General features: G+C 71.4%; 44 protein-coding genes (2 of these 44 only partly in view). 18 read left to right on the top strand and 26 right to left on the bottom strand.

What is annotated here, in order from left to right:
- From ABT057_RS05565 to ABT057_RS05520, 10 genes are all read right to left on the bottom strand, one after another.
- Positions 1 to 458: the 5' portion of a beta-sandwich domain-containing protein gene (locus tag ABT057_RS05565; protein ID WP_352341155.1), read on the bottom strand. It extends 439 nt beyond the left edge of the window; 458 of the gene's 897 nt are visible here — the first part of the coding sequence; its start codon is at positions 456 to 458; its stop codon lies beyond the left edge, outside the window.
- Positions 455 to 1,378 carry a DUF1349 domain-containing protein gene (locus ABT057_RS05560; RefSeq protein WP_352341154.1) on the bottom strand — a complete coding sequence of 308 codons (924 nt, stop codon included), beginning with the start codon at positions 1,376 to 1,378 and terminating at the stop codon, positions 455 to 457. The genes ABT057_RS05565 and ABT057_RS05560 overlap by 4 nt, the downstream gene beginning before the upstream one ends.
- Positions 1,379 to 1,383: 5 nt before the next feature.
- Entirely contained in the window at positions 1,384 to 2,814 is a 1,431-nt protein-coding gene (locus ABT057_RS05555; protein WP_352341153.1) for an alpha-L-fucosidase, read from the bottom strand.
- A gap of 79 nt (positions 2,815 to 2,893) precedes the next feature.
- Positions 2,894 to 5,038 carry a GDSL-type esterase/lipase family protein gene (locus tag ABT057_RS05550; protein ID WP_352341152.1) on the bottom strand — a complete coding sequence of 715 codons (2,145 nt, stop codon included), beginning with the start codon at positions 5,036 to 5,038 and terminating at the stop codon, positions 2,894 to 2,896.
- A 9-nt stretch (positions 5,039 to 5,047) separates the two neighbouring features.
- Positions 5,048 to 6,268, bottom strand: a complete 1,221-nt coding sequence (locus tag ABT057_RS05545) for an SGNH/GDSL hydrolase family protein (RefSeq protein WP_352341151.1) — start codon at positions 6,266 to 6,268, stop codon at positions 5,048 to 5,050.
- Between the two features lie 68 nt (positions 6,269 to 6,336).
- Positions 6,337 to 10,047 carry a beta-galactosidase gene (locus ABT057_RS05540; protein ID WP_352341150.1) on the bottom strand — a complete coding sequence of 1,237 codons (3,711 nt, stop codon included), beginning with the start codon at positions 10,045 to 10,047 and terminating at the stop codon, positions 6,337 to 6,339.
- Entirely contained in the window at positions 10,044 to 13,688 is a 3,645-nt protein-coding gene (locus tag ABT057_RS05535; RefSeq protein WP_352341149.1) for a beta-galactosidase, read from the bottom strand. The genes ABT057_RS05540 and ABT057_RS05535 overlap by 4 nt, the downstream gene beginning before the upstream one ends.
- On the bottom strand, positions 13,685 to 15,553 hold the full coding sequence (locus ABT057_RS05530) for a DUF4091 domain-containing protein (RefSeq protein WP_352341148.1): 1,869 nt from the start codon (positions 15,551 to 15,553) through the stop codon (positions 13,685 to 13,687). The genes ABT057_RS05535 and ABT057_RS05530 overlap by 4 nt, the downstream gene beginning before the upstream one ends.
- Before the next feature lie 39 nt (positions 15,554 to 15,592).
- On the bottom strand, positions 15,593 to 18,601 hold the full coding sequence (locus tag ABT057_RS05525; RefSeq protein ID WP_352341147.1) for a TIM-barrel domain-containing protein: 3,009 nt from the start codon (positions 18,599 to 18,601) through the stop codon (positions 15,593 to 15,595).
- A 281-nt stretch (positions 18,602 to 18,882) separates the two neighbouring features.
- Positions 18,883 to 19,782 (bottom strand): SIS domain-containing protein, encoded by a 900-nt coding sequence (locus ABT057_RS05520; RefSeq protein ID WP_352341146.1) that lies wholly within the window; start codon positions 19,780 to 19,782, stop codon positions 18,883 to 18,885.
- A 175-nt stretch (positions 19,783 to 19,957) separates the two neighbouring features.
- Here ABT057_RS05520 and ABT057_RS05515 point away from each other — a divergent pair, with 175 nt between their 5' ends.
- The 3 genes from ABT057_RS05515 to ABT057_RS05505 are packed head-to-tail and all read left to right on the top strand — an operon-like array spanning position 19,958 to position 23,081.
- Positions 19,958 to 21,238: an extracellular solute-binding protein gene (locus tag ABT057_RS05515; RefSeq protein ID WP_352341145.1), complete on the top strand. Its 1,281-nt coding sequence runs from the start codon at positions 19,958 to 19,960 to the stop codon at positions 21,236 to 21,238.
- Positions 21,239 to 21,264: 26 nt separating this feature from the next.
- Positions 21,265 to 22,209 (top strand): carbohydrate ABC transporter permease, encoded by a 945-nt coding sequence (locus ABT057_RS05510; RefSeq protein ID WP_352341144.1) that lies wholly within the window; start codon positions 21,265 to 21,267, stop codon positions 22,207 to 22,209.
- 44 nt (positions 22,210 to 22,253) lie between these two features.
- The gene (locus ABT057_RS05505; RefSeq protein WP_352341143.1) at positions 22,254 to 23,081 is read left to right on the top strand and encodes a carbohydrate ABC transporter permease; all 828 of its coding nucleotides are present in this window, start codon (positions 22,254 to 22,256) and stop codon (positions 23,079 to 23,081) included.
- 50 nt (positions 23,082 to 23,131) lie between these two features.
- On the opposite strand, the gene ABT057_RS05500 is transcribed toward ABT057_RS05505, so the two are convergent.
- Positions 23,132 to 23,920: a DeoR/GlpR family DNA-binding transcription regulator gene (locus ABT057_RS05500; protein ID WP_352341142.1), complete on the bottom strand. Its 789-nt coding sequence runs from the start codon at positions 23,918 to 23,920 to the stop codon at positions 23,132 to 23,134.
- Between the two features lie 176 nt (positions 23,921 to 24,096).
- Here ABT057_RS05500 and ABT057_RS05495 point away from each other — a divergent pair, with 176 nt between their 5' ends.
- Positions 24,097 to 24,951, top strand: a complete 855-nt coding sequence (locus tag ABT057_RS05495) for a class II fructose-bisphosphate aldolase (RefSeq protein ID WP_352341141.1) — start codon at positions 24,097 to 24,099, stop codon at positions 24,949 to 24,951.
- A gap of 210 nt (positions 24,952 to 25,161) precedes the next feature.
- On the opposite strand, the gene ABT057_RS05490 is transcribed toward ABT057_RS05495, so the two are convergent.
- Positions 25,162 to 26,109, bottom strand: a complete 948-nt coding sequence (locus ABT057_RS05490; RefSeq protein WP_352341140.1) for a DMT family transporter — start codon at positions 26,107 to 26,109, stop codon at positions 25,162 to 25,164.
- A gap of 21 nt (positions 26,110 to 26,130) precedes the next feature.
- Here ABT057_RS05490 and pdxR point away from each other — a divergent pair, with 21 nt between their 5' ends.
- Positions 26,131 to 27,684 carry a MocR-like pyridoxine biosynthesis transcription factor PdxR gene (gene pdxR, locus ABT057_RS05485; RefSeq protein WP_352341139.1) on the top strand — a complete coding sequence of 518 codons (1,554 nt, stop codon included), beginning with the start codon at positions 26,131 to 26,133 and terminating at the stop codon, positions 27,682 to 27,684.
- Between the two features lie 155 nt (positions 27,685 to 27,839).
- On the opposite strand, the gene ABT057_RS05480 is transcribed toward pdxR, so the two are convergent.
- Complete coding sequence (locus ABT057_RS05480; RefSeq protein WP_352341138.1) at positions 27,840 to 30,869, bottom strand: glycosyl hydrolase; 3,030 nt, start codon at positions 30,867 to 30,869, stop codon at positions 27,840 to 27,842.
- Between the two features lie 374 nt (positions 30,870 to 31,243).
- Positions 31,244 to 31,510 (bottom strand): GlsB/YeaQ/YmgE family stress response membrane protein, encoded by a 267-nt coding sequence (locus ABT057_RS05475; RefSeq protein ID WP_352341137.1) that lies wholly within the window; start codon positions 31,508 to 31,510, stop codon positions 31,244 to 31,246.
- 333 nt (positions 31,511 to 31,843) lie between these two features.
- Here ABT057_RS05475 and ABT057_RS05470 point away from each other — a divergent pair, with 333 nt between their 5' ends.
- From ABT057_RS05470 to ABT057_RS05460, 3 genes are all read left to right on the top strand, one after another.
- Positions 31,844 to 32,206, top strand: a complete 363-nt coding sequence (locus ABT057_RS05470) for an ArsR/SmtB family transcription factor (RefSeq protein ID WP_352341136.1) — start codon at positions 31,844 to 31,846, stop codon at positions 32,204 to 32,206.
- A 173-nt stretch (positions 32,207 to 32,379) separates the two neighbouring features.
- Complete coding sequence (locus ABT057_RS05465; RefSeq protein WP_352341135.1) at positions 32,380 to 33,360, top strand: threonine ammonia-lyase; 981 nt, start codon at positions 32,380 to 32,382, stop codon at positions 33,358 to 33,360.
- A 69-nt stretch (positions 33,361 to 33,429) separates the two neighbouring features.
- The gene (locus tag ABT057_RS05460; protein WP_352341134.1) at positions 33,430 to 34,452 is read left to right on the top strand and encodes a phosphotransferase; all 1,023 of its coding nucleotides are present in this window, start codon (positions 33,430 to 33,432) and stop codon (positions 34,450 to 34,452) included.
- Positions 34,453 to 34,522: 70 nt separating this feature from the next.
- On the opposite strand, the gene ABT057_RS05455 is transcribed toward ABT057_RS05460, so the two are convergent.
- A complete protein-coding gene (locus ABT057_RS05455) occupies positions 34,523 to 35,092 on the bottom strand; it encodes a GNAT family N-acetyltransferase (RefSeq protein ID WP_352341133.1) in 570 nt (189 codons plus the stop codon).
- Positions 35,093 to 35,160: 68 nt separating this feature from the next.
- Positions 35,161 to 35,976: a DUF899 domain-containing protein gene (locus ABT057_RS05450; protein WP_352341132.1), complete on the bottom strand. Its 816-nt coding sequence runs from the start codon at positions 35,974 to 35,976 to the stop codon at positions 35,161 to 35,163.
- Between the two features lie 319 nt (positions 35,977 to 36,295).
- Here ABT057_RS05450 and ABT057_RS05445 point away from each other — a divergent pair, with 319 nt between their 5' ends.
- The 3 genes from ABT057_RS05445 to msrA all read left to right on the top strand — a co-directional run bounded on the left by ABT057_RS05445 (position 36,296) and on the right by msrA (position 39,654).
- Positions 36,296 to 38,023 (top strand): LCP family protein, encoded by a 1,728-nt coding sequence (locus ABT057_RS05445; RefSeq protein WP_352341131.1) that lies wholly within the window; start codon positions 36,296 to 36,298, stop codon positions 38,021 to 38,023.
- A 177-nt stretch (positions 38,024 to 38,200) separates the two neighbouring features.
- Positions 38,201 to 39,037 (top strand): prephenate dehydratase, encoded by an 837-nt coding sequence (locus ABT057_RS05440; protein ID WP_352341130.1) that lies wholly within the window; start codon positions 38,201 to 38,203, stop codon positions 39,035 to 39,037.
- A 101-nt stretch (positions 39,038 to 39,138) separates the two neighbouring features.
- Positions 39,139 to 39,654 carry a peptide-methionine (S)-S-oxide reductase MsrA gene (gene msrA, locus ABT057_RS05435; protein WP_352341129.1) on the top strand — a complete coding sequence of 172 codons (516 nt, stop codon included), beginning with the start codon at positions 39,139 to 39,141 and terminating at the stop codon, positions 39,652 to 39,654.
- A gap of 294 nt (positions 39,655 to 39,948) precedes the next feature.
- Here the strand turns inward: msrA and ABT057_RS05430 are convergent, their stop codons facing one another.
- The 3 genes from ABT057_RS05430 to ABT057_RS05420 all read right to left on the bottom strand — a co-directional run bounded on the left by ABT057_RS05430 (position 39,949) and on the right by ABT057_RS05420 (position 43,267).
- Positions 39,949 to 40,920 (bottom strand): PDR/VanB family oxidoreductase, encoded by a 972-nt coding sequence (locus ABT057_RS05430; RefSeq protein WP_352341128.1) that lies wholly within the window; start codon positions 40,918 to 40,920, stop codon positions 39,949 to 39,951.
- Between the two features lie 137 nt (positions 40,921 to 41,057).
- Positions 41,058 to 41,663: a histidine phosphatase family protein gene (locus tag ABT057_RS05425; protein WP_352341127.1), complete on the bottom strand. Its 606-nt coding sequence runs from the start codon at positions 41,661 to 41,663 to the stop codon at positions 41,058 to 41,060.
- Positions 41,664 to 41,728: 65 nt separating this feature from the next.
- Positions 41,729 to 43,267, bottom strand: coding sequence for an AMP-binding protein (locus ABT057_RS05420; protein ID WP_352341126.1), 1,539 nt, complete (start codon positions 43,265 to 43,267; stop codon positions 41,729 to 41,731).
- Between the two features lie 196 nt (positions 43,268 to 43,463).
- Here ABT057_RS05420 and ABT057_RS05415 point away from each other — a divergent pair, with 196 nt between their 5' ends.
- The 3 genes from ABT057_RS05415 to ABT057_RS05405 are packed head-to-tail and all read left to right on the top strand — an operon-like array spanning position 43,464 to position 46,311.
- On the top strand, positions 43,464 to 44,702 hold the full coding sequence (locus tag ABT057_RS05415) for an acyl-CoA dehydrogenase family protein (RefSeq protein ID WP_352341125.1): 1,239 nt from the start codon (positions 43,464 to 43,466) through the stop codon (positions 44,700 to 44,702).
- Positions 44,703 to 44,742: 40 nt separating this feature from the next.
- Positions 44,743 to 45,507: an SDR family NAD(P)-dependent oxidoreductase gene (locus tag ABT057_RS05410; RefSeq protein ID WP_352341124.1), complete on the top strand. Its 765-nt coding sequence runs from the start codon at positions 44,743 to 44,745 to the stop codon at positions 45,505 to 45,507.
- A gap of 3 nt (positions 45,508 to 45,510) precedes the next feature.
- The gene (locus ABT057_RS05405; RefSeq protein ID WP_352341123.1) at positions 45,511 to 46,311 is read left to right on the top strand and encodes a ThuA domain-containing protein; all 801 of its coding nucleotides are present in this window, start codon (positions 45,511 to 45,513) and stop codon (positions 46,309 to 46,311) included.
- A 44-nt stretch (positions 46,312 to 46,355) separates the two neighbouring features.
- On the opposite strand, the gene ABT057_RS05400 is transcribed toward ABT057_RS05405, so the two are convergent.
- The 5 genes from ABT057_RS05400 to ABT057_RS05380 form a co-directional block, all read right to left on the bottom strand.
- Positions 46,356 to 47,174 carry an SDR family oxidoreductase gene (locus ABT057_RS05400; protein ID WP_352341122.1) on the bottom strand — a complete coding sequence of 273 codons (819 nt, stop codon included), beginning with the start codon at positions 47,172 to 47,174 and terminating at the stop codon, positions 46,356 to 46,358.
- A gap of 969 nt (positions 47,175 to 48,143) precedes the next feature.
- On the bottom strand, positions 48,144 to 49,187 hold the full coding sequence (locus ABT057_RS05395; RefSeq protein WP_352341121.1) for an NAD(P)-dependent alcohol dehydrogenase: 1,044 nt from the start codon (positions 49,185 to 49,187) through the stop codon (positions 48,144 to 48,146).
- Positions 49,123 to 50,214: an ABC transporter permease gene (locus ABT057_RS05390; RefSeq protein ID WP_352341120.1), complete on the bottom strand. Its 1,092-nt coding sequence runs from the start codon at positions 50,212 to 50,214 to the stop codon at positions 49,123 to 49,125. The genes ABT057_RS05395 and ABT057_RS05390 overlap by 65 nt, the downstream gene beginning before the upstream one ends.
- 27 nt (positions 50,215 to 50,241) lie before the next feature.
- Positions 50,242 to 51,762 (bottom strand): sugar ABC transporter ATP-binding protein, encoded by a 1,521-nt coding sequence (locus tag ABT057_RS05385; RefSeq protein WP_352341119.1) that lies wholly within the window; start codon positions 51,760 to 51,762, stop codon positions 50,242 to 50,244.
- On the bottom strand, positions 51,759 to 52,901 hold the full coding sequence (locus ABT057_RS05380; protein ID WP_352341118.1) for a substrate-binding domain-containing protein: 1,143 nt from the start codon (positions 52,899 to 52,901) through the stop codon (positions 51,759 to 51,761). Before ABT057_RS05380 ends, ABT057_RS05385 begins: the two co-directional genes overlap by 4 nt.
- A gap of 311 nt (positions 52,902 to 53,212) precedes the next feature.
- On the opposite strand from ABT057_RS05380, the gene ABT057_RS05375 reads away from it, so the two are divergent.
- Genes ABT057_RS05375 through ABT057_RS05360 form a run of 4 tightly spaced genes read left to right on the top strand, consistent with a single transcriptional unit; the run spans position 53,213 to position 56,183 of the window.
- Positions 53,213 to 54,619 (top strand): aromatic ring-hydroxylating oxygenase subunit alpha, encoded by a 1,407-nt coding sequence (locus tag ABT057_RS05375; protein WP_352341117.1) that lies wholly within the window; start codon positions 53,213 to 53,215, stop codon positions 54,617 to 54,619.
- Positions 54,604 to 54,930: a 2Fe-2S iron-sulfur cluster-binding protein gene (locus tag ABT057_RS05370; RefSeq protein ID WP_352341116.1), complete on the top strand. Its 327-nt coding sequence runs from the start codon at positions 54,604 to 54,606 to the stop codon at positions 54,928 to 54,930. Before ABT057_RS05375 ends, ABT057_RS05370 begins: the two co-directional genes overlap by 16 nt.
- 7 nt (positions 54,931 to 54,937) lie before the next feature.
- Positions 54,938 to 55,153 (top strand): transposase, encoded by a 216-nt coding sequence (locus tag ABT057_RS05365; protein ID WP_352341115.1) that lies wholly within the window; start codon positions 54,938 to 54,940, stop codon positions 55,151 to 55,153.
- A 4-nt stretch (positions 55,154 to 55,157) separates the two neighbouring features.
- Entirely contained in the window at positions 55,158 to 56,183 is a 1,026-nt protein-coding gene (locus ABT057_RS05360) for an NADP-dependent oxidoreductase (protein WP_352341114.1), read from the top strand.
- Positions 56,184 to 56,217: 34 nt separating this feature from the next.
- Here the strand turns inward: ABT057_RS05360 and ABT057_RS05355 are convergent, their stop codons facing one another.
- The gene (locus ABT057_RS05355; protein ID WP_352341113.1) at positions 56,218 to 56,562 is read right to left on the bottom strand and encodes a putative quinol monooxygenase; all 345 of its coding nucleotides are present in this window, start codon (positions 56,560 to 56,562) and stop codon (positions 56,218 to 56,220) included.
- 73 nt (positions 56,563 to 56,635) lie between these two features.
- Positions 56,636 to 57,671: the 3' portion of a PEP-utilizing enzyme gene (locus ABT057_RS05350; protein ID WP_352341112.1), read on the bottom strand. It continues 701 nt past the right edge of the window; the window shows 1,036 of its 1,737 coding nt (coding positions 702-1,737); the start codon falls outside the window, past its right edge; its stop codon occupies positions 56,636 to 56,638.

Genomic DNA, 57,671 nt, shown 5'->3' with positions numbered 1-57,671 from the left:
ACCGACGCCAGCGCCTCGGCGGACAGACTGGAATTGGAGCCGTCGATGTTGGCGACGGTGAGGGCGTCGTCGGAGGCGATCCCCGCGTTGTCGAAGGCTCCGGGCAGTGAGCGGTACGGCAGCACGACCGAGGAGGCGGCGCGGGTGCAGTCGGAGCCGTGGCGGTGCACGTCGAAGAGGGCGTGCGCGGTGAACACGATCCGGCCCTCCGCGTCGTCGGCGAGCCGGGTCCGCCAGGTGCGGGTCACCGACCGGCCGGGCGCGAGGCTGCCCAGGCCGGCCGGTTTCCCGGTGTCGTCCACGGCGAGATAGAGCACCGTGCCGCGCAGGGCGATCCGGGTGGTGTTGGTGAGGGTCGCCGTCAGGGTCACCGCCTGCCCCGGCTCGGGTGCGGGCGGGGTGACGGTGAGCGAGACGGGCGGCGCGAGGAAGTCCTCCTCGGGGCGGTAGGCGTTCACGACTCCTCCACGGTGAAGTGGTCGAACACGGCCCGGACCGTCGTGCCCGGGTAGTTGAGGTTCACGGCGCTCGCGACCACGCCGGCGTCCAGGGCGCCGTTCGCGGAGGGGACGGTGGCACTGGCGATCTCGTTCCAGGCGAGGCCGTTGGTGGTGGAGTACGCGGTGTACGTGGTGCCGGAGCGGACCAGGCGCAGCCAGGCGGGGTGGGTGGAACCGCCGCCGCCGGCCCAGGTGTCGAGGTGTCCGTCGCCGTCGCTGTCGGTCATGAACTCCACGCCGTACGACTTCGACATGGTGAGCACGGCGTAGCCGCCCTTCTCCGGGGCGGTCAAATCGTTCGCGACGGCGATCCCGTACTTGGCGGAGGGGTTGTCGCTCCCGGTGAGGGCGACCGTCTTGACCTGCACCACGCTCGACGCGGCAGCGGAGCCGGGAAGCAGGATGCCGCCCTTCTCGTCACGGCCGCCGGACAGGTCACCGCCGCCCGCCCAGATCACCAACTGGCTGCCGTACTGGCCGAACCGAGCGTCGTCGGTGGTGGCGAACGTCCGGTACGGGTCCCGCACCCCGTTCGGCTCGTAGGGCACGCTGACGGTCTTCGCGGCCCGCGCGCAGTCGGCGCTGCGTCCGTCCACGTCGAAGAGGACGTGCGCGGTGAACGCGACGTCCCCGGCGACGTCGGCCGGCATCGACGTGCGCCAGCTGCGGGTGACCTTCGCGCCGCGGCGCAGATCACCGAGCGGGATGGTGCGCGCGGCGGCCGCACTGCCCGGGTCCACCAGGTACAGGACGGCGCCGCGCAGCGGGAACGGGCAGTCGTTGACGAGGACCGCCGTGGCGGTGACGGCCTCTCCGCCGGCCGGCTCGGCAGGTTCGGTGGTCACGGTGAGGGTCGGGCCGAGGGTGTCCGTGCTCACGCTGTTCACCGGCGCTCCCAGTCGACGGTGAAGGTGTTGGCGAGCGCGCTGGGCAGTGTCTCCGGGACGCTGATGTGGACCTTGCCGTCGGAACGGGTCCATTTCAGCGGCCTGTCGTGGCCGAGCAGCCGGATCCGCGAGGTCGCGGAGAGGGGGATGTCCGCGGGTACGGAGAGGGTGCCGCTGGGGGCGCCCAGCACGATGATGTTGAACTTGCCCGGGCCGACCGTGTACCGGATGCCGAGCGGGCTGCCCTCCTCCTCGGCCCGCACCCAGGGCGTCGAGCCGTAGATCGCGGGCCCGTTGACGTCCAGCCAGGCGCCGATGTCCCGCAGCCGCCGCTGCATGACGTCCGGGATGGTGCCGTCCGGCTTCGGCCCGATGTTCAGCAGCAGGTTGCCGTTCTTGCTGGTGACGTCGGCGAGCAGATGGACGAGGAACTCGGAGGTCTTGTAGTCCTCCTCGACCTCGAACCTGTTGTAGCCCCAGGAGTACCCCATCGTGATGCAGCACTCCCATTTCTGGGGGTCCATCGTGGGGTTGGTGCGCTGCTCGTAGGTGGCGAAGTCGAAGTGCGTGTCGAAGCGGTCGTTGACCACGACACCCTTCGGCTTTCTGCGGTTCTTGGCCTGGTTGTAGTAGTGGGAGAGAGGCTCTTCGCTGCGCCACGGCGGTTCGCCGGTCGGCCGGAACCACTGGCCGTCCGCCCACAGCAGTTCCGGGTCGTAGCGGTCGACGATCTCGTACAGCTGCTTCAGCTCGTAGTCCCCGATGTAGTCGTCGACCGGCCGGTAGCCGGTCATCGGGACCTCTTCACCGGTGTAGAAGTTCTTCATCGGCCGGCCGAGCGCCGGGTTGAAGAACTCGCCGAGCGAGTAGTACAGGCCGGGCCGCACGGTGCCGCGCCTGCGGGCGGCCGTCATCAGCTCGCCGACCAGGTCGCGCCTCGGGCCGTACTTCCCGGCATGACGGTCCGTCACCTCGCTGGGCCACAGGGCGAATCCGTCGTGGTGCTTGCTGGTCAGCGCGAAGTACTCGGCACCCGCCTGCTCGAACAGCCGCACCCAGGCGTCCGGGTCGTAGTTCTCGGCCGTGAACTGCGGGATGAAGTCGTCGTAGAGGAAGTCCTGGCCGTAGGTGTCGCGGTGGTACTTCCAGGTGGGATCGGTATTGAAGCTCTGGTACCAGAGGTACCACTCGGCGGCCATCTGCCGGGCGGAACCGGCGGGGACCGAGTAGACGCCCCAGTGGACGAAGATGCCGAACTTCGCGTCCTTGTACCAGCGCGGTACCGGGTGGGTGTCGAGCGATGCCTTCGTGGGCCGGTAGTCGGGGATGCCGCCGCTGATCGCTTGGGCGGCACCGGGCGGTGCCAGGAGCACCGCTGAGCCGAGAGCAGTGGCCGTGGTGAGGAAACGTCTACGGCTGACGTTCACGGGAAACCTCTCCGTCGGTGGTCGAGTCGTTGATCGAGTCGGTGGTCGAGTCGGTCGGGGTCTCGCAGTCGGTGGTCACTCAGCCGGCGGTCGAGAAGGAGTCGAAGACGGCTGTGGTGGTCTGGCCGGGGTGGTCGAGGTTGACGGCGCTCGCGACCATCCCCGCGTCGAGGCCGCCGTCGGCCGCGGACGGCACGGTCGCGGTCCCGATCCGCTGCCAGGTGGTGCCGTCGGTACTGGCGTACGCGGTGTAGGCGGTGCCGTCGCGGGTGAGCCGGAGCCAGGCCGGGTGGTACGAGGAGCCGCCGCCGGCCCAGGTGTCGAGGTGTCCGTCGCCGTCGCTGTCGGTCATGAACTCCACGCCGTAGGACCGCGACATGGTGAGCACGGCGTACCCGCCCTTCTCCGGGGCGGTCAGGTCGTTCGCGACGGCGATCCCGGCCTTGGCGGAGGGTCCGCTGCCGGTCTGGGCGACGAGGCGGGCGGTGACGCCCCCCGAGGCGGGTACGGCGTCCGGCACATGGATGGCGGCCTTCTCGTCAGCCCAGCCGGCCAGGTCCCGACCGCCCGCCCAGATCGCGAACTGGCCGTCGCCCTGGGCGTATTGGGCGTCATCGGTAGTGGCGAACGTACGGTACGGGGTCCGGACCGCGGACGGGACGGGGGTGACGTCGGCGGTCACGCCGTCGGTGTCGTGGCGCGTCCGGCCGCCCTGCCGGAAGGAGCTGCGTACGCCGATGTCGTACGGCCCCCAGGCCGCGTCGGCGGGCGGGGTGACCCGCCAGGTGACGGTGGAACTCCGGCCCGGGGCAAGGGAGTCGATGCCCGTCTTCCCCTCCGCTTCCGCAATCCAGCCGTCCGGCAGACGCAGCCCGGTGGTGACCCGGGCCACCGCCCTGGTGCCGGTGTTGGTGACGGTCGCGGTGATCTCCGTGGCGCGGCCGGCCGGGAGGCCCGGGCGGTACGGGGTGAGCCGGACGCGGGCCGAGGGGCAGTCGCGGGCCACCCCGAGGCCGGCGAGGTCGACCGCGTCGGCGAACGCCTTCATGCCGGTGTCGTTGGGGTGCAGATGGTCACCGGAGTCGAACGCGGCGCCGTAGCGGGTGGGGTCGTCCGGATCCCGTACCGCCTTGTCGAAGTCGGCGAAGCCGTCGAAGACGCCGCCCTCGCGCACGAAGGTGTTGACCTGCTGCCGGTCGGCCTCCTTGGCCTCGGTCCAGTAGTCGCCCCAGCCGCGATACGGCACGACCGTCGCGCCGATCACGCGGAGCCCGCGTTCGTGGGCGCGGCGCACGATCTCCTTCATGCCGTCGATCACCTGGTCGCCGGTGGCGCCGCCCCAGCTGAGGTCGTTGACGCCCTCGAAGAGGATCACCGTGCGGGCGCCCGGCTGGGACAGCACATCGCGCTCCAGCCGGTCCAGCGCCGACGGGTTGCCGTCCACGCCGGCCGTGATCCGGTTGCCGCTGATGCCCTCGTTCAGCACCCCGGCGGGGGAGGTGCAGGCCGACAGCCGGGCCGCCAGGTAGTCGGGCCAGCGCCGGTCGGCGTCCGAGGTGGAGGCGGCCCCGTCGGTGATGGAGTCGCCGAGCGCCACGACAGAGCCCCGTGCGGGTCCGCCCCGCACGTCGACACCGGTGAGGAACGGGAACGTGGAGTCGGTCTTCGTGAACGCGTCGCCCCCGGCGTCCCCGGCGTGGTCGCCGCCGCCGTCGGGCGTCCAGTAGACGGTCTGCAGCGCCATCCAGTGCTGGCTGACGTGGGTGAGCCGGCCGGGGAAGTACAGGCTGACGACCAGGTCGCCGCGGGCGGGCACGGTGAGTTTGACCTGATCGCTGGCCGCCTGCTCGCCGGCCGCGATCGTCACCTCGCTCTTCCCGCCGAACCGCAGCTTCCGCGGCCTCGTGACGGCGGAACCGCCATCACGGAGTCCGACGGTCGCGTGTCCGATGGTCACCGGCTCGGTGGTGAAGTCGTTGGTCAGGCGGATGCGCACGCTCGACCCGCCGGCGCTCACCCGCACCGGTATCCGAACCGTCACCTCCGAGGTGCCCGGGTCGTACGACGCGTGCTGCGCGGTCGCCCAAGTCCCCGTCCACCCCGGCCGCACGGTCTCGGCCGCGGCCGGCGCCACCGGAAGCAGCGCTGCCGCGGTGGCCGCCAAGGCTGTGGCCAGGACCGCGAATCTTCGGTGCCCCCACAGATGTTGAAGCCGTCCAGACAAGGTTCCTCCTCAGGAACAGCCGCGGCCGAGGCCGAGCGACGTCAGGTCGATGGAGTCGGCGAATGCCTTCATCCCGGTGTCGTTGGGGTGCAGATGGTCTCCGGAGTCGTACGCCGCCCCCAGCCGCCTCGGATCCGCCGGGTCCCGGACCGCCCGGTCGAAGTCGGCGTAGTCGTCGAAGACCCCGCCCAAGTCCCGGACGAACGCGTTGACCTGCTGTCGCCGCGCCTCCGTCTCCTCGGTCCAACCGCCCCAGGTGAAGTCCTTGTACGGGGTGATCGTGGCGCCGACGACCCGCATCCCGCGCCGGTGCGCACGGGCGGCGATCTCCGTCATGCCGGCGATGATCTGCTGGGCGCTCGCCCCACCGAGGTCGTTGATTCCCTCGAAGAGGATCAGGGTCCGCGCACCCGGCTGGGAGAGCACGTCCCGTTCGAGCCGGTCGAGCGCCGAGGGGTTGGTGTCGGTTCCGGCGGTGATCCGGTTGCTGGTGATGCCCGCGTTGAGCACCCCGGCGCCGGGCAGGCAGGCGTTGAGCCGGGCGGACAGCAGGTCGGGCCAGCGCCGGTTGGTGTCGGCCGTCGAGTAGGACCCGTCGGTGATCGAGTCGCCGAGCGCCACCACCGACCCGGTTCTCGGCGCGGTCACGTCGACGCCGCTGAGGAACGGCCAGCTCGTGGTGGTCCAGGTGTAGGCGTCGCCGGAGGTGTCGGCGGCGTGGTCGCCCGCCCCGTAGTCCGTCCAGTACACGGTCTGCTGCGCCCACCAGTGATCGGTGATGTGCGTGACCTGACCGGGCAGATGGAGGCTGACGACGAGGTCCGTCAGGGCCGGCACGGCGAGTCCGACCGCGTCGCTCACAGCCTGGCCGCCCGCCGGGATGGTGACCGTGCGCTTCCCGCCGAACCGCAGGTCGTACGGGTGGGCCACAGCGGAACCGCCGTCGCGCAGGCCCACGGTCGCGTGCCCGATCGTCACCGGGTCGGTGGCGTAGGCGTTGGTCAGCCGGATACGTACGGATGAGCCGCCGACGCTGATGTGCACCGGCATCCGTACCGTCACCTCGGACATCCCCGAGATCTCGTAGTGCTCACTGGCCGCCGTCGCCCAGGTCCCCGTCCAGCCGTGCCGGTCGCCTTGCTCACCGGCCTCGGCGGGTGCCACCGTCCCGGCCACGACGGCCGAGACGGTCAGCAGCAACGCCATGAGCCTGCCGCGTATCGCAAGCACGGGTCGTCCCCTGCCGTTCGGCGCCGTTGCGCGCGAGCTGCGGCGGACGGTTCGTCTCAGCCCGGGCATCAGGCACCGTCCTCACAGGTCAGCCGGGCGTCGGCCCAGTCGGCGTGGTCGAGGGCGTTGCCGTCCCCGGCATCCGAGACGACGAGTTCGAGGCGGCGCGCGCCGGTCACGTCGACGTCGATCTTCTTCGTCGCGGTGTCCCGGTCGACGGTGCCGCTCTCGTAGACGGGGGTTCCGTCGGCGAGGACCGTGTAGGCGACGGTCGCGGGACCGTCGGACCGGCCGTAGGTCTCCTGGTCGAGACCGAGCGCGGCGTGGAAGGCGGTGCAGGAGCCGCCGAGCCACACCTGCACGCTGCTGGCGGCATGGGTGCCGAGGCCCTTGGCGTAGACGGTGTCGTGGAGGGTGAGCGGCAGGCCGTCGCCCTCGGCGTTCTCGCCGACGGACTGGTCGCGCTCGACCGGCCCCCAGCCGTTGCTACTGGACTGGAACGGCAGATCGCTGACGTAGTGTTCACCGGCCGTGAGCGGCGGTGGCTGCGCAGCCACCACCTGTTCCCCGGTCACCGAACCGGACTTGCCGGCGCGGGTGAAGCCGGCGGTGACACGGAGCATCGCGACGGTGCCGGTCTTCTGGCCGGCGGGCACGGTGACGGTCCAGCGGGCTTTCGCCGAGGCACCGGGCTTGACGGTGCCGAGCCGCACCGGGTCGGCCGGGGTCGCGGTCCAGCCGTCGGGCAGCTTCGGGCTCAGGGTGAGGTCGCGGAGCGTCCTGCCGTCGTCCGGTACGGAGACCGTCGCTGTGACCTGGTAGGTGTTGCCCGGCTCGACGGAGTCGGGTGCGTCGACGGTCACCCGCGCCGGGGTGGCCGGGTCGGCGTAGGCGGCGGCGTCGTAGGCCGGGGCGGCCACGTTCCCGACCCGCAGCGAGGAAGTGACATTGCCGAGCGTGGTGAGACCCACCTTCCCGAGACCGCCGCTCTTCGCGTCCTCGCTCCAGGAGGCGATGGCGATGGTGTTCCTGCCGTCGGTGCGCAGGATGCCGCCCGGGATGGGAAAGGTGTGCTGGGGGCCGGTGTCGTTGACGTACTGGCCCATCAGCCAGCCGTTGACGTAGATGAGGGCGCGGTAGTTCCGGTCGGGGTCGTCGGTGATGGTGACGCCGACGGAGACGTCCTGGCCCTTGGGCAGCCGTGGGTTGAACGTGGTGCGGTACCAGGCGATGCCGGGGGTGGTGTCACCGGCCGGCAGTGTGGTGTCGTCCCAGGAACGGTCCGGGTAGCCGGGCAGGGTCCAGCCCGAACGCTCCCCGTACAGACCGCCGTTGTTCATGTGCCCGCGTACGGTGTCGACAGGCTGCTCACCGCCCCGGGCACCCTGGATGCGCCAGGTGATCTGTGCGTCGGAGCCCGCGAGATACGCCGTGGTCAGGCCGCGCGGCTGCTTGTGGTCGTCGCTGTTCCAGGTGAAGTCCTCGTTGTGGCCCATGTTTCCGACGAGGACGGAGATCACGTTCTCCTTGCCCTTGCGCAGCAGCCCGTCGGCGAGGGGGAAGGTCTTGCGGCCGGTGCTGCTCGTCCCGGCGAACTTCCCGTTGATCCACACCGAGTACGCGCCCACCGCGGCCGAGCCGGTGTCGGGGTTGGTGGCGTAGGCGGTCAGGGAGAGGGACTTCTCGGTGCCGGTGGCCTTGAAGCGGCCCCGGTACCAGACGTATCCGTAGTGGTAGCCGTACTCGTCCTGGTAGAGCACCGGCAGGGTCCCGGGCGCGGTCGGGTTGTCGGTGGTCAGCTTGTCGGCGTACGTCCAGGACGAGTCGTCGAAGTCCGGGTCGGCCTCCGGGGTCTCGGCGGAGGTCTTCCAGTCCTTGAGCTCGGGGAGTTCGACGTCCTTCGGGCCGGGCACGCTGCCCAGCAGGCTGCCGGAGGGGGTCGGCCTCACCTTGAGGGGTGCGCCGTTCCAGGTGACCTTCCGTACGCCGGGCGGGGCGAAGACCTCCAGGGGGCCCGCCTTCTTCGCGTCGCCGGTGAGGGCGAGCGTCTTTCCCCGGCCGGTGACGGAGGCCGTACGGACCAGTTCGGTGCCGCGTTCCAGCACGGGACCGGCCGCCGTGTCCTGCCGCCAGAAGCCGGCGGCCTCGGCGTCGGTGCCGATGAGCAGCAGCAGGTCGGGGCGGCCGCCGCCCTGGACGAGGACCCGGGTGACGCCGGAGTGGGTGTAGTCCAGCTTCAGGTCGCCGCGTTCGGCGTCCCAGGTGGCGTCCGCCTTGCCGTCCAGCACGGTGACCTCGGGCTTGGCGGAGTAACGGAGCATGGTCTGCCCGGGGTCGCCCTCACCGCCGTACAGCACGGCCTGGGTGCGGTCGCCGGTCCGCGTGCTGGTCAGCAGCTCGCTGGTGGAGTAGACGAGCCGCTGGCCGCCGCCGAGGTCGTAACCGGCGACGAGGATCTTGCCGGTCTGTCCGTTCAGCCGTGCGGTGACCGGATAGGTGCCGTCCGGGGTCTTCCAGTCGAAGGTGGTGGTGGCGTCGGTGCCGGCCATCGGGTCGCCGTGCCGGAGGTAGAGGAACTGGGTCTTGGTGTCCGGGTTGGCGCGGGCCTCGATGTGCACGGCGTCGTCGGACGAGGCGGGGGCGTCGGCCGGATCGGTCGCGGTGAGCGGTCCCGTGGTGGTGTAGAAGAGGCCCTGCCGCTTCATCTCGTCGTAGTCGGCGCCGGTCTGGCGCGGCTCGCTGATCGGGGCGCCGTAGTCGTACGACGTGTAGACCTGGCGCGGGTCGGCCAGCCAGCCCCAGTTGGTGCCGCCGTAGGTCATGTAGAGGTTCTCGATGGTCGTGCCCTGCATGACCTCGTGCTTGTTGACGATCTTCTGGTAGGCGGGGCCCATCTTCTCCGGGCACTTCTCGTAGCCGGTGTCCCCCCAGGTCTGGAACCAGCCGGTGCCCGCCTCGAAGACCGCCAGCGGGGCGTCGTCCTGCTGCCGCTCGAGGGTGGGCACCCACCACTCGCCCTTGCAGAAGGAGTTGTACTGGTCCAGCTCGCCGACGAAGTCCAGGCCGTCTCCGCCCGCGTACTGCGGCATCGGCTCGTTGCCGACCAGGGGCACGGTGATGCCGTCGGCCCGTACCTGCCGGGAGAGATCGACCATGTAGTCGCGGCCGTCGGGGTCGTACAGCTCGTTCTCCACCTGGTAGAGCAGTACCGGTCCGGTGCCGTCGGTGACCTGGCGGCGGGCGAGGATCCCGTCGATCTCCTTGAGCCACTCGCGAGCGGCGTCGAGGTATTCGGGGTCGGTGGAGCGGGCCCGTCCCTTCTGCGTCGTCAGCCAGCCGGGGAAGCCGCCGCCGTCCGTCTCGGCGTTGATGTAGGGGCCCGGCCGGGCGATGACGTACAGCCCGGCCTCCTCGGCCATGTCGAGGAGCTTGTCGACGTCACGGACACCGGTGAAGTCGTAGACGCCCTTCGCGGGGGAGTGGTAGCCCCAGTCGAAGTAGATCGAGACGGCGTTCATTCCGCTCGCCTTGATCTTCTGGAGCACGTCGCGCCACAGGTCGGGGCTGGGGAGCCGCCAGTAGTGGAACTCACCGGACCAGACGAAGAGCCGCTCGCCGTCGACCTTGACGGAGTACTTGTCGTAACTGACGGTGTGCGGCGTGGGCTTGGCGGCCGCGGCCGCCGGGGCCGTGGCGTGGGCGGGCACCGCCACGCAGAGGACCGCGAGCAGGACGGCGGCCAGTGCGGTACGCAGGTGTCGAACCGGGGCGAGGTTCACGAGGTCCCTCCCGTACAGGTCAGCTTGGCGTCGGCCCAGTCGGAGTGGTCCGCGGAGACATCGCCGTCCCCGTCGACCAGCAGATCGAGCCAGCGGGCATCGGTCACGTCCACGTCGATGTGGGTGCCGTCGTCGGAGCCGCGCACCACCGGGGTCGTGGTGAGGGAGCGGCCGTCGGCGATGACCTGGAAGGACACGCTGCCGCTGTCACCGACCTCGTCGTCCACCCCGGCCGTGGCGGTGAAGCGGGTGCAGCCGCCGCCGAGATAGACCCGGACCTGGCTGTTCGCGTGCACGCCGAGGCCCTTGGCGTAGGTGGTGCCGCCGATGCTCAGGGGGCGTCCGTCGCCGGCCGCCGACTCCCCGTTGGAGGCGTCCTTCTCCACCGGGCCCCAGCCGTTGACCGCCTTGACGAGGGTCAGGTCGCTGACGTACGCGTCGGCGGACAGCCCCGGCGGCGGCACCTGCACGGCCCGCACACCGGTGACGGTGCCCGGACGGCCGGCCTGGGTGAGCTCGGCGGTCGCGGACAGGACGGCGTAGTGGACGGGATCGCCGGGCGGGGTGACCGTGTAGTCGGCGGTCACCGTGTCGCCGGGCCGGACCCGGTCGAAACGGGTGGTGTCGTCGGTGGTCGCGGTCCAGCCTTCCGGGACCTTCAGCGCCAGCTCCACGCTCCGGGCGGCCGGCGCGTCCTTCGGTACGCCGAGGGTGACGGGGACCCGGGCGGCGGTGGAGGTGCTCAGGAACGGGTCGGCGTCGACGGTGACCCGGGCGCCGGAGTCCGGCATGGCGTACGTGCCGGCGTCGTAGGAGGGTGCGGCCACCGTGGCGACCTTGATCCCGCCCGCCGAGGCGCCGAGGTCGACGAGCTTCACCGAACCCGGGCCCGCGCCGGCCTCGGTGGACCACACGGCCAGGGCGATGGTGTTGGTGCCCTGCTCGCGCAGGATGCCCTTGGGGATGACGAACCGGGTCTGGGGGCCGGTGTCCGGCAGATAGCGGCCGATCAGCCAGCCGTTGACGAAGATCTGGGCGCGGTAGCCGGTGCTGCCGCCGTCGGCTTCGGCCAGGTCTACCGCGATCGCGTCGTCCTGGCCCCGCGGCAGGTCGAGCCGGGCGGAGGTGCGGTACCAGCGCACGCCGGGCCCGGTCTTTCCCGTCTGCTGGGAGAGGGTGGTGCTCTTCCAGCCGGCGTCGGGGTATCCCGGCAGTGACCAGCCGGCCCGCTCCCCGTACAGGCCGCCGTTGTTGTACGGGCCCCGGGCGGTGTCCACCGGGGTCTCGCCGCCCCGGGTGCCCTGGATCTTCCAGGTGATGGTGGAGGCTCCGCCGATCACCTCGGCGCCGAGCAGACCGCGCGGCTCCTTGGAGTAGTCGTGGCCCCATTCCTCGTTGTGCCCCGCGTTCTCCACCAGGACGGAGAGGACGTTGTCCCCGCCGGCCTTCAGCGTGTCCGACGGGATGTCGAAGGTGTGCGCGCCGCTGCCGGAGCTGCCGAGGTATCGGCCGTCCAGCCAGACCGCGTACTGCCCGGTCGCACCGGTCTTGGCGTCGAGCGCGAGCGCGGTCGCGGCACCGGTGGTCCTGAACCGGCCGCGATACCAGACGTCGCCCTGGTGGTAGCCGTACTCGTCCATCGCGAGGACCGGCAACGACCCCGCCAGCTCCGGGTTGTCGGCGGTGAGGTGGTCTGCGGTGGTCCAGGCGGAGTCGTCGAAGCCCGGGGCGGCCTCCGGCGCCTCCTCTTTGTACTTCCAGGTCGTCAGCGCGGGCAGCTCGACCGGGCGCGGCGCGCGGGTGACGGCGACCCTGCGGCCGTTCCACGTCACCCGGTCGGCGTCCGCGATGACCTCGATCTTCGCGGCCTCGGTGGAGTCGCCGGTCAACTTCAGGGTGCCGCCATCCTGTTCGGCGGTGCGGACCAGGGACGGGCCGCGTACGAGAACCGGGCCGGCGGCGGTGTCCTGCCGCCACCAGTGGGCGGTCTCGGCGGTGTCGGCGATCAGCAGCTCCAGGCCGTTCACCAGCACCCGGGTCAGGCCCTTGTGCGTGTAGTTCAGGCGCAGATCGCCGCGTTCGGCGTCCCAGGTGGTGGTGACCCGGCCGTCGAGGACGGTCACCCGGGGCCGTGCGGAGTACCGCAGCACGGTCTCGCCGGTTTCGCCCGCACGCCCGTACAGCAGTGCCACGTCCCGCTCGCCGATCCGGGCGTGCGTCATGATCTCCGAGGTGGAGTAGACGAGCCGCTGGCTCTCGCTCAAGTCGTAACCGGCCACGAGGAGTTTGGCGTCCCGGCCGTCAATGGCGATCGTGCCCTGCTGGGGCACGCGTGGGTAGTCGCCGTCCGCGCCCTTCAGCGAGAGGGTCGTCTCGTCCTTGTCCTTCACGCGGGTGTCGGCGTGCCGGACGGTGAAGAACTGGGTGCCGTCGTCGGGGTTGACGCGCCGGTCGACGCGCAGGGCGTCGTCCGACGGGACGGGCGCCTCGGCCTTGTCGGTGCGCGCCAGCGAGGCCACCGAGTTGACCATGTACCCGAGGCGCTTGAACTCCTGGTACTTGTCGGTCAGTTGACGGGACTCGTTGATCGGGGCCCCGTAGTCGTACGACGTGTAGACCGCGTTGGGGTCGGCGAGCCAGCCCCAGTTGGTGCCGCCGTACGTCATGTAGAAGGACTGGCCGCTCACCCCGGCCGCGATGTTCATCTTGCTGAACACCCGGGTGAAGTCGGTACCGGTGAGTTGCGCGCAGTCCTGGTACCCGGTGCCGCCCCAGGGGTCGAAGGCGCCGCCCTGTGCCTCCGGGATGATCAGCGGAGACTCGGGCTTCCAGTCGTTGACGTAGGAGTAGTCGGGCAGGTCCTTCCAGACGTCGGGGTTCTTGCAGTCGAAGCCCTGCGGGTAGGCGTCGAAGCCGTAGATGTCCGGGGCGCCCTTGCCGCTGACCCAGTTCCGGTTGGCGCCGCCGTCGTTGACGAAGGTCGGGACATCGATGCCGTCCGCGCGCGCCCAGTCGATGAGGGTCTGCATGTAGTCGGCGTCGTGCCGGCCGCCCTGGTACTCGTTCTCGACCTGATAGAGGATCACCGACCCGGTACCACGGGTGAGTTGGTGGCGCGCGATGATCGGGTTGATCCGGCTCATCCACTCCCGGGCCGCCTTCAGGTACTCCGGCTCGGAGGTGCGGTTCACACCGGCCTGTGCCGACCGCCAGGCGGGCATGCCGCCGCCGGAGACCTCCGCGTTGATGTACGGGCCCGGGCGGGCGATCACATACAGCCCCGCGCGCTCGGCCTCGTCGAGCAGCCGCTCCACATCGCGGATGCCGGTGAAGTCGTACGAGCCGGGCTTGGGGGAGTGGTAACCCCAGTCGAAGTAGAGCGAGACCGCGTTGAAACCGCCCGCCTTGATCTTCTGCAGTACATCGCGCCAGGCGTCGGGGCTGGGCAGCCGGAAGTAGTGGAACTCGGCGCCCCAGAGGTACAGGGGCTTGCCGTCGACCTGCACGGAGTACTGGTCGTAGGTGACGGTGTGCGGGGCCCTGGGCTTCGCCTGGACCTGCGCGGCGGCGGCATGTGTGCTGGTCAGGGGCATGACAGTCAGGGCTCCGGTGAGCAGCAGGGATCTCCACCTGCCCCTCATGACGTCAGCTCCTTCACCACCGCGGCCCGCGCGGTCTCGATGTCGCCCACGTCCTTCGTCCGGCCGTCGAGGTTCCGGGTCGCGGTGGTGAGCGCCTCGGTGAGTGCCGCGCTGTCGGTGCCGCCGTCCTTCTTCCGCAGCTCGGCGACAAGTTCGTAGTCCTCGATGCCCTCCTTCAGCTGCTCCCAGCGGATGCTGGACATCGGGCCGTCCTTGCCCGGGTAGACGAGGTACTCGTCGCCCTGCGTGAAGATGTGCACCGGCTGCTTGAAGGGGTCGCTGGTCCAGCTGTTGTACGACCAGCGCAGGAAACCGTCCAGATTCCGCTGGGCGGAGATCCACGGCAGCATCCGCGACTCGACGGCGGGGGAGTACGACAGCGTGTTGGGGTGGGCCGGGGAGCCGTACACGTAGAAGGTCGTGATCTTGCCGGCCTTGCGCCGCTCCGCCGCCTTCTCCTTCGTCATCGCGTCGATGCCGCCCCAGTCGACGGACAGGTTGGACGCGATGCCCTCGGTGCTGATCGAACCGGCCACGGAGATACGGTCGTCGAAGACCGGCGCCACCTCGTGGACGAAGTCCCTGACGACCGTCATGGTGTCGACGGGCCGCTCGTCGAAGGACAGCCAGGTGTGCTCCAGCCAGCCCTTCGCCTTCAGGTGCTGCTCGAAGGCGGGGAGGAACGCCCCCCACGCCTCCCGCCAGCGGTCGCCGCCCAGATCGACGTTCTCGTAGACGGTCCTGCCGGTGCTGGTGTCGGTGTAGGTGAGGTGCTCCTGGTCCTGGAACGCCAGCATGGAGAAGGCGCCGATGTCGGGGCCGAGACCGGCGCGTCTGGCGGTCCGGACGTACTGGTCGAAGCGGCTGAAGTCGAAGGAGAACGTCTTTCCGTTCCAGTTCCAGCCCACCATGCTGGTGTACGGCGTGGCGGTCTGCGACTCCCGGGTGCCGAGCGACCACTGGTGGTGCCACGGGTTGTCGACGATGGTGGTGTTGATGACCTTCTGGCCGCGCGAGGCGAGGTCGCGGTCGTACTTCTCGATCAGCTTCCAGTGCCGGTCGGACCAGAGCTTGACGCCGTGGTTCTCGGCGATCGTCTCCGGCTGCGCCCACACGTCGAGGAAGAAGTCGTAGTCCTCCGGGTCGGGCACGCTCGCGTCCGCGACCTCGATGGTCAGCGGGTAACTGGCCTGGGTGCGGCCGTCGGCGCTGACCTTCACCGTGCCGGTGTAGGTGCCGGGCCTGGCCTTCTCGGGGATGTGGAAGGTGAACCACAGCGGCTGCGCCGCGTACGCGGGCACGTCCACGGAGGCCCGCTCCTCGAGCGGGTCGCCGACGACGTCGGGGTTGCGGTCGCCGGACACCTCCTTGCCCGAGCTCACCTGGTCGATGGTGGCGGACCAGTCGACCTCGCTCTTGGAGCGCTGCACAGGCACGTACTTGACGAACCTGACCTGGGTGGAGGCACCGGACAGCTTCGCGCCGCCCGGCCCGGTGAGGTCGCCGACCACCGCCTTGACGTCGTCGAGGTCGTGGCCGGAGGCGATCGCGAGTTGCGCCGAGACCTGCTCGTTGCGGACGGCGGAGAGCTTCAGCTCCCTGGTGTCCTTGCCCTGGATGGCGGTCATCGGGTAGCGGGGCACCCGCTCCTCCGCGGAGCCGGCGAAGGAGCCGGTGGGAACCCAGGTGATGGTGTCCCTGGTGCCCATGGCGTCGGCGACCTTGACGGTCAGCCAGGTGGTGGTTGCCTTGGAGTCGAGGTCGGTGCCGGTGGTCGTCGTACCGGTGACGGCGATCGCGGTGGTGCTCGCGGCCACCACCACCCCCGCGACGAAGCCGGCGAGCGCTGAGGACGTACGTGCCATGGGGCTGGGTTCCCTCTCTCACGGCGGGGCGGGGAGGTGTCAGGAGGTGACGGTGAATCCGCTGAAGACGGCTTCGATGTTCTCGCCGGGATAGTTGGCGTTGGCCGCGCTGGCGACCATGCCGGCGTCGCCGGTGCCTGCGGCCGACGCCACCCGGGCGGTGCCGACCTGCGACCAGGTCTCGCCGTCCTTGCTGGCGTAGGCGGTGTAGGTGTCGCCGTCCCGGGTCAGCTTCAGATACGCCGGGTGGTAGGTGGAGCCGCCGCCCGCCCAGGTGTCGAGCTTCCCGTCGCCGTCGCTGTCGGTCATGAACTCCAGGCCGTAACTCTGGGTCATGACCAGCACCGCGTAACCGCCCTTCCCGGGCGCGGTCAGGTCGTTGGCGAGGGCGATGCCCGCCTTGCCGACCGGGGAGGCGCTGTTCTGTGACACCAACTGGACCTGCACGGTGGCCTTTTCCCCGGCCACGTCGTCGCGGTAGACGACGCCCTTCTCGTCCTTCCAGCCGGACAGGTCCTGGCCGCCCGCCCAGATGGCGAACTGGTCGCCGCCCTGGGCGTACTGGGCTTCCCCGGAGGTGGTGTCGGTCGTCAGGTACGGCTCCCGCACACTGCCCGGGGCGGCCTTCACCTGCGCCTGCACGGTGTCGGACACCCGCGTGGAACCGTTGTAGGTGGCGGTACCGGTGAGGTCGTGGCTGCCCCATCGGGCGTCGCCGGCCGGGGTCACCGTCCAGGTGGTGGTGAGGGTCGCGCCGTTCTTCAGGGACTTCGCGGTGGTCGGGCCGGTCGCCTCGGCGCTCCAGCCGGCGGGCAGCTCCAGTGCCGCCTTGGCGTTCTTCAGGGTGCGGGTGCCCCAGTTGGTCACCTCGGTGGTCACTTCGAACGGAGTACCGGAGGCGGTGGACGGGGCGTCCGGGGTGATCAGGACGGAGGCTGCCGGGGCGTCGTCGCGCTTGAGGGCCTTGACGGCCTTGGCCGCGCCCTTGGCCTTGAGGTTCACGAAGGCCGGGGTGACGCCGAGCGGCGCCGCGTACCCCTTGAGGGTCCTGGGGCCGCGGATCACGGTGCCCTGGTTCACGTCGTACCAGGTGCCCGGCGGCAGATGGACGGAGCGGGTCGCGCCGGTGCCCAGTTTGGGCGCGGCCAGCACGGCCGGACCGAGCATCCACTCGTCGGTGACCGTGTAACCCGCCTCGTCCTTCGGGAAGTCGAAGAACAGCGGCCGCATGATCGGATCGCCGGTCTTCAGGGTGTTCTGCACCTGGTCCCAGATGTAGGGGGCGAGCTTCTCGTGCGTCTTGATCGACTGCCGGTAGAGGTCGACCGTCTCCTGGTCGTAGTCCACCTTCTGGCCGGTGGTGGTGTCGTTGGTGTCGACCGGGGAGGTCGAGGCGTACATCAGCGGCATCAGCGAGGCGGACTGCGCCCACCGCACCAGCACGTCCTTCGACGGTGCCGGCTGGCCGCCGGAGCCGCCGATCATGTCGGACTCGACGAACGGGTAGCCGATGCTGGAGATGGCCAGGTTCTGGGTGGCGGAGGCGCGCAGGGAGTCCCAGCCCGTGCCCTTGTCGACCTGGCGGGTGACGAAGCCCGCCTCGTGGGCCGTCCGGTTCCAGTGCACCCGGATGCCGGCGCCCTGGAGGTCGAACTCATCGGCGAGCTGCGTGCCGAGCTGCTGGTAGTCAGTGGCCTGGTGGCCCTCGCGGGGCGCGCACTTCTCGTCGAAGAAGCGGGTGTCGAACTTCAGCCCGTCGATGTCGTACGTGTCCATCAGTTTCCTGAGGTTGCCCTCGTACCAGGCCTTGGCCTCGGGGTTCGCCAGGTCGATGATCCCGGCCTGGCCGTTCCACCAGGTCACTTCACACGGCTTGGCCGTGTCCCCGGCGTCCATGAGCAGATAGCCGTGGTCGGCCGCGTACTGGTAGTTGGCGGAGTCCAGGTTGATCCACAGGGTGACCCAGATGCCGAAGTCGAACCCCATGTCGTGGATCTTCTCGGAGAGGCCCTTGGGATCCGGGAAGGTCTTCGGATCCCAGGTCAGATTGCCGTAGTTCGACTCCCACTTGTCGTCGAGCTGGATGGTGTGCCCGTCCAGACCGTTGTCGTGGAGGTCGGTGGCGTAGTCGAGGAGTTTCTCCTGGTCGACCTTGGTGTAGAACTGCGCCCAGGAATTCCACAGCGGCTTGGCGTACTGCTCGTAAGTGGCGTCGCTCTTGGCCGGTTTGCCGACGATGCCGATGTAGTCGCGGTAGACCCCGAGCGGGGTCGACTCGACGAACACGGTGGCCTTGTAGGTGTCGGGCGACTCGACGGTGAGGGTGCCCAGGCCGTCCTTGCCCTTGTCGAGAGCCACGTCCATGACGTTCCCGGTGTCGACGCGCAGACCGGTCGACCGGGAGGTGTACCAGAACGGGTCGATCATGTTGTACGACGCCGGGCCGAAGGCCGTGTGGTCGACCTCGCCGGCGTCGAGCGGCCAGGGCTGGTCGACGCCGGGACCGCCCTGCGGGGTCTCCGCCTCGCCGTGGCCGTACCAGTGGCCGGCCGAGGACAGGTCGTAGGCGAGGCCCAGTTGCCTCGGCCCGCCGCCGTGGACGTCCCAGTCGAGCTGGTAGCGGTCGGCGGCGGGGGTGATCCGGGCCTCCACGGTGGCGCCGTCGAGCGTGCTGCCGGCGGTGACGGTCAGGACGCCGCTGCGCCACGTCCAGCCGGTGACGCCGGTGGCGTGCTGCCAGGTGCCGTCGGCCGCGGTGAAGCGCAGGGCGCCGGTGTCGCCGGCGGCCGTGGCGAGCACGGTCTTCCCGGCGCGGCGCGTGGTGAGGGCGAGTTCGTCGGTGGCCACGTCGAGGGTGTAGCCGGGGGCACCGGCGGAGGCCGGCACGGAGACCGTGACGGCGTGCTCGGTGCGGACCACCTTCGGCCCGCCGGCGGCGGGCCGGGTGACGGCCGCCGCGGTGGAGCCGGTGACGGGCGCCGTCAGCAGGGCGGCGGTCAGCGCGGCAGGGAGTAACAGGCCGGCGGGACTGCTCAGTCGTGCGTGCACTCATGTCCTCCTGTCGGACAGGACGGTGACTCAGGAGCGGCGGTACGGGGTGCCTGGCAGGGCTGAGCGTCTGCTTGAGGCTGCATGGGAATGCAAGATTCACAGAGATTTCGCTCATGTTCTTGCGGTAGTCGCCACCTGTCAACAGGCGGCGGCGCGACCCTGCCGGCACTCGGGTGCTCTCGAGGACCCGCTGTGTCCCTGATGGCGGTCGCTCTCCGGCCCCATCGGCAGGTGTCCGCGGAGCCGGAAGGCGACCGTAAAGGAAGGGGAAAATCCGGTCAGGCAAGGATCACGGAACGGGTCAGATGGCGCGGATTGTCCGGGTCGAGCCCGCGCGCCGCGGCGAGGGCGGCGGCCAGCCGGTGCACCACGACGAGGTCGGACAGGGGGTCCCGGCCGAGTGCCACCAACTGCCCGCCGGTGCGCGCGATGTCGTCGGCGAGACCGGACGGCAGGGCCGCCGGGTCGCCGAACCACCACGCCACACGGCCGGGCCCGGTGACGCTGATCGGGCCGTGCCGGTACTCCATCACCGGATAGGCCTCCGTCCAGGCGCACGCGGCCTCACGCATCTTCAGCGCCGCCTCCTGGGCGATCCCGTAGGCCCAGCCCCGCCCCAGGAAGGTGAACTGCTCGGCCTCGAGGACCCCGGCCGGCAGTGGTTCGTCCAGCGCCGAGTGCCCCTGCTGCGGCAGATACCCGAGGTCCTCGCCCAAGTGCGCCCGCAGGAGCACCAGTTCGGTGCTGGCGAACCGGGTCTGGACGACCGAGGTCTCGTCGGCGAAGTCGAGCAGGACGACGGCGTCCGCCGGCTCCGTCACCGGTGAATGCGGTACCGCGGTCACCGCGGTCGTGGGGGTGTGCCCGCGCAGCCGGCGCAGCAGCTCCAGCACCTCGGTCGTGGTGCCGGACCGGGTCAGCGCGACCACCCGGTCGTAGGCGCGCCCCGTCGGCATCTCGGAGGCGGGGAAGGCGTCGGTCTCGCCGTGGCCGCCCGACTCCCGCAGTGCCGCGTACGCCTGGGCGATGAACCAGGACGTCCCGCAGCCGACGACGGCCACCCGCTCGCCGGACCGGGGCAGCGAGGCGGAGACGGGGCCGTCGGGCTGCCGGACCAGCGCCATGGCCTGCCGCCAGCAGTCGGGCTGGGTCGCGATCTCGATCTCGGTCTGACTCATCGGGAGGTCTCCCCTCTCGGGCGCACGGCGTGACCGATACGTGATGCGGCGGCCCTTGACACCGTGCGCGTTTCATTGAGCATCATGTCGCTAGATGATTGATAGCACCGATAATCGAGCATAAACAAGCAAGCGAGCGCGCAATCAGGCGAGCACGCGCTTGACCAAGCACGCCATGCGTGCGGAGAGGTACTCCGTGAAACGGCACCTCGCGGGCCTCGCCGGGGGACTGTCCCTGGCCCTGGCCCTCACCGGATGCGGCAAGGGCAGCTCCTCGGACAGCGGCGGATCCGACGGAAAGACGATCAGGTTCGTCGCGGCCAAGTACGACGACGACACCCAGGCCTACTGGACGGCGCTGATCAAGGACTTCGAAGCCGCCAACCCCGGCTACCGGGTGAATCTCGAAGTCGTCGACTGGGAGCAGATGGACTCCAAGGTCAAGACGTACGTCCAGACCAAGCAGGAACCCGACGTCCTCAACTACAACAAGTTCTCCGACTTCGCCCGCGACGGCCTGGTGTACAAGGCGCAGGACGTGGTCTCCCCCGCGGTGCTGAGCGACTTCCTCCCGCTGTTCCGGCAGAAGGCGCAGTACGAGGGAGCCCAGTACGGCCTGCCGTTCATCTCCAGCGCGCGCCTGTTCTTCTACAACAAGGACATCTTCGCCAAGGCGGGCATCGCCCGGCCGCCGACCACCTGGGCCGAGGTCGAGGCCGACGCCAAGAAGATCAAGAAGGCCGGATACATCGGCCTCGGATTACCCCTCGGAGCCGAGGAGGCCCAGGCCGAGTTCCAGATCTGGGCGATGAACAACGGCGGCGGCTGGACCGACGCCTCGGGCAACTGGGCGATCGACCAGCAGGCCAACGTCGACACGCTCACCTATCTGCGGAAACTGACGAAGGACAAGGTCACCCAGCCCAACCCGGAGGCCACCAACCGCAAGGACGTCTTCAACCAGTTCGCCCAGGGCAAGATCGGCATGCTGAACGGGGCGGTCTTCATGCGGAAGGGCTTCATCGACCCGGTCGACGCGAAACTGAACTACGGCGTGGCGGCCCTGCCCAGCAAGGACGGCAGCACACACAAGACGCTCGGCGTCCAGGACTACCTCGTCGCGTTCAAGAAGAGCGACGGGTCGAACAAGGCGGCGGTGAAGAAGTTCCTCGACTTCTTCTACCAGAAGGAGAACGCCGCGAAGTTCGTCTCCACCGAGGGGTTCCTGTCGGTCACCAGGTCGGCCGGTGAGGCGCTCAGTTCCGACAGCGGGAACGCCGCCTACTACAAGCCGTTCGTCGACGCCCTCGCCGACGCGGAGTTCGCCCCCACCGACGACCCCGCATGGGCCGCGGTCGACGGCGCCGTGAAACAGCGCATCGGCACGGCGGTGGCCGGCGGCGACCCCGCCGAGGTCCTGGGCGAGATCCAGAAGACCGCGCAGAAAGGCGACTGACCTCGGTGGCCGTACACGATGTCACCATGAGCGCCGCCGGGACCGGACGCCCGGCCCCGGCGGCCCCGGCGCCGCCCTCGCGGCGCCGCGGTCGAAGGACATGGCGCGCACTGGAGCCGCTGCTGTGGCTCGGCCCGGCGACCCTCCTCATCCTGGCGATGGTCGTCTGGCCGGTCGTCGAGATGATCCGAACGTCCCTGACCCGGGTGAGCTCCACCGGACAGTCCCAGGGGTTCGCCGGAGTCCGCAACTACACCGACCTGTTCGCCGAGGGCGACCTGCCGGGGGTGCTGCTGCGCACCCTCGTGTGGGTCGTCGGGGTCGTCGCCGTCACGATCCTGGTCTCCCTCGGCCTGGCCCAGCTGCTGAACTCCCGGTTCCCCGGGCGCCGGCTGGTGCGGTGGGCGCTGATCGTGCCCTGGGCCTCGTCCGTGCTGATGACGGCGCTCATCTGGCGCTGGATGCTCAACAACTTCTACGGCGTGGCCAACCGGCTGCTCATGGATCTCGGCCTGCTGGACGCACCGGTCAACTGGCTGGCCGAACCGGGACCCGCCCTGGCCGCGATGATGGGCGTGGCGGTGTTCGTCTCGCTGCCGTTCACCTCGTTCGTCCTGCTGGCCGGTCTGCAGAGCATCCCCGCCGAGGTGTACGAGGCGGCGCGGGTGGACGGCGCCGGCCCGGTCCGCGGCTACCTGGGCATCACCCTGCCGCTGCTGCGGCCCTCACTGGTGGTCGCCGCGATCATCAACGTCATCAACGTGTTCAACTCGTTCCCCATCATCTGGGCCATGACGCGCGGCGGCCCCGGCTTCGCCACCGACACGACCACCACCTACCTGTACAAACTCGCCTTCGACAACCAGTCGGTGGGGGAGTCGGCCGCCATGGCCGTGGTCAATTTCGGCTTGGTCCTGGCTGTGGTGCTGGTCTATCTGCGCGTCGTCCGCGGACAGGAGGCCGCCGAGTGAGCAGCCCTCGCACAGCCGCGCCGCGCAGCAGGCGGCCGAGGCCGATGAAGCTGCGTACCGTCCTGCTCACCGCCGTCGGATGGCTGGTGGCGCTGGCGTTCCTCGCGCCCTACGCGGAAATGCTGCTGACGGCGCTCAAACCGACGCCCGAACTGATGAAGTCCCCGCCGTCCTATCTGCCCTCCCGGTGGCAGTGGTCGAACTTCACACACATCTGGTCGCTCACCGACCCGCGGGTGGCGGACGCGCTGGTGTTCTCGCTGTACGTCGCCGGGGCCGCCACGCTGCTCGCCCTGGCCGTCGGGCTGCCCGCCGCGTACTACACCGCCCGGCACCGCTTCCGCGGGCGCGGCGCCTTCCTGCTGCTCGTACTCGTCACCCAGATGTTCGCGCCCACGGCGCTCCTGGTCGGCATCTACCGGGAGATGGTCAGCCTCGACCTGACCGACACCGCCGAGGGACTCATCCTGGTGAACGCGGCGTTCAACCTGCCGTTCTGCGTGTGGATCCTCAACGCGTACTTCGCGAGCATCCCGCGGGAACTGGAGGAGGCGGCCTGGCTCGACGGCACCGGGCGGCTCGGCGCCCTCACCCGTGTCGTCCTGCCGCTCGCGATGCCCGGTGTGGTGACCGCGCTCGTCTACACCTTCATCGGCGCGTGGAACGAGTACGTGGTGGCGCTCACCATCACCTCGTCCGGCAACCGGATGACCCTGACCAGGGCGATTCCCGGCTTCGTCACCTCGTACCACGAGCAGTGGCAGTACCTGTTCGCCACGTCGCTCGTCGCGATCGTGCCCGTGGTGGTGCTGTTCGTCTTCGTGGAGCGCTACCTGGTGGCCGGACTGACGGCGGGCGGCGTCCGGGGATGACACCGGTACGCGCATCGCGGCCGGCGCCGCCAGGGGAACGGCGTGCGCCGTCAGGCGCGGATGACCTCCACGCCGGCCGCCGTGAACGACTCGGTCAGTTCGTCCGAGGCGGCCTTGTCGGTCACCAGGACGTCGATGTCCTCCACCGGGCAGATGCGGGCGAAGGCCCGCCGGTCCAGCTTGGAGGAGTCGGCGACCGCGACGACCTGCTGCGCGCGCCGGGCCAGCGCCCGGTTGATGCTGGCCTCGCCCTCGTGGTGGGCGGTCGCCCCGTGGGCCACGTCGATGGCGTCCACGCCGATGAAGACCTGGTCAAGGGCGATCTCCGCGAGCAGTTCGGTGGCCAGCGGCCCGATCAGCTCATAGGACGCCGGCCGGGCCACCCCGCCGGTCACCACGAGCTTGACGTGGCGCCGTACGACCAGCTCGTTGGCGATGTTGAGGGCGTTGGTCACCACGGTGACCGCCGTCTCCGCGCCGCCGGAACTCAGGTCGGCCCGGGTGGCCAGCGCCCGCGCCACCTCGGTCGTCGTGGTGCCGCCGTTCAACCCCACGACCGCGCCGGCCTTCACCAGTCCCGCGGCCGCGTGCGCGATCCGCTCCTTCTCCGGAGCGTTGCGCGCGGCCTTGTAGCGCAGGGGCAGGTCGTAGGCGATCGCGTTGATCACGGCTCCGCCGTGCGTCCGGGTGACCATCTGCTGGCGGGCCAGCTCGTCGAGGTCACGCCTGATCGTCGCGGCGGAGACCCCCAACTCCTCGGCGGCCGGCTCGACTTCGATCCGCCCGTCGCGCGTCAGCATCTCCAGCAGCGCGCTCCACCGGGCCTGCGGTGCCGCCATGTCTCACAACTCCCTGTCGGTGGTGTGCGCCACGATGTGCGCACCTCCATGAAACCACAGCGCTTGATTGGGTGTTTTATGGTCGTCAAACGAGCAAAACCCTGCACGTCCCGCGCGCCTGGTGCGTCGCTGCCGCAGCTTTCGTGGCCCTCGCACGCCGCGATCGGAGGCCGTCCGTGCCGCTGACCCCCACCGCCGACGTGGTGAGCTCCGCGTGCCGCGACAGACGGGCCGTCGGCGCGTTCAACGTGATCACCCTGGAGCACGCCGAGGCCGTCGTCACCGGGGCGGAAGCCGCGGGCTGCCCGGTCATCTGCCAGATCAGCGAGAACGCCGTACGTTTCCACGGCGGCCGGCTCGCCCCGATCGCCCGCGCCACCGCCGCGCTCGCCGAGGCGGCGACCGTCCCCGTGGCGCTGCACCTCGACCACGTCACCGACGAAGCGCTGCTGCACCGCGCCGCGGACTGCGGCTTCGGATCCGTCATGTTCGACGCGTCCGCGCTGCCGCACGCCGAGAACGTCACCGCCACGTGCGCCGCGGCGCGGTGGGCGCACGCCCGCGATCTGTGGGTGGAGGCCGAACTCGGCGAGATCGGCGGCAAGGACGGAGTGCACTCGCCCTCGGCCCGTACGGACCCCGATCAGGCGCGCGACTTCGTGTCCGCCACCGGGGTCGACGCACTGGCCGTCGCGGTCGGCAGCTCGCACGCGATGACCACGCGCACCGCCCGGCTGGACCACGATCTCATCGCCCGCCTCGCGGAGGCGGTCCCCGTGCCGCTGGTCCTGCACGGCTCGACGGGCGTGCCCGACGTGGAGCTCCGGCAGGCGGTGGCGGCCGGCATGGTCAAGGTCAACATCGGTACGGCCCTGAACGCCGCCTTCACCGGCGCCGTCCGCGCCACGCTCGCCGGGGCGCCCGCGGCCGTCGACCCCCGGCCGGCCCTCACCGCGGCGCGCGGGGCGATGGCCGACGCCGTGACCTCGGCGCTGCGGACCCTGGCGGGCGGCGGGCCCGGGACGGGATGAGCCGGCCGGGGTCCGCCGACCCGGCGGCGCCCCGGGCCGCTCCCGGCCCCGGCGCACGTCACCGTACGGCCCGCGCCGCTCGGCAGCGAGGCACCTCAGGAGGAGCGGCACGGGCTCGGTCCCGACGACGGGGGAGACCCTCCGCCCGCCGGGCCGGCCCAGACCGGTGACCAGGAGAAGCCCCACCCGGCCCTGCGCGAGGACGCGCCGTCACTCGGAGCGCGCCGGGGCGGGCGGGGAACCCGCCGGGGCCACGTGAGTCCCGTCCGTGAGCCTGCCGACGGGAACGTCTCGCGGCCGCAGGCCGACGACCAGGCCGGCGATCACCACGGCGATGCCCAGCCATACCGACGGCCCAGGCACTCCGGCGCCCGACACGGTGCCGACGGCCGCCGCCGCCGGCGGCGCGATGCCGGTGAGCAGCCCGGCCCGCCCGGCCCCCACGGAGCGCACCGTCGAGTACCACAGCACGAAGGCGACCGCCGTCACCATCAGCGCCAGGTAGCCGACGGCCGCCCACTGGGTCCCGGACAACTCCCGTGCGGCCGAAGGCCCTTCCCGCGTCACGCCGAGCACGGCCAGCAGCACCCCGCCCAGCCACGTCGCGTGCACGGACACCCCCCACGGGGTGTGCCGCGGCAGCACCGGCACCGCGAGCAGCGTGAACGCTGCCTCGCAGCCCAGGGCGAGCGCCGCCCAGGCCACCCCGACGGCATCGGTGCGGCCGGTTCCCTCCACCAGCACCGCGCCCGTCATGACGACCGGCGCCGCCCACAGGACCTGCCGGCTCGGTCTGCGCCGCTCCAGCAGTGGACCCACCACCCCGAGAAGCAGGGGCACGCAGGCCACCGCGACGGCGACCACCGCGGGCTCCGCATGCGCGACGCCCCGGACCACGGCCACGTTGAACAGCACCAGACCGGAGACCGCGAGCCCGGTCAGCCACAGCCACTCCCGCCCCCTCGGCCACACCGGGCGAGCACCGGCGAGCCGGGCGACGACCATCAGGATCACGGTCGCGGCCGCGTACCGGACGGCCTGGGCGGTGAACAGCGGGGCGTCGACGAGGGTGTGCGAGACGGTGACGCTGCTGCCGACCAGCGTCATCCCCACCATCCCCGGGACCAGCTGGGCGAACGGAGCCGAAGGTGTGTCCATGCCGTCCACCCTGCCGTCACAATGGACGCCATGGGCAGGTCCACGAAGCCATCGGTCGAGGGGTCCAAAAAACCACGTGCGACGACCGCTCCGGCGTCCGCCCCGGGCTCCGGTGCGGACGTCGGCTCGGACTTCCTCCAGCTGGACATCGGCCAGGCGCCGCCCGGCGGGCGGACCGCCTGGCTCGCCGACCGGCTGCGGTCGGCCATCGCCGACGGCCGGCTGCCCGTCGGAGCACGGCTGCCCGCCAGCCGAGTGCTCGCCGACGAGCTGCGGGTCACCCGGGGCGTGGTCACCGAGGCCTACCGGCGGCTCGCCGAGTCCGGTCAGATCGCCGGTCGCGGCCGGCTCGGCACCGTGGTGGTGGCGGCACCCGCCGCACCCCGCGATCGCGCCCGCGGCACCGCGCAGACCGGGCCCGCGCTCTTCGGCTCGGCCGACCGCGAGGGCGTCGTCGACGCTCTGCGCGCCCTGCCCTGCCGGATCGATCTCTCGCCGGGTGTCCCCGACCTGGCCGCCTTCCCCCGCACCGAGTGGCTGCGCGCCGAGCGCGCCGTCCTCGCAGGCGTCACCCCGGCCGACTTCGGCTACGGCGACCCCCGGGGAGCCCTCGCCCTCCGCCGGGCCGTGACCGGCTGGCTGGCCCGCAACCGCGGTGTCCGTGCCGACCCGGACGAGGTCGTGGTGGTTGCGGGAGTGGCACAGGCGCTCGGCCTCCTCGCGCAGATCCTGCGGGCGGACGGGATCCGCCGCATCGCCGTCGAGGACCCCGGATCCCTCGGCGCGCGCCAGCAGTTGGAGTACGGGGGCCACGCGATCGTCCCCGTCCCCGTGGACGCCGGCGGCCTCGACGTCGGTGCGCTGCGCGCCAGCGGCGCGCGTGCGGTGCTCCTGACCCCGGCCCACCAGTTCCCCACGGGTGTCGTCCTCGACGGGGAACGCCGTCGCCGGCTGCTGGGCTGGGCGGCCGAGGGCGGGGTGGTCATCGAGGACGACTACGACGCCGAGCACCGTTACGACCGGCCGCCGGTGCCGGCGCTGCGCTCGCTGGCGTCGGAGGGCGTCTGCTACGCGGGCAGCGTCTCGAAACTGCTCGCGCCCGCACTGCGGGTGGGCTGGCTCCTGGTACCGCCGGACCGGCTGGACGCCCTCGTGGCGGCCAAGCGGTACGCGGACCTCGGGAACGGCATCCTCACCCAGCTGGTCCTGGCCCGGCTGATGGACTCGGGCGAGCTGGAGCGGCATCTGCGTCATGTCCGGCTGCGCCATCGCCGACGCCGGGACGTGATGCTGCGGGCCGTCGAGGCGCACCTGCCGGGTGCCCGCGTGCACGGGGCGGCGGCCGGCCTGCACCTGACGGTCACCTTCCGCGACCAGTCCGGCGGCTTCCGTGACACCGACCTGGCCGCGGCCGCTCTCGCGGAGGGCGTCAAGGTGCATCCGCTGTCCTGGCACAGGATCAGCCCCGGCCCTCCGGGCCTGGTACTCGGCTACGCCGCCGGCCCCGCCCACGACATCGACGAGGGCATCGCCGCCGTGGGCGCCGTCCTGCGCGGCCTGCGCTCGGGCCGGTGACCGGCGGAACGCGATGGACGGTCACCGGGTGGTGGCCGGTCGCGAACCGGTCGCAGTTGCCCGCCCGTTCGTGCTGTGCACCGAGGCCGAGAGGCGGTGGCCGGTGGTGGGCGCCGAGGGGCCGAGCCGCGGAACGTGGTCGTAGCCGCCGCGGGTCACCGCCCTCGGCCGGCCGTGGCCTGTGCGTACGGCACCAGGCGTACGGGGCCCACGAGTCCGTGGTCCTGTCGGGCGACAGCGCCGAAGACCGCCGGCTGGGCGACCCGGAGCCGGTTCACGAGCGGGGTCGCCACCTCCACCTCGATCACGTTGCGGCCGCGCCTGAGCAGGGGGCCGACGTCGACGACCGGCTGGAGACGGTCGAGGGGTGCGGCGCCGGTGCCGTTGACGGTGACGCGGGCGGTGTCGGAGACCTGACCGAGTTCCAGGCGGGCGCCGTGCGAGGACGTCCAGCCGGACGGCAGGTCGATCGTCGTCCGGTACCGGCCGATGCCCGCGGAGTCGGCCAGTTCCGGGATCCGCGACCAGGGCAGCAGTGTGTCGAGGGTCAGGGTGCGGTGGACGTGTCCGGTCCGGTCCTGGCCGGATCCGGGGTACCAGTCGTCGACGTCCAGCCGCCACTGACCCGGGGTGATCGGGGCGGGTACGGGCGGGATCGTCGTGGTGACCGTACGGCCGGACGACAGGCGCGTCGTGTACGCGCCCGCGGTGTTCGAACGGACCGTCAGTTCGCCCTCGGTGAAGAGGACTTCGGGCGCGTCCGTGGTGAGGACGTGCGGCCGTGCTCCGTTCCGGTCGCCGAAGAGCCCCGGGCGTCCCAGCGCGACGATCATCACCTGTCCGGGCTGGAGGGCCACCCGCACGGTGACGTCCCCGTCCCGCTCCGAGTACCGGGCGATCCGCGTGACCTCGCCGGTCCAGGGGTCCAACAGGTAGGGGATCGTCGCCCCGCCCCCGGCGCGGCGGGTGTGACGCAGCGTCACCTCGTGGTCGATCGCGGCCACGGGCGGTTTGACCGTCTCCGCGTGTTTGCCGTTGCAGAGGTAGTAGAAGTCGGCGTCCTGCGTGACGCGGTGTGCGTTGAGGAGCGTGGAGGGCGTGGCGTGGTGTACGTCCGGGGTGATTCCGAGCCGGGTGAGGGCGTCGCCCACGGCGTCCTTGTCCGTGATCCGCAGGACGTTGGGCAGGCTGAGCAGACGGGTGAGGAGTTCGCGCAGCCGGTCGGTCTCGCCGTCGTCGGGGACGCCCGGGGTGAGCGGCTCGTCGAAGGCGCCCAGCAGGACGACCGGCAGTCCGGCCTCGGCCATCGTGAGCAGGCGGCGGGCGTCGGCCGGGGCGAGGGTGGGGGTGGAGCCGTAGAAGAAGTCGCCCTCGACGAACAGGGCTTTGTAGGCGGGGCCGTTCGGGGCGAGCCGGCCGCCCGAGACGGTGGCGCCCGGCAGGGCGAGCAGCGGCCCGCTGAGGAACTGGTGGGTCCAGCCCAGCGGGACGCCGGTCGCGGTGAACCAGGACGCGCCGATGCCGGTGGCGGCATAGCCGGTCTGCCGGAAGACGGCGACGTCGGCGCGGGCGGTGCCGGACTGGAGCACCCCGTGCACGCGGCCGAGGTACGCGGCGAGGTCCGTCATGTGGTGCCAGGTGGGCTGCCGGGGTCCCCACGACTCGCCGTAGCCGGGGCCGCCGTTGTACGGGCTGAAGGCGGCGAAACCGGGCCAGCTCGCGCCGGGTGCCGTCGCGTAGGAGAAGCCGTGGACGACGGTCTGGTTGACGCCCGCCGCGTAGGCGCCGCCCATGGTGCGCAGGAAACGGTCCCAAGTGGTGCTGTACGCGGAGCCGTTGTAGGCGCCCGCCTCGCAGGACAGCACGGTGTGGCCCGCCATGTCCCTGCCGCCGGCGAGGCAGCGGAAGTCGTCGAGGTTCTTGAAGCCGAGGGACTCGCCCTCGGGGAGGTCGAGGATCGCCGCCGAGGCGATCGCGTCGGTCTGCAGGCCGTACGGCTGGGCGCGCAGGTCCATGCCGAGGGAGTGGGCCCAGTCCCGCAGCGCGCGGACGTGGTGACGGTTGAACAACTCCGAGAAGGTCTCCCAGAAGTCGTGCCTGATCTGCCGGGTCAGCTGGGCCTCGAAGGCGAACACCTGGTTGCCGTCGCTCAGGACCAGAGCGGGCAGGTACGGCAGCAAGGGGCGGCCGGTGTGCTTCTCGAAGGCGTCCGGCAGTGACGGCGTCCAGGTCAGGCCGTCCGTCTCCAGCTCGACGGAGTCCTCGAAGAAGGCGCCGCCCGCCGCCCTCAACAGGCCCCGCAGGCTCGGGGTCAGCAGCCGCCGCTCCCAGAAGTCGGTGACGGCCGCGGTGCCCGCCGGGTCGAGATGGTCGACGACGTAGGCGGCCGGCGCGGTGTGCGGGCCGGATTCGGGCTGCTGACCGCAGCCGCGCGTCCAGTAGGAGATCAGCACCCAGTCCCCGGCCTCGGGCGCCGTCCACGTCAGGGTGCCGGCCTCGTCGACGGCGGAGGTGAGGTCGCGGACGCTGGAGACGTCGAGCCCGGTCTCCTTGCGAGTGGAGTACGCGGGGTCGACTCGGGCGGCCTGGACGGCGAGGAGCCGCTGCCGGGTCACACCGGCGGCGGGCGCTTGCACGGGTGGCGGTACCGGACCCTGGAAAGTGGCTCCGCCGCCCAACGAGGCCCGGCCGTGGACGAGTTCCTTGGCGGCTGCTTCGTCGTCAGGGGTGAGGCCGGGCACCGCGACGGGCCAGCTCGGGCCGAGAGTGAGGTCGAGGGTGAGGCCCCGTCTCGCGGCCCGGCGCAGTGCGGCCTCGACGCCGTCGAGCCATGGCCCGCTGCCCCAGCCGTGGTGGGCGGTGTCCAGGACCGACTTGTCCTTGACGCTGTGATGGACGGCGGCGATCTCCGCGCCGCCGAATCCCGCGTCCGCGATCTGGTCGACCTCGCGGGCGATCTCGTCGGTGTTCACCAGACCGTCCGGCCACCACCAGCGGAACTTGGGGCGCACCGGGCGAGCCGGGTGGGTGAACCAGTCGGCGGCCGGTCCGCGTGCGTCGGCGGGGGACGGCGCCGCGGCGGCGGTCGTCCCGGATCCCAGGGCCGCGGCGATCCCGGCCGTGGCCCCGGCGGTGAGGACCGCTCGTCGTGACATGCCGCCGCCCTGCGCGACCGGTGCCTGCATGAGGCTCCCCCAGGTGATCGTCTGTGGTTTGAATCGTTTCAATCACTCTCGACGCGGGAACGCTAAACCTCGGTCCGGATCAAGGTCAAGATGTGGGACGGACTCGAGAAGCGGAATGGGCTCGGGGTACGGGTGTTGTCCGGGCGTCCAGGGTGAGGACCTCGGTACCCGCCTTCCGGGCGTCGGCGACCGGAGCGGCGGTCGACGCCACCGCGGGCGGCGGCGCACTCGCGCAGCACGGCGGTGATCGTCTCGGGATCGGGGTGTGGCCGATGGGGCGGGCGGGCGTGGCGGAGCCGGTACCGGGGCGTGCCGGCCTTTCCGGGCCGTCGCCCGCCCGCGTCCCGGCCGCCGTGATCGCCGACCGGCGGGGTTCAGTTGCGTGAGTTGCCGAACAGCAGCCGGTAGCCGATCAGCAGGACAAGGGAGCCGCCGACGGCCGCGCCCCAGGTGTAGAGGTCGAAGAAGTGGCTCTCCACCGGGCGGTCGAGGAAGCGGGCGGAGAGCCAGCCGCCGACGAAGGCGCCCGCGACGCCGGTGACGGTGGTGCCGATCAGGCCGCCCGGGTCGCGGCCGGGCAGCAGGATCTTCGCGATGGCTCCGGCGAACAGACCGAGGATGATCCAGCCGATGATGCCCATGATGTTGCTCTCCCGTCGGGTCGGGCCTGGCGGAGCCCCCCTCGGGTGTCCGCGCTGTAAGTTGCCTGATTGCGCAAGGGTAGAGGTGGCAGTGAGGCATCGGCGAGATCCTGATGGCGGCTGAACCCGAGTCGTCGAGATCCTGTCACCAGCTCAAGACATTCGATCAAAGGCCGTCGCTCAGAGGTGTTCACTCGGAGGCCTTCGCTCAGAACATTGCGCAACCCGTGAACTGGATGCCCGACGTTCGGCGGCCTGCGGCACCCTGGCCGGCGGCTACACTGAGTGGGCGCGCATGCCTCTGCTGTGACGCGAACGGGACGGGAGAGGGCTGTGGCGGACAGAATCGGTGGCTTGGAGGACCCGTCCGCCGAGGTGCTCACGGAGGCGGCCGCCGCGTTCGGTCTCCTCGCGTCCTCGGCCCGGCTGCACCTCATGTGGGCCCTGTCGCAGGGCGAGAGCGACGTCACCCACCTCGCCGACCGTGTCGGCGGCGCCCTGCCCGCGGTCAGCCAGCATCTGGCGAAGCTGAAGCTCGCGGGGCTGGTGCGCTCCCGCCGCGACGGCCGACGGCAGGTCTACTACGTCGACGACCCGGACATCGTCACCGTGGTGCGCGTGATGGTGGGGCAGTTGACCGCGCGCTCGCACCAGGTCCCGGCGCCGGTGCGCCGGCTGCGCGGCACCGGTGCCTGATACCGCGAGGTCTCGGGACCGGGTTCCGCGATGCCGGATCCCGTGCCGCCGGACGGACTGCTTCGCAGCCGTCCGGGCCGGCCGGCCGCATGTGGCGTGACACACCTCAACCGACCCACCACTCCTGACAGTTGCTCATGGAACCGGCGCCGGTGGCGCTACGCTGCTGTGCCGTGCAGGAGACGCGTCTCGACACCGCTCGGATCCGGGCGGCTCGCCGGGTGATCGACCCGGTCTTTCTCGACACTCCGCTGTACCGCTGCGAGGCGCTGGAGCCCGGCCTCGGGTGCGCGGTGAGCATCAAGCTCGAAACGGCGAACCCGGTCCGCAGCTTCAAAGCCCGTGGCACCGAGGTGATCGCGAGCAAGCTGGCCGCCAACGGCTCGCGAGCCGCGGTGTGTGCGAGCGCGGGCAACCTCGGCCAGGCCCTCGCGTGGTCCGGTCGCGGCCGGGGGCTCGACATCACCGTCGTGGCATCCCGCTTCGCGACTCGGGCCAAGCTTGATCGCATCCGCGCACTGGGCGCCGGGCTGGAGCTGGTGGACGGCGACCACGAGACGGCTCGCGAGCGCGCGGCGGCCATCGCGCGGCACGACGGCATCCGGCTGGTCGAAGACAGCCTGGACATCGAGACCTGTGAGGGCGCGGCGACCATGGGCCTGGAACTGGTGGACACCGCCGCGTCGTTCGACACCGTCCTGATAGCTCTCGGCGGCGGCGCGCTGGCCACCGGCGTGGGTCATGTGATGAAGGCGGCGGCACCCGAAATCGAGGTGATCTGCGTCCAGCCGCAGGGCGCACCCGCGCTGACACACTCGTGGCGCAGACGGCGTGTCGTCACCACCGACTCGACCGACACCATCGCTGACGGCGTCGCCGGCCGGCGTCCCATCCCGGCCGTCCTGGACGACCTCCTCCTGGTCGCCGACGACGCCGTCCTGGTCCAGGAGGCGTCGATCATCGCCGGTATGCGGACACTCCTCGAGCACGCCGGCCTCGTCGTCGAACCTTCGGCCGCGCTCGGCATCGCGGCGATCCTCGAAGACCGGGACCGCTTCGCCGGCCGACACGTCGTCACCATCGTGTGCGGCAGCAACGTCGACGTGGACGCCTACCACCACTGGGTCGGCGCGGCCTCCCTCCGGCAGTCCTGACCATTGCTCATCAGGGTGCCGTCCGCGCGTCGTCGAGACCTCCCGTCACCGGAGGCAGAATGCCGAGGCATGCGAGACCGGCCGACGGGTTTGAGCGAGACAGCACCGGTCCGGGCACTGGCCGACGGCTGGGCCGTCGAGGCCCGGTCGGTCGAGTACCTGCCGGTGGGCGCGGGCAGCCATCACTGGTCGGCGGTCGACCGGCACGGGACGGCGTGGTTCGTCAAGGCCGACGACCTCGGTGCCGAGGTCGGCGGGCGCGATGACGCGTTCGGCCGGCTCGGCCGGTCGTTGAGCACCGCGCTGGCCCTGAAGCACGACGCCGGGCTCGGCTACGTCCTCGCGCCCGTCCCGGCCCTGACCGGCGCGGTGGTGTGGCGGCCCACTCCGCGGTACGCCCTCTCGGTGTTCCCGATGATCGCGGGCGTCGCCGGGCAGTTCGGGGTGCACCGGCCCGAGGACCGGGCCGAAGTGACGGACCTTCTGGCCGAGTTGCACCGGGCCACCCCGCTGGTGGCGGACACCGCTCCACGCACGGATCTGGTGCTGCCCGGCCGGGAGCGCCTGCTCGAGGCGCTGCGTGACCTCGACCGGGAATGGACCGGCGGGCCTTCGGCCGAGCCCGCCCGCCGGGTGCTGGCCGCGCACGCCGGGCGCGTCCACGGGTGGCTCGCCGACTTCGACCGGTATGTCGACACGGTCCGTGGCACCGAGGCGACGTGGGTGGTCACACACGGCGAACCACATCCCGGCAACATCATGCGAACCCCGGCCGGACTGTGGCTCATCGACTGGGGCACCGTGCGGATCGCTCCACCGGAACGGGACCTGTGGATGCTCACCACCGCCCTGGCCGACCTGCTCGGTGAGGAGCGGGCCGGCGGTGAGAACGAGGTACTGGCGCGCTACACCCGGGCCACAGGCCGCATCGCCACACCGGCCGGCATCGCGCTGTACCGGATGTGGTGGACGCTCGCCGACATCGCCGTCTTCGCCGACGAACTGCGTCGGCCGCACGGCACCGGCGAGGACATCGCCCTGGCCCTGACCTGTCTCACCGGCTATCTCCAATCCAGCCGCACCTTCCCGTAGCGGCGGCGACCGGCCCCCGGATCCGCAGCCCTCCATACATGCGACGGGTGCGTGAGCGGCTCCCCCTTGTTCAGGGGCGGGGAGAGCCGTCAACGGGCGGCGCAGGACGGTTCAGCCGCCAGACCACGTCGATCCCGCTGCCGGAGGGAGCCGTGGGCCGCGTCACCTGTTCGCGCAGGACTTCGGTGAAGCCCAACCGGCGCGGTATCGCGGCGCTGGAGGTGTTGGCCAGGTCGTGCACGATTTCCAGGTACGCCACGTCCGGCAGGGTGAACATCTCGGTGACCATGGCCGCCGTCGCTCTCGTGGCGATGCCCCGGCCGGTGGCGGCAGGATGCAGCCAGTACCCCATGCGCCGGCCCTGGGGTTCGGCCCAGCGGTAGGTCTGGCACATGCCGACGAGAGTGCCCTCTTTGGCGATGGCGTAGTTGTACACGTCACCGCTCGCCCAGTTCGACTCGGACCTCGCGAGGAAGTCTCGGGTGCTCTTCTCGCTGTGGTGGGCGACCCACGGCTCCCAGGGGCGCAAATGGTCCAGAGACTCCTCGATCAACTGGAATGCCGGAGCGAAGTCGCTCTGCCCCCGCCAGCGTCGCAGGACGAGGTCTCCGCACTCGATGATCTGCCTCGGTCGCTCCATGACGGCCATGATTGTTCGCCGGCACGGCTCGCTGCAACGGGATACGGAGGACCGGCGTCGCGTGCGCGTCAGTGGTGGTGGCCGTGCCGGCCGAGGGTCTCGACGGGGGTCGCGCCGGGGCGGGTCCACTGCGGTACGGGCCGGCTGGTCGGCCCCCAGGTGGCGTTGCCGTCCGCGTCCGAGCGCCAGTACCAGCAGGCCTGGCGGCCCACGGACGGGTACCCCTCGCGGACATCGCCGAGCACCGGCCGGCCCTCGGGGTTGTCCTCCCACGCCTCGCCGCGGCCGTAGGGCGTCATGTCGAGCAGACTCAGGGACCCGTTGACCGGTTCGTTGCCACGGCCCGTCGTGGAGTAGGTGAGGAACACGCGGTCGCCGTCGCGCAGGAAACACGCGATATGGCCCATTTCCCCGCCGACCGGCGCCGCCACGCCCCGCACCGAGTACCAGGGCTGGGTGTACCCCATGAACTCGACGTAGGGAGCCACCTCGTCCCACGGGCCCGAGGTCAGGACGGCGAAGGAGACACCCCGGGCATTGAGGTAGACGGCGTCCTTCACATGCCAGGCCGTGGTGGTGCAGCCCTCGCACTGACCCTGGTGGGGCGCGCCGTCGTACCACATGTGCTGGTAGACCACGAGCTCGTCGCGACCCTGGAACAGGTCGAGGAACGGGACCGGGCCGTCGGCGCCGGTGACCTCGACCGAGCCGTCGAGTTCGACCATCGGCAGCCGCCGCCGGGCCGCGGCGATCGCGTCGCCCTCACGGGTGTGCGCCTTCTCGCGGATCAGCAGCTCCTCGCGCGCCGCCTGCCAGGTGGCCAGGTCGACGACCGGCGGCTTGCCGGGGAGGTCGCTGCTCGTGTTGCCGGGCGTGGTGGTCATGGTGTCCTCCGTGGTGCTCGTGCCGGACGGCGTCGTGGAACGTCCTGAGACGCTCACCGGAACAGACTCGCGACCATGCCGGAACTCATCGGCGCCGGGGCCGGCACCCGCGGAGCCGAAAACCGCCGTGGAGGTTGCATGAGAAGCCTCACCTGTGAATTGCCCCAGGATTTGCGCTGCACCGGCCAAGGTTTTGTTAGATTGCGCAACTACGCAATCAAGGTGATCTTGCTTGCCGACCTGTTCGTCGTCGCGCAAGTCCGGCCCCGCCCCAGGGCGGCCCGGCCGGCGCGGGCCCGACCGTTCATGGGAGTGGTAGATGAGCGACCCGTGGGACGGCCAGGTCGGCCAGGCCACACGCAACCGCAGCCGCACCGCCCAGGTGCCCGGGCAGCGTACGACCGGGCCGGACGGGGTCCGACCACACGGCGGCAGGGCCGCCGCCCGCGCGGCCGAACGCCGACGCGGCGGCAGGGGAGCGCGCCGGGCCGGGCCGGTACGACGCGGCCGACGGGTACTGCGGACACTGGGTCTGTGCCTGGCGGTCCTGGTCCTGGGCACGGCCGGCGCCGGCTGGTGGTTCTACCAGCACCTGAACGGCAACATCAACAGCGTCTCGCTCGGCGGCAAGGGCGGCACCGAGAAGGCCGACGCCTTCGGCCGGACCCCGATCAACATCCTGGTCATGGGCTCGGACGGCCGTACCAGCAAGGCGGACTGCAAGCTGGGCGGAGGCTGCTCCCAGACCGGCGTACAGACCGGCAACGGCAACGCGGACGTGCAGATGGTGGTCCACATATCCGCCGACCGCTCCAACGCGACCGTGATGAGCATCCCGCGCGACACCATGACCGACGTCCCGGCGTGCAAGGACGGCGAGACCGGCACCTCCACGCCCGGCTACTACGGCCAGATCAACAGCGCGCTCCAGTACGGCCCCGCCTGCCAGGTGGCCACCATCCACCAGCTCACCGGCATCCCCATCGACCACTTCGTCAAGCTCGACTTCTCCGGCGTGGTCAAGATGTCCGACGCGGTCGGCGGCGTCTCCGTGTGCGTGAGCAGCAACGTGTACGACACCTACTCGCACCTGAAACTGTCCGAGGGCACCCACACGCTCAAGGGCGTCGCGGCCCTGGAGTTCGTCCGCTCCCGGCACGGCTTCGGCGACGGCGGCGACCTCGGCCGTACCGTCTCCCAGCACATCTTCCTCAGCGCGATGATCCGCAAGTTCAAGAGCGCGGGCACGCTCACCGACCCCACCGCGGTCTACGGCCTCGCGGACGCCGCCACCAAGGCGCTGACCGTCGACGACGGCCTGGGCAGCGTGCAGAAGCTGATCGGGCTCGCCGCCGACCTGAACAAGGTCCCCACCAAGCGGATGACGTTCACCACCATGCAGACGGCCCCCGACCCGACGAACAGCGACCGCGTCGTGGTGGGCGAAGGCGCCAAGACCCTGTTCTCCACCATCGCGAACGACCAGTCCCTGACCACCGGCTCCGGCAAGAAGTCGGCTGCGGCCTCCGCCACCGCGAAAGCCGAGGCCACCGCCACGGTGGCCGCCGTGCCGGCCTCCCGGATCGCCGTCACGGTCGAGAACGGCACCGGCATCACCGGCCGCGCCTCCACCGTCGCGTCCGCCCTCACCGACGCCGGCTTCAGTTCCGGCACGACCACGGCCAACGCCCCGAGCCCCGCGACCACCACCACCCTCACCTACGGCGCCGGCCGGAAGGGCGAGGCGCAGACGGCCGCCAAGGCGCTGGGCCTGCCGTCCGCCCGCCTGGAGCAGGGCACCGGAACCGGTCTGACGCTGGTCATCGGCAGCGACTGGCCGAGCGGCGCCACGTACCCGGGCGGTACGTCCTCGCCCGCGCCCGCCGACACCCGGGCCGCGGTCTCCAACGCCCACGCCCAGACCGCCGACGAGGCCAAGACCTGCGCCAAGGTCAGCCCCTTCAAGACGGTCGCTCTGAACGGAGTACCCATGACGCCGGCCCAGGCGTACGCGGCGGCGAGCAGCAAGCCGGACTCGGACGACTGAGGTCGTACGGATCGGAGAAGCCGCCCGGGACAACAAGGATCGTCACCGGCCGAGGCGCCGGCCGGCACCCCCTGGCGCATCCGGCCGGTGCCGGCTCGCCGATACTGCAACAGGCGCGGTACGCGATGGAGCTTCTGCCGCCCGACGACAGGACCTCCCCCAGGAAGGCTCAACACGGTGACGACCGTCGCATATCAGGGTGAACCCGGATCCAACTCGGCGACCGCGGCGCACGCCCTGTACCCCGGCAGCGGCGAACTGGCCTGCACGAGCTTCGAGCAGGCCCTCGACGCCGTGACGCTCGGCACCGCCGACGTCGCCGTGATCCCGGTGGACAACTCGGCCGCCGGACGGGTCGCGGACGTACACCATCTGCTTCCGGAGTCGGGGCTGTTCATCGTCGCCGAGTACTTCCTCGCCATCCGCTTCGATCTCATGGGAGTGCCCGGCGCGACCCTGGACCAGGTGGAGTGCGTACGCAGTCACGTGCACGCCCTGGGGCAGTGCCGCAAGGTGCTGCTTGCGGGCGGCTGGCGCACCCTGGTCAGCGACGACACGGCCGGAGCGGCACGCGAGGTGGCCGAACTCGGCGACCCGCGGCACGCGGCCCTCGCCCCGCCCGCCGCGGCCGGGCTCCACGGCCTGCAGGTGCTGCGCACCGAGGTCGAGGACGACCCGGACAACACCACCCGGTTCGTCGTCCTGTCCCGGGACGCGGCCCCGGCCCCGGACCTGGGAGAGCCGACGATGACGAGCCTGTTCTTCAGCGTGCGCAACATCCCGAGCGCGCTGTACAAGGCGCTCGGCGGGTTCGCCACCAGCGGGGTCAACCTCACGAAGATCGAGAGCTACCAGATCGGCGCGGGGCTCAACGCCAGCCGCTTCTACGTCGAGATCGAGGGCCATCCCGACGAGCCCCCTGTCGCCCTGGCCCTGAACGAACTGCGCTTCTTCTCCTCCGAGGTGCGCGTCCTGGGTGTCTATCCGGCCCATCCGCACCGGCTGGAGAGCTGACCGCACCCCGGTCCGGCGCGGTGGAGAACGAGGGCTGGGGTTTCCCGGCCGGTGTGCGAGGCTGGTCCTGCGGACAGGCGCGGACAGGAAGGTGAGATGCCATGAGCGATGTCGAGGAGAGGGCGCTGCTGGCGGGCGGCTGCTTCTGGGGCATGCAGGAGTTGATCCGGAAGCTTCCCGGCGTGGTGCGCACCCGGGTGGGCTACAGCGGTGACGACGACAAGCCCCAGCCCACCTACCGCGACCACGGGCGGCACGCGGAGTCGATCGAGATCGCCTACGACCCCGCGGTCACCGACTACCGCACGATCCTGGAGTTCTTCTTCCAGATCCACGACCCGACCACGAAGGACCGGCAGGGCAACGATGTGGGCCTCAGCTACCGCTCCGCCATCTTCTACCTCGACGACAAGCAGCGGCGCGTCGCCGAGGACACCATCGCCGACGTCGAGGCGTCCGGGCTGTGGCCGGGGCCGGTGGTGACCGAGGTGGTGCCGGCCGGCCCGTTCTGGGAGGCCGAGCCGGAGCATCAGGACTACCTCCAGCACTATCCGAACGGGTACACCTGCCACTTCCCGCGCCCGAACTGGCGGCTGCCCAGGCGCGGCGAGTCCTGAACACCGCAGCGGCCGGGAATCCGTCCACGCCGGGCGGATGGCGGCCGTGCCGCTCGGAGGCGCCGTGGGCGGTCGGACCACGGCGTCCCGTGCGGGTGGGCGGTCAGCGGCGGTCGGCGTCGACGACTGCCGCGCGGCCGTCGCGGACGCGGTGGACTGTAAGCCGCGGTGGCCGGTCAGCGCAGACGCGCTGACCCCCGCACGCGTTGCGTCACCGGTCAAGCAGGTGACGCCTGGGTGGCGAGCCCCCCCGGATCGCGCTTCCGTTTCGCCCCGGGGATCGTCGGACCGCCGTCACAGATCGAGGACGAGGCGGGGCCCGCGGGAGCGGGAGACGCAGATGAGCATGGTGTCGCCTGCGGACCGTTCGTCCTCGGTCAGCAGTGAATCGCGGTGGTCGGGCCTGCCGTCGAGCACGTCGGTCTCGCAGGTGCCGCAGGTGCCTTCCCGGCAGGAGAAGTCGACCGCGACACCCGCCTCCTCCACGGTTTCGAGCACCGAACGGTCCGGCGGCACGGTGAGGGTGAGCCCGGAACGGGCCAGTTCCAGTTCGAAGGCCTCGGCCGGGGCGCTTTCCACCGTCTCCACCGGGGCGAACCGCTCGACGCCCAGTGTGCCGGGCGGCCAGCCCGCGCACTGCTCCTGGACCGCCCGCAGCAGGGGTTCGGGACCACAGGCGTGCACGAGGGTGCCCGCTTCGGGCATGCCGAGGCAGCCGGCGAGGTCCAGCAGGCCGTACTCGTCCTGCGGACGGACGAGTACCCGGTCCCCGTGCGGGGCGAGGCGGTCCAGGAACGCCATGGAGGCCCGGGTGCGGCCGCCGTACAGCAGACGCCAGTCGGCTCCCGCGGCCTCGGCGGCCTCGACCATGGGAAGGACGGGCGTGATACCGATGCCGCCGGCGATGAACAGATGACGTGCGGCGGGCCGCAGCGGGAAGTTGTTCCGCGGTCCGCGGACCCGCACGGTGGCGCCTTCGCGCAGGCGGTCGTGGACGTACGCCGAGCCGCCGCGGCCTCCGGGCTCGCGCAGCACGGCGATCTGCCAGGCCCCGCGTTCGGCGGGGTGTCCGCACAGGGAGTACTGGCGGATCAGATCGCCGCCGCCGTCGCCCTCCAGAATCACGTCGATGTGGGCGCCCGGCGTCCAGGAGGGGAGCGCACCGCCGTCGGGGCGGCGCAGGGTGAGGGAGACCACGCCTTCGGAGGCGAGGGTGCGGGCGGCCACCGTGAGGGTCGTCGGGGCCGGGGACGGTCGGTCGTTCATGGTGATTCAGCTCCGGGGTTCAGGCGGCCTGCCTCGGCGGATGCGGCAGCGGCGCGTCGCCCTGGCCGTCGCCTCCGCACACGGCCGCGACCTCCTGGGGTGGGCGACGGGGTCGGGTGGCGGGTCGGGCGGTTGGGTCAGGCGACGGCGTCGACGGCACGATCGGCGATCATGTGGGCCGTCTCGTTGACGGAGTGCAGAACGATCCGTCCGCCCGGCATGCGCCGCACCCGGCTGACCGACGTGTAGCCGGGATGGAACCAGAACATCCTGGGCAGGCCGAGCACCGTGGCCAGATAGGTGTTGGTGATGCCGCCGTGGCACACGGCGGCGACCCGCCCGCCGGGATGGGCGTCGAGGATGGTGTCCATGGCCCGCGCGGCCCGCGCGCGAAAGGCGTCCCAGTCCAGGTCGGGCACGAAGTCCTCGAAGCGTCCCTCGGCGAGCGCCGCCGCCCGGGGGTCGTCCGTGCCGATCTGCTCCGGCGGTGTGTAGGGCTGTGACACGTCCGTGTCCCACTCGCGCAGGTCGTCGAGGACGGCGGCGGTCATGCCGGTGAGCCGTTCCAGGGGTGCCGTGGTCTCGCGGGCGCGCCGCAGCGGGCTGGAGTAGAGGGCGTCGAGGCCCTCGTGCCCGAGCCAGACGGCGAGGCGTTCCGCCTGAGCCGTGCCCTCCGGCGACAGCCCCGGGTCGAACACGCCCGCCAGGGGGAGGCCGTGCCGGATGAGGAGGAGTTCGGTCATGGATGATCCTTCGGAGGTGCGACGATCCGTCAGGGGGTGCGGGGCTGCTGGGCGGGCGGGCCGGCTCAGCCGGCGATGGTCCGTTCCGAGCTCCAGTAGGGGCGGCGCATCGCGCGTTTGTCGAGCTTGCCCATCGCGTTGCGCAGCAGCTCGGGAACGAACTCGTACGTCTTCGGGCACTTGTAGGCGGCGAGGCGCTCGCGGCAGAACCGGTCCAGCTCGTCGGCCGGCGGCTCGTCGCCCGCCACCACGACCAGCGCCCGCAGCGACTCGCCGAAGTCCGGGTCGGGCACGCCGATCACCGCGAGTTCGGCGACCGCCGGGTGCTGCCGCAGGACCGCCTCGCTCTCGGCCGGGTACAGGTTCACGCCCCCGGAGACCACGACGTCCGCGGCCCGGTCGGTGATGAAGATGTAGCCGTCCGCGTCGACATATCCGATGTCGCCGAGCGTGAAGACGCCGGGGGAGAGGTAGGCGGCCTTGGTCTTGTCCGGGTCCGCGTGATAGCGGACGCCCTGATCGTCCGGCGCCCGGAACGCCAGCAACCCGCGTTCTCCGCACGGCAGTCGCCCGCCGTCGTCATCGGTGACCAGGACCTCGAACGGGGGCCGGACGCGCCCCACCGAGCCCGGGTGGGCCAGCCACTCGGTGCTGCTGATACGGGCCACGGTTCCCGCTTCGCTGGCGCCGTACGACTCGGTCAGCACCGGACCGAACCAGTCGATCATGGCGCGCTTCACGTCCGGCGGACACGCGGAACCGGTGTGGGAGACCTGCCGCAGGCTGGACACGTCGTACCGGGCGCGGGCCTCTTCCGGGAGGGCGAGCAGCCGTTGGAAATGGGTGGGCACCATGACCGTCGAGGAGACCCGCCACCTCTGCACCCGGCTGAGGAACGTCTCCGCGTCGTATCTGCCGAGGACGACCACCGGCTCACCGGCCGCCAGGTGCCGCAGCGAGGTCAGCGGCGCGTTGTGCTGCAGCGGGCCGCACACCAGGTGCGGTCCGGGCGGGAATCCGGGCCGGGCGGACATCGCGGCGAGGTAGGCGGTGCTGTCGGCGACCGGGCCGCTCACCCAGCGCACCTCGGTGCCGCGTGCCCGTCCGGTGGTTCCCGAGGTGTAGACGAGTGGCGGCCGGGCGGGCCGGTCCGTGGGGAGGGTGCGTCCGGCGGGCGCGGCGGCCAGCCACAGGTCCCAGTCGAAGGCGTGCCCGGTCGCCGGGGTTCCGTGCGTCACGACCGGCAGGCCCAGTTCGCGGCCCGCGTCGAGGGCCGCGCCCGCGCCGACGGGTCCGGCGATGATCCCGGTCACACCGGCGTCGGTGATCTGGTCGACGAGCTCGCCCGAGGTGAGGTTCCGGGAGGTGGCCACGGTCCCCACTCCGGCACGCAGACCCGCCAGATGGGCCACCAGCGTCGGGATCGCGTTGTCACCGAGGACGGCGACCCGGTCGTCGGGGCCGGGCGCGAACTCCAGCAGCCGGACCGCCGCCCGCGCCACCTGGTCGGCGAGAGCGGACCAGGACAGCACGCCCAGGTCGTCCACCAGGGCGGCCTCGTCAGGTGTCTCCTGGGCGCGACGGTCGAGTGGCAGCAGCGACATGGCTCCTCCGGCGGCTCCTCGGTCCTCTCCCGATTCGAGGGGGAGAGGGAATGCTGAGACTGTAGCGTTTATCAAGAAAGTGCGGAACACTCTGACCGCAGACGGAGCTGTTTCCGCATGTTTCAGCGGTGAATGGCCCACCCGTCCTCACCCCTGTTACTGAACCTGTCGTCTGGTAAGTGTTCGAGGAGGAGCCATGGCCCAGCCCGACCCCGACGCATGGCGTACCCAGGTCCGGCAGTGGCTGGCCACCGTGCTCGAACCGGCGCGGGGGCAGGAGCCCGGCCAGGACGCCGCCGACCTCGCCGTGTTCCACAACCTCCCCCAGCACGAGGAACGCCTGCTGCTGGAGCGCTGCCGCGCCTACCAGCGGGCCCGCTTCGACGCCGGCTACCAGGCGCTGGCCCTCCCCGAGGACAAGGGCGGAGCGGGGCTGACCGCCGCCCACGTGGCCGTCTTCGCCGAGGAGGAGTCCGCGTTCGAGGTGCCGCCGTCCACCGAACTGATCAGCGTCACCGTGCGCCTGGTCGCGATGGCCGTCTCCCTGTTCGGGACGGCGGAGCAACGCCACGACCACGCGCGCGCGTTCCTGCGCACCGACCTGCTGGCCTGCCAGCTCTTCAGCGAACCGGGCGCCGGATCCGACCTCGCGGCCCTGCGCACCCGCGCCCGGCAGGAGGGCGACTCGTGGGTGATCGACGGTCAGAAGGTGTGGACCTCGGGAGCCCAGTTCGCCGACTACGGTCTGCTGCTCGCCCGCACCGACCCGGACGTCGTCAAACAGGCCGGCATCACCGCCTTCCTGGTCCCGATGGACGCCCCCGGAGTGGAGGTGCGCCCCATCCGGCAGATGAGCGGCGGCGCCTCCTTCAACGAGGTCTTCCTCAGCGGCGTACGCGTCCCGGACCGGCTCCGGATCGGGCGACCGGGCCAGGGCTGGGAGGTCGCCACCACCACCCTCGCCTTCGAGCGGACCGCCTCCGGCAGCGGCAACCGCCGCAAGGGCGGCACCTTCGCGGACGTTCTCGCGCTCGCCCGCTCCCTCGGCCGCACCGAGGACCCGCTGGTCCGCCAGCGCCTCGCCGACCTGTACGTCCGTGCCGCCCTGCGCGCGGCCACCGTCGAGCGCGTGGCACGGACGAGCGCGGCCGGCGGCCGGCCGGGTCCGGAGGCGTCCTTGACCAAACTCATGGCCTCCGAACTGCTCACCCGCACGGGCCAGGTCGCCGCCGAGCTGATGGGAGCGCGGATCAGCGCCGACACCGGCGAACCGGGCACCTTCGCCTGGACCCAGCATCTGCTAGGCGCCCCCGGCTACCGGCTGGCCGGAGGCACCGACCAGATCCAGCGGAACCTGATCGGCGAACGGGTGCTGAAGCTGCCGCCGGAGCCGCGGGCGGACCGGGCGCCGTTCTCGCAGCTGCCCGGCAACTGAGCCACCGGGACGTTTCGGCAATCACGAAGGAGTGACATCGATGGATCTGGGACTGACAGGCGCGAAGGCGCTGGTGACCGGCGCGAGCCGGGGCATCGGCCGGGCGATCGCCGGAACACTGGCGGCGGAGGGGTGCGCGCTGGCGCTGTGCGCCCGCGGTGAGGAGGACCTCGCCAAGACCGCCGCCGAACTGCGCGGGGAGGGAGCCACCGTGTTCGCGGAACCGGTCGACGTCACCGACCCGGGCGCGCTCGCGGGCTTCGTGGAGCGGGCGGCCGGTGAACTCGGCGGCCTCGACCTGCTGGTGTCCAACGTGTCGGCGGGCAACGTCAAGGGCCCCGAATCCTGGGAAGCCAGCCTGCGCGGCGACCTGATCCCGTTCGCGGGACTCGTCGAAGCGGCCCTTGTGCACCTGGAGGCCTCCGACCGGGCCGCCGTCGTGGCCATCGGCACCACCAACGCCTCCGACACCGCGCGGCCGGCCGGAGCGAACTCGTACTCCGCGCTCAAGGCGGCCGTCGTCCAGCACGCCTCGGCCCTCGCGCACGCCCTCGCGCCGAAGGGCATCCGCGTCAACACCGTCTCGCCCGGCCCCATCGACTTCCCCGGCGGCGCCTGGGAGACCATCCGCACCGGCCGCCCGGAGGTGTACGAGGAGGTGCTCGCCAAGCTGCCCATCGGCCGCTACGGCACCGCGGAGGACGTGGCCGCGGCGGTGGCGTTCCTGCTCGGCCGGACCGGCTCCTTCTGCGTCGGGGTCAACCTCGTGGTGGACGGCGGGCTGCTCACCCGCGTCCAGTACTGAGCCGTGGCGGGCCCGGCCGGCCGCCTGGACGCCGTCCTCGTCTGCGGCGGCCGCTGGCACGACTTCGACCACGCGCGGCTGCGCCTGCTGGAACTGCTCGGTGAGCATCCTCGGGTACGCACCACGGTCCACCAGGACTACGACTGCGTGGCCGCCCTCGACAGGGCCGATCTGCTCATCACCTATACCTGCGACGTCCGGCCCCGCCCGGCGCAGCGGGCCGCGCTGGCCCGGTTCGTCGAGCGGGGCGGCCGCTGGCTCGCCCTGCACGGCACCAACTCGGTGATCGAGCCGTCGACCGGGGGCGGGCCACGGGTGTTCACGACGCCACGGCTCCTCGGGGAACTCGCGGGCGTGCTCGGCAGTCAGTTCCTGGCCCACCCGCCGATCGAGCCGTACGAGGTGCTGGTGACCCGGCCCGGCCATCCGCTGGTCGCCGGGATCGGGCCGTTCACGGTCACCGACGAGCTGTACGTGTGCGAGCTGCACGGTGAGCTGGAGGTGCTGCTGCACGCCGAGTACACGGGACCGTGCCGCGGGTTCGCCGAAGGAGACACGGCGGCCCTCGACAGCGCGCCCCGACCGGTCCTGTACCTCAAGCGGCACGGCCTCGGCGAGGTCTGCTACTTCACCCTCGGCCACTGCCGGGGCCGCTACGACGTGCAGGACCTGGGCGTCGACGACACCGGGCGGGTCGACGTCGGACCGTGGGAGACCCCGGAGTTCCTGACGGTGCTCCGGCGCTGCGTGGAACGCGTGGTGGGCGCACGCGACCCGGCAGGGGAGCGGGCGGCCGGCGCCTGAGCGGAACAGGAGCGCGCCTTGACGGACCGGCAGTCGTCGTGGCCTCAGTGAAGGAACTCGCGGGCGCCGCGGAGCCTGGTCCGCAAGCCCTCCTGCGTCGCGCCGCTGTCGAGACGTACGTCGAGGGCCCCGGGCAGGCCGGACTCGGCTCGTCGCCCGGCGGGCAGCCGCGCGCCGTCGAGGCCGTCGCGCCGGGCGATCAGCACACCGAGGTCGTGGCGGCTCAGGGCGTCCGGCCCGGCGAGGTGGAACATCCCGGCCGCGTCGGACAGCGCGATCTCCCACAGGGCGGCGGCGAGGTCTTCGACATGGACCGGGCAGCGGACGTCGTCGGTGAACAAGGCCCCGCCACGGGTGCCGTCCGCCAGGGCGTGCACCGTGCGCTCGTGCACGGACCGGCCGTGCCCGATGATCAGCGAAGTCCGGGCGACGGCGGCGGCCGGCATCAGGAGCCGCACCGCCGTCTCGGCAGCGGCCTTCGCGGCGCCGTACGGGGTGACCGGGTCGGGCAGGCAGCTCTCGTCGTATCGGACGCGCGAGCCGGAGAACACCGCGTCGCTGGAGACATGCACCAGACGGCAGCCCCGCTCGGCGGCGGCCAGCGCCACACGGACGGAGCCGTCGGCGGTGACCGCCCAGTCGGCCCCGCCGCTCGACACGTCGACCACGACCGACGGGGCCACCTCCGCGATCAGCCCGGCCACCCGCGCGGGGTCGCGGAGGTCGAGTCGATGCCACGCCGCACCCGCGGCCCGGCCGGGACGGGAGGCGAACGTCGCCGACGTCTCGTGCCCCGCCGCGGTGGCCTGCCGGATCAGTTCGCCGCCCAGGAAACCACTGCCCCCGATGATCAGAACCGTCATGGACCGGCACGGTAGCGGACACGGCGTCACCTCCCGGCCAAGCCCTGAAACCTCTCTGGAACTCTGTGTGTGCCTGTGGGTTTCTGCTCGGATATCGCCGCCTGACCCGCTCCAACCGAGTCGCTTCGGCGGGCCGCGCACGGGCCCGACCGCGTCCAGAAGCCGTCATCAGGGTCACGCCTTGCGAGTTTCCTTGCTCTTTTCTTGCCGCCGACGTGTCACCGGATTGTCGTCGAGCCCCCGAAAGTCAGATAGGCGACTTTTGCACTTTTCACTCGCGCCTGGATCTACGGCCGGGACACCAATAAGTGCGTCCAGGCCAACGCCAGCGGCCTGACGAGCGCGGCCGACTGCGACTGGGGCAACAGAGCGCAACTGTGGGACCGAGTCGGGTCCACCATCAAAAAGGCTTACACGAACCAGTGCCTCTCCGACTTCTGGGGCGGCGTCTTCTATGTCGAATGCAGCGGCAGCAACGCCCAGAATTGGGATTACTTCACGGCGGGTTCCGGCGTCGTGGTGCAGAATCGAGAAACCGGCAAATGGCTGGCCCACGACGCATCGACCGGGCAGCTGTACACCACTACCGCCTGGGCAAGTGTGTGGCTGTTCACCGGCGGCGAGTAGTCGTCCCGTAGGGCTCGCGGAGTCCGGGGCAGTCGGCCGGCCGGGGCGGTCCCGAAGTCCCCGGCGGGCTCGGCCAGGTGCCGGGGAGAGGAACGTGCCTGGCCGGTGCGGCGGCCAGGCCGGTCGTCCTGCCTGAGACGATCGGGCCCGACCACTTCACACCCCCCACTCCTGCCAGGTCGTCAGCGGCCAGGACGGCTCGGCCGTGCCGCCGTCGGTGGCCGCGGCACCGCCCTCCTCCACATCGCCGCGCCTGCTCCATTGACGGGGCCCACTGACAGAAACACACACCATTCGGGACCGCGCCGCCCCGCTCCGGCGAACGCGGGGCCGTCCTCCCCGTCAGGCGTGCGGCAGAATCACCGCGCGGCCGTTGATGTCGCCGGCGTGCAGACGCTCGTACGCCTCGGGTGCCTGTTCCAGCGTGAAGGTCTCGACGTGGGAGGACACGAGACCCTGCCGGGCGAGTTCGATGACCTCCATGAGCTCCGTGCGGCTGCCCCAGTAGGGGAAGGAGGCCGACACCTCGAACGGCAGGCCGCCCCCGAAGCCGACCGCCAGCGTGCCCCCGCCGAGGCCGACGACGGTGACGTCGCCCTCCACCGCCACCGACGCGGCGGCCACGGTCAGCGTCCCCTCGGCCCCGACGAAGTCGAGGACGACCTCCGCTCCCGTACCGCCGGTGAGTTCCCTGATCCGTGCCGCCGCCTCGCTGTCGGAGAGGAGCGCCTCGTGGGCGCCGACCTCGCGGGCCAGCTTCAGTTTCTCCTCGACCGTGTCGAGGGCGATCACCCTGGCCGGGGTCAGCGCGCGCAACAGCTGCACGGCGAGATGCCCCAGACCGCCGACGCCGATCACCACCGCCGTGCTGCCGGGCAGCAGCTTCGGCAGTGACCTGCGGATCGCGTGGTACGGAGTCAGTCCGGCGTCGGTGAGCGGCGCGGCCTGGACGGGATCGAGACCGTTCAGCCGCACCAGGTGGCGTGGTGAGTCCACGAGCAGGTACTCCGCCAGGGCGCCGGGACGGCCGAGCCCCGGCGGCACGATGCCGAGGCCGCCGGCGTGCGGGCAGCAGTTCTCCTTGCCCTCGGCGCACTTGGCGCAGCGTCCGCAGCCCCACGGGCCGTACACCGCCACCGCCTCGCCCTCCGCCACGTCGGTGACACCGGCGCCCAGCGCCGCCACCGTCCCGGCACCCTCGTGGCCGAGCGTCATCGGCAGGGCGTAGGGGAACTGCTCCTCGGGCCAGCCCATCACCGCCAGATCGGAGTGGCACAGCCCCGCCGCCGCCACCTTCAGCAGCACCTGGCCCGGGCCGGGCTCAGGCAGGGGAACCTCCACGACCTCGGGGGTGTGCCCCACCTGCCGGTACTGGACAGCCTTCATCTCTGATCTCCTTGCCGATGGTCGGATCAGGGCGGGTCCCCGTCCGGCGGCGCAGCACGGCGGGCAGGGCGATCCGCCCGCCGGTGAGGACCAGCGCCACGATGAGGACCGAGCCGGTGAACAGACTCGCGGCCCACTGCGCGCTGGTGGCGAGCCCGAGTCCGGTGATGCCCGTGCCGAGCAGGAGAACGGCGAGTACCGTTCCCCAGGCGTTGAAGCGGCCCGCGCGCAACTGGGTCGCCCCGACGAACGCGGCGGCGTACGCCGACAGCAGATACGGGGTGCCCGCGGTCGGCGAGCCGGATCCGACCGAGGACGCGAAGACGACGCCGGCGAAACCGGAGAGCAGGGCGGAGGCCACCAGGGTCAGAAATCGCAGCCGGTCGGTGCGCACCCCCTGCAGCCGGGCCGCGTCGGTGTTGAAACCGGTCGCGTACAACCGGCGCCCGGTGGCGGTGTGTTCCAGCAGGAACCAGATGGCTCCGGCGGCGAGCAGCAGGTAGAACACCGGCAGGGTGATGCCGCCCACGTCCAGCTGGGCGATGCTCGCGAACGGCTCGGCGAGCAGCTGCACACCCGTGATCGAGCTGTCGTTGGTGACCATGGTGATCAGGGACTGGATCAGCGCGCCGGTGGCCAGGGTGGCGATGAACGAGTCGACGCGCAGGACCACGACCACGATTCCGTTGACGACTCCGATCAGCAGTGCCGCCGTCATCGCCAGGGCGATGGCCGCGCCGGGCCCGAGTCCCGCGGAGACCAGGAAACGCGCGGTCAGCACGCTGGTCAGCGACATGGTGTAGGCGATCGAGAGGTCGAAGACACGTGCGGCCAGCGGCGGTACGACGCTGAGTGCCACCAGACCTGCCACGGCGTTGCCGTTCAGCACCTGCTTGACCGTGATGGCGGTCGGGAACGTGTCCGGTGCCCATACGGAGAAGAGCACGACGATGACCAGCCACACGTACACGGCGCCGATGTTCCTGAACGACAGGGCGGCCGCCGCCCGGGTCGGGATGGACCTCATGTCACTCGGTTCCTTCCAGGGCTCATGTCACTCCGTTCCTTCCATGGCGTGCACGAGCGCGGACTCGGTGATGTCCCGGCCGCTGATCTCCCGTGCGATCCGGCCGTCCCGCACCACGAGGACGCGGGTGCACAGCGCGAGCAGGTCCTGTGTGTCGGAGGAGGACACGATGACGCCCATGCCGTCGTCGGCCTGCCGCTCTATCAGGTCGTACAGCTGCAGGCGGGTGGCGATGTCCACACCCGCGGTGGGTTCGCACAGCGTCAGCACCGGCGGGTGCTGGGCCAGACAGCGGGCCATGACGACCTTCTGCTGGTTGCCGCCGCTCAGCGTGGTGATCCTGGCGCCGGCCGGACGGTGGTCGCCCGTCCGTACGCCGACCCGCCGGATCCAGTCCTCCGCCAGGGCCGATTCGCGGCGTCGGCGCAGCCGTCCGGACCGGGCCCGCAGCCGGTCGAGGAGCGGCAGGGTGAGGTTCTCGGCGACCGAGAAGTCGCCGATCACTCCCTCGCCCGCCCGGTCCGCCGGGACCAGGGGCAGGCCCAGGCCGCCGGCGTCACGCGCCTCGGTCCACCGCTCGGAGCGTTCCGGGAGCCGCAGCCTGCCGCTCACCCGCCCGGCATGGGCCCCGCACACCGCGTACGGCACGATCTCGTGGCCGGAGCCGACCAGACCGGTGACGCCGAGGCGCTCGCCCCTGGCCAGGTCGAAGCCGACTCCCCGCAGCGGCCCGGCCCACAGGTCGCGGACCTCCAGCACGGGGTCGGCCACACCGGAGGGAGGCGGGGGACGGTGGCCGGTCTCCATCTCCTCGCCCGCCATCAGCTCCGCCAGCGAGCGCGGAGTGAGCTCGGCGACGGGGCGGGTGGCGATCCGGCGTCCGCCGCGGATGACGGTGACCCGGTCGGCGAGCGCGAAGATCTCGTCCATCCGGTGCGAGACGTACAGCACGGCGGCGCCGGCGTCGCGGACCTCCCGCACGATGTCGAACAGGCGGGCCACCTCACCGGGCGGCAGCACGGCGGTGGGCTCGTCGAGGACCAGGACCCCGCGGCGGCCCTCCCAGCCCTGCAGGGCGGCGGCGATGGCCACCACGGTGCGCTGGACGGGGGTCGCCGCCGCAAGGGGCCGGCGTACGTCGATGCCGAGGCCGAACCGTTCGACGAGGGCGCTCGTCCGTTGTTCCATCTCCGGCCAGCGGATGTTGCCGAGGGCGGTACGGGCGAAGCCGTGACTGAGGGCGAGGTTGTCGATGGCGCTCAACTCGCCCACCAGCCCCAGTTCCTGGTGGACGAAGCGGAGCCGGTCGTGGCGGGAAGCCGTGACCTGGCCGAGGTCGAAGGGCTCGCCGTCGAGTTCGGCCACCGCACCCGGCTCCGCGTGGTGGTAGCCGGCGAGGATCTTGATGAGGGTGGACTTGCCGGAGCCGTTGGGCCCGATCAGGGCGTGGATCTCGCCGGGCGAGACCTCGAGATCCACGTCCTTCAGGGCCTGGGTGCCGCCGAATCTCTTCGACAGGGCGGCCACCCGCAGCACCGGCCCGGTCAACTCAGTCCCCAGAGCGCCTCGAACTGCGCCTGGTAGTCCTCGACGATCGGGAAGTCCCCGAGGGTCTTGGGGAGGTTGTCCTTGGTGATCAGCATGTTGGGCAGCACCGCCTTCTGGTCCACGTCCATGGACTGCCCGGTGAAGTGGCGGGCCAGCGCGTCGACCTGGAGCCACGCGGCCTCGTGCGAGTTCAGTGCCATCGCGGCGTCGCTGAGGCCGCTCTGGATGTACTGGTAGTTCTGTCCGTCGCCGACGTTCACGGCGATGTGCCTGCCGGTGATGCCGGCGGTCTTCAGCGCGGCCGGGACGCCCACGTTGAGCAGGCCCAGGGAGAAGACGACGTGGGTCACCTTCGGGTGCGAGCGGAGGTACGACACCACCCGGTCCGGCATGTCCTTGCCGATCGAGGTGATCGGCACGTCGACGGTGTCCAGCGCGCAGCCCTCGCACCACTGCTTGTACTTGGCCGCGAACGTGTCCTTGACGGGCTTGAGGATGGTGTAGGCGGGCAGGTCGAAGTAGACGGTGTCGGCCTGGCCGTTGCTGTCGGACACCACCCATGAGGCGAGCATCTCGCCCTGGACGGCGACGTCGTCGGGCCCGTTCTTGAGCAGGGAGATGCCGTCGCCCACCACGTCGTCGGCGTTCGACTGGATGACCGGGATGCCCGCCGCCTTCAGCTGCGCCAGCTGCTTGGCGTACACGGCGCGCGGGAATCCGGAGGAGACGACGGCGTCCGGCTTGTCGCGCAGCGCCTGTTGGTAGGCGGCCTGGACGGACTCCGGCGTGCCCTGGGTGGCGATCTGCTGGACCTGCCAGCCGAGCTGGTTGGCGCCCGCGGTGAAGAAGTTGGCCAGGTCCTGGCAGGACTGCACGCCGCACAGAATGAAGTCGATCTTCTTGCCCGAGGGGATCTTCTTGCCCACCGGCGTGGTGACCGGGATCCGGTCCGGGTGCTCGGAGTACTTCTTCACGGCCGTGCGGGCGGCGATCAGGCCGGGGGAGTCGGAAGCCGCCGCTTTGGCGGAGTCCGCGGCCGGTGTCGTGGCGGTGCCGCATGCCGCCAGGACGAGCAGGGCGGTGACGGGGACGGTCGCGGTGAGGGCGCGGCGGGCCGCGCGACGGGGTCTGGAACTCATCGTTGAGTACTCCCGTGGTGTGTCGCCCCGAGGCGGGACCGCCGCGGGGCTGGGGCCGGGGCCGGGACGGGCAGAGGCCGTCCGGAAGGGGGAAGTCATCGAGAAACTATTGAGGCACTACAGCCTCAAGTGGGTCGGAGTGTGACACGCTGCGGCGGGCTTGGGGAGAGGGGAGCCGCAAGAAATTCCAGTCTCCCGGTCGAACAGCGTGGTGACCTCGGAAAGTGTGGGGCTTGTTCGTCGACCCGAGTGTTGCTCACAGCCGTAACCCGTAACTACACTCACTCTAAAGTTTCTGCGGAGGAGAGATGATGGACGAAACATCGGAGCCGGCCACTGCGCGGTGCCCCGGGCCCAGCGTCCAGGACTACCTCGACCAGGACAGCCGTCCCGTTCCCCCCGCCCTGCGGTACGAGCGGAACGACCACCTCGGCAGCGAGGACATCGACACCGCCCGCTTCATCTCCCGCGACTGGGCCGAACGCGAGATGCGGCAGGTCTGGCGGCGCGTCTGGCAGTTCGCCTGTCTGGAGAGCGAGATACCCGAGGTCGGCGACCACGAGATCTACGAGATCGGCGACGACTCCCTCATCGTCGTCCGCACGGCCCCCGACGAGATCCGTGCCTTCGTCAACGTCTGCCTGCACCGCGGACGCAAACTGCGCACCGGCGGCGGCAACGTCGGCGAGTTCCGCTGCTCGTTCCACGGCTTCGCCTGGAACCTGGACGGCACGATGCAGACCCCGCCCTGCGCCTGGGACTTCCCGCACGTCACCCCGGAGAAGTTCGCCCTCCCCGAGGCCCGGGTGGCCACCTGGCGCGGCTTCGTCTTCATCAACATGGACCCGTACGCCGAGTCCTTCGACAGCTACCGCGGCACCTTCGACGACTACTACATCTGGCCGCTGGAGAACCGCTACAAGTCTCTGCACATCGGCAAGGTGCTGCCCTGCAACTGGAAGATCGCCCAGGACGCGTTCATCGAGTCCTTCCACGTGATCGCCACCCACCCGCAGATGCTGCCGTGGCTCGCCGACGCCAACTCGCAGTACGACGTCATGGCGGACCAGCCGAACTGGAACCGGATGATCAACATCCAGGGCGCGCCCAGCCCGCACGTGGCGGACTCCGTCACGGAGGAGGACGTCCTCGAGACCTTCTACGACTCGCGCGCGTTCTACGCCGCCGCGCAGGGCCGTGACCTGGTGATGCAGGAGGGCGACGAACTGCCGGCGATCCCGCCCGGCGGCACCGCCCGCCAGGTCCTCGCAGAGCGGATGCGCGCGCAACTGGCGGCCACCTCGACGCAGGACTTCTCGGCCACCCCGGACACCGAACTGCTGGACGCCATCAACTACTTGCTGTTCCCCAACTTCAACCCCTGGGGCGGCGCGAAGTCGAACATCATCTACCGGTTCCGGCCGAACGGCCTCGACCCCGACTCCTGCACCGCCGAGATCATCTTCATGTCGTCCCCGAAGCAGCCCGGCGAGACGCCGCCACCGGCGAAGATCCGCTGGGTGCCGGAGGACATGCTCTTCGCCGACATCCCCGAACTGGGCGTGCTCGGCCCCGTCTTCGACCAGGACTGCGAGAACCTGCCCTACGTCCAGCAGGGCCTGAAGGCGATGCGCAAGCCGGGCATCACACTGGCGAACTACCAGGAGAGCCGCATCCGCCACTTCAACCGGACGCTCGACCGGTGGATGGACAAGTGACCCACCGGGTGGCGGTCAGACCCCTGGGCGCCGAGCTCGAAGTCCTCGACGGGGAAGACCTGTTCACCGCCGCCGGGCGGCTCGGCTACCGCTGGCCCACGGTCTGCGGCGGCAAGGGCACCTGCCGTACCTGCTTCGTCCAGGTGGAGGAGGGCGCCGAGAACTGTTCCCCGGTGGGCCCGCTGGAACGCGAGGGCATCGAGGCCCTGCGCAGGCCGGTGGACGGCCTGACGCGGCTCGCCTGCCGGCTCCGGGTCGAGGGCCCGGTGACGGTGACCAAGCGCGGCGTGCGCCGCCGAGTGCAGGAGTGAGGCCCCCATGGCCAAGCAAGTGATCCACCCCCTGACCGGGCACGTGTACCGGCTCACCGAGGACGGACTGGTCGAGGTGACCGACCCCAGGACGGGGGCCCAGGGCGTCTTCGACTTCCAGGCCCGGTGGCAGTCGGGCGAACTGCGCCACGCGGACCTCCAGATGGCCGGCTGGGTCGGCCGCCTCGCCCTGCGCCGTACGACCCCGCAGCCGGAGGAGTGATCCCGTGACGCCCCGTACCACCCGGGTGGTCTGCCTGGTGCGCCGGCCCGACGGGGAACCGGTCCCCGGAGACTTCGCCGTCGAGGAACGCCCGCTGCCGCCCCTCGGGGAGGGCCAGCTGCTCGTACGCAACCTCTACATGAGTGTCGACCCGTCCATGCGCGGGCGCCTGGAGAACACCGAGAAGCACTACACGCACAACTTCACCCCGGGCTCGCCGCTCGACGGCCGTGCCCTCGGCGTCGTCGAGGAGAGCCGCTGTGCCCAGGTGCCGCCCGGCACGTACGTACGCCATCAGCTCGGCTGGCGGCAGCGGGCCGTGCTGGACGCGGCGGACACCGAGGGCGCGGGTCGCGTCGACCCGCGGCTCGCCCCGCTGCCCACCTGGCTGGGCCTGCTCGGGCAGACCGGGTTCACCGCGTACGTGGGCCTGACCCGGATCGCGGGACTGCGTCCGGGCGACACCGTCCTCGTGTCGGCGGCGGCCGGCGCCGTCGGCACCGCCGCCGGACAGTTCGCACGGCTGCTGGGCGCGGACCGCGTCATCGGGACGGCCGGCGGGCCGCACAAGTGCGCCCTGCTGGTGAAGGAGTTCGGCTACGACGCGGCCGCGGACCACCGTGCCGGGCCGGTGCGCGACGCGCTGGCCCGGCTGGCGCCGGACGGCATCGACGTCTACTTCGACAACGTCGGCGGTGAACAGCTCGCCGCGGCACTGCACGCGCTGCGCACCGGTGGCCGGGTCGCCCTGTGCGGCATGATGTCGCAGTTCGGCGGCGACCGGCGGTCCGCCGACATCAACCAGTTGATCCAGGCGGTCCTCAAGCGGCTGACCCTGAGCGGTTTCATCGTCCGTGACCACGACGACCTGCGGCCGGAGTTCGAGCGGCGGGTCGCGGGCTGGCTCGCCGAGGGCCGGATCACCGCGCGCGAGACGGTCGTGGACGGCCTGGAGAACGCCGCGGGGGCGCTGCTGTCCCTGCTCGGCGGCGGCAACGTCGGCAAGATGCTGGTGCGGCTGAGCGACTGAGTCCGAACGGCGCCCCCGGCGGGGGCGCCGTTTTTCAGCGCATGGGGTGTGAGGCGGCGACGGTGTGGGCCGTCAGGGAGACCCCGACCCGGGTCAGCCCCGCCACCGCCGCCCGGAAGTCCTTGATGTGCGGGGTGGCGAAGTGCTCGTCGAGGGCCTGCCGGGAGGTCCAGTGCTCGTACACCCGGATACGCCGCTCGTCGCCGGGATCGGCGGTCATGGCGTAGTCCAGACAGCCGGGTTCCGCCTCGCGGGTGCGTCGGCCCAGCTCGACGAGGGCCTTCAGCATCGTGCCGCGGTCGCCGGGTTCGTAGTCCATCCAGCCGGCGACGATGATTTCGGCGGCCACGGTTTCCTCGGCCACGGTTTCCTCAGCCACGGGTTTCCTTTCGCGGTCGTGCCGACGGGCCCGTCGCTCCGGTGCGCAGGAAGCGACGGGCCCGCGGGCGTTCTCAGCTGCCGACCGGAGCGGGGACGCTGTCCACGGTGACCGTGCCCCGGTCGCCGTCGACCGTGATCACCATGCCGTCCCGCAGGCGCCGCGTCCCGCCCTCGACGGAGATCACGGCCGGGATGCCCAGCTCACGGCAGACCACCACGGCGTGGCTGTTGAGCGCGCCGACGTCCACGACGGCCGCTCCGGCGACCAGGAACAGCGGGGTCCAGGCCGCGTCCGTGATCGGCGCGACCAGCACCTCGCCCGGCTCCAGAGCCTCGCACGAAGCCGGGTCGGTGACGACCCGCACCCGGCCGGTGTACGTGCCGTGGCTGCCGCCCACGCCCTCGAGCACAGCACCCTCGACGGCCGCCGGGGTCCGCTCCGCCGCGCGTCGCGGCCAGGAGTCGATCTCGGTCCGCGCGTCGTCGGCGACGAAGAACGGCGGCTCCAGGTCGTACAGGCCCGCGTACTCCTCGAGCCGCCCCGCGATCACGGGGCCGAAGGACTCCGGAGCGGCGACATAGTCGTCCAGTTCGGTGTCCAGCAGCATCATCACGTCCTCGGGCCGGGCGAAGAGCCCCGCGTCGACGCCGCGGCGGCCGAGCTCCCGTACGGCCATGCGGATCTCGTTGACGACGGTGACGCAGTTCGCCTTGGTGCGCTCGCGGGCCGGGATCCACACCTGCGAGGCGTGCAGACCGGCGTCGAACATCGGCTGCGTCTCCTCGGGCAGCGCGGCCCGGATCTCCCGCGCCGTCCGCTCCCGCCCCTCGGTCAGCCGCTTGCGGCGGGCGGCCGGGGAGTCGTCGTCGGCACTGTGCCGGATCCGGTCGACCAGGGCCAGCGCCTGGACGGGCGCCGCCTCCCAGGACAGTGCGTGGATGTCCCACTCGTTGGGGCCGCGGTCGCCGGACTCCGCCAGGAACTCCTCGAAGGAGTCCCGGAACGCCTTCACGTCCCCGGTGGCGGTGTCGAGGGCCCGCTCCACCGCGGCCGGACCGCGGTCGAACAGCGCGCTCAGCTCGGCCGAGGCCGCCACCTGGCGGGAC

The sequence above is a fragment of the Streptomyces sp. NPDC002588 genome (assembly GCF_040295925.1).
GTDB lineage: Bacteria > Actinomycetota > Actinomycetes > Streptomycetales > Streptomycetaceae > Streptomyces.
The sequence above is the reverse complement of the archived record's forward strand: the minus strand, read 5'-3'. Positions and strand labels throughout refer to the sequence as shown.

Excerpts from the sequence above, each read along its gene's own strand:
- ABT057_RS05500 (WP_352341142.1), bottom strand. The coding sequence starts at position 23,920 with ATGGCGGCACCGCAGGCCCGGTGGAGCGCGCTGCTGGAGATGCTGACG.
- ABT057_RS05430 (WP_352341128.1), bottom strand. The coding sequence starts at position 40,920 with ATGAACGACCGACCGTCCCCGGCCCCGACGACCCTCACGGTGGCCGCC.
- ABT057_RS05395 (WP_352341121.1), bottom strand. The coding sequence starts at position 49,187 with ATGAAGGCTGTCCAGTACCGGCAGGTGGGGCACACCCCCGAGGTCGTG.
- ABT057_RS05420 (WP_352341126.1), bottom strand. The coding sequence starts at position 43,267 with ATGTCGCTGCTGCCACTCGACCGTCGCGCCCAGGAGACACCTGACGAG.
- ABT057_RS05410 (WP_352341124.1), top strand. The coding sequence starts at position 44,743 with ATGGATCTGGGACTGACAGGCGCGAAGGCGCTGGTGACCGGCGCGAGC.
- ABT057_RS05455 (WP_352341133.1), bottom strand. The coding sequence starts at position 35,092 with ATGGAGCGACCGAGGCAGATCATCGAGTGCGGAGACCTCGTCCTGCGA.
- ABT057_RS05515 (WP_352341145.1), top strand. The coding sequence starts at position 19,958 with ATGCGTGCGGAGAGGTACTCCGTGAAACGGCACCTCGCGGGCCTCGCC.
- ABT057_RS05400 (WP_352341122.1), bottom strand. The coding sequence starts at position 47,174 with ATGACGGTTCTGATCATCGGGGGCAGTGGTTTCCTGGGCGGCGAACTG.
- ABT057_RS05390 (WP_352341120.1), bottom strand. The coding sequence starts at position 50,214 with ATGAGGTCCATCCCGACCCGGGCGGCGGCCGCCCTGTCGTTCAGGAAC.
- ABT057_RS05380 (WP_352341118.1), bottom strand. The coding sequence starts at position 52,901 with ATGAGTTCCAGACCCCGTCGCGCGGCCCGCCGCGCCCTCACCGCGACC.
- ABT057_RS05415 (WP_352341125.1), top strand. The coding sequence starts at position 43,464 with ATGGCCCAGCCCGACCCCGACGCATGGCGTACCCAGGTCCGGCAGTGG.
- ABT057_RS05375 (WP_352341117.1), top strand. The coding sequence starts at position 53,213 with ATGGACGAAACATCGGAGCCGGCCACTGCGCGGTGCCCCGGGCCCAGC.
- ABT057_RS05505 (WP_352341143.1), top strand. The coding sequence starts at position 22,254 with ATGAAGCTGCGTACCGTCCTGCTCACCGCCGTCGGATGGCTGGTGGCG.
- ABT057_RS05445 (WP_352341131.1), top strand. The coding sequence starts at position 36,296 with ATGAGCGACCCGTGGGACGGCCAGGTCGGCCAGGCCACACGCAACCGC.
- ABT057_RS05535 (WP_352341149.1), bottom strand. The coding sequence starts at position 13,688 with ATGAGGGGCAGGTGGAGATCCCTGCTGCTCACCGGAGCCCTGACTGTC.
- ABT057_RS05460 (WP_352341134.1), top strand. The coding sequence starts at position 33,430 with ATGCGAGACCGGCCGACGGGTTTGAGCGAGACAGCACCGGTCCGGGCA.
- ABT057_RS05475 (WP_352341137.1), bottom strand. The coding sequence starts at position 31,510 with ATGGGCATCATCGGCTGGATCATCCTCGGTCTGTTCGCCGGAGCCATC.
- ABT057_RS05520 (WP_352341146.1), bottom strand. The coding sequence starts at position 19,782 with ATGAGTCAGACCGAGATCGAGATCGCGACCCAGCCCGACTGCTGGCGG.
- ABT057_RS05480 (WP_352341138.1), bottom strand. The coding sequence starts at position 30,869 with ATGCAGGCACCGGTCGCGCAGGGCGGCGGCATGTCACGACGAGCGGTC.
- ABT057_RS05490 (WP_352341140.1), bottom strand. The coding sequence starts at position 26,109 with ATGGACACACCTTCGGCTCCGTTCGCCCAGCTGGTCCCGGGGATGGTG.
- msrA (WP_352341129.1), top strand. The coding sequence starts at position 39,139 with ATGAGCGATGTCGAGGAGAGGGCGCTGCTGGCGGGCGGCTGCTTCTGG.
- ABT057_RS05425 (WP_352341127.1), bottom strand. The coding sequence starts at position 41,663 with ATGACCGAACTCCTCCTCATCCGGCACGGCCTCCCCCTGGCGGGCGTG.
- ABT057_RS05450 (WP_352341132.1), bottom strand. The coding sequence starts at position 35,976 with ATGACCACCACGCCCGGCAACACGAGCAGCGACCTCCCCGGCAAGCCG.
- pdxR (WP_352341139.1), top strand. The coding sequence starts at position 26,131 with ATGGACGCCATGGGCAGGTCCACGAAGCCATCGGTCGAGGGGTCCAAA.
- ABT057_RS05510 (WP_352341144.1), top strand. The coding sequence starts at position 21,265 with ATGAGCGCCGCCGGGACCGGACGCCCGGCCCCGGCGGCCCCGGCGCCG.
- ABT057_RS05365 (WP_352341115.1), top strand. The coding sequence starts at position 54,938 with ATGGCCAAGCAAGTGATCCACCCCCTGACCGGGCACGTGTACCGGCTC.
- ABT057_RS05530 (WP_352341148.1), bottom strand. The coding sequence starts at position 15,553 with ATGGCACGTACGTCCTCAGCGCTCGCCGGCTTCGTCGCGGGGGTGGTG.